We start from the raw sequence: 57,671 nt of genomic DNA on the forward strand, positions 1-57,671 counted from the left end.
CAACAGAATTTCCTCACGGCTTTACCGGTTTATAACGAGGTCCGCCATATCGGGGATGTTCTTCAGAAGGTAACACGATTTTCCACAAATATTCTGGTCGTGGACGATGGATCGACAGATGGAACGGCAGAGGTTCTGCAGACATTTCCGAATGTGAGGGTGATTCGGCATCCTGAGAACCGAGGCTACGGCGCAGCTCTGCGGACGGCATTCAGCTACGCCATTGACCAGGGTTACGAAGTGCTGGTCACAATCGACTGTGACGGGCAGCACGAGCCGCACCGCATTCCGGAGTTTGTAGCGGCGTGCACTCCCGAAGTGGATGTGGTGTCTGGCAGCCGTTATCTGAAGAGATTTCCGGGCGACTCTGAGCCGCCTCCCGATCGGCGGCGGATCAATGAGGTCATCACCGCCGAGCTGAATCGACGGTTGGGGCTCCATTTGACTGACGCCTTTTGCGGATTTAAGGCCTATCGCACGGAGGCCCTCCGGAAGTTAGATTTAACCGAAAACGGATATGCAATGCCGATCGAGTTCTGGGTGCAGGCTGTTAAACACGGGCTGCGTATTATTGAAATACCGGTTCCCCTCATTTATCTGGAAGAAGAACGGGCATTCGGGGGGGCACTGGATCAGGCGGAAACCCGTCTGGCTGTCTATCGCGCGGTGCTGGAGCGTAGCCTGCAACGGGCGGGACTGGCGGATTTCTCCAAGACGTCGCTCATTTAGCGCGTGTTGAGGTTGGTGAGGGGTTTGCCAAGGTGGGCTGAGTTCCAACAATTCCTGGAGTGTGACCACCGCTGCTATTTTTTTGAAAGATGTTGGCAACGATGAGCCTCACAATGGACAAATCGCATCACGCGAAACTGCGTGCTCCCACGGAAGACGGTGGTATTTTGCTCTGGCCGGAGTCTGCCCACTGGGGATCGCTGGCCGAAGCAAACCGCTTTGCGGTGACCAGGAAAGCGGCACGCGTGCTTGGCTTTTCGTGGTACGAATTGGCAGCCCGCGCCCGGCAGGAGATGCTGGCCGCAGCCCGCCGCTGGACAGGAAGATATCGATCAGTCGAGTTTTCTGAGACTGGATCTGCGCATGGCTTGCCCCCTATTTACATGACGGGGCATCAGCCTGAGCTTTTTCACCCCGGAGTGTGGTTGAAAAATGCCGTGCTGCACGGTGCAGCGCAGGCCGGTTCAGCGATCGCCATTCACATGATCGTGGACAGCGACGTGCTGAAGGGCCTTGCCGTGTCTGTGCCGTCGGGAGCGCCAGAACAACCCAGGATGTCCTACATTCCCCTCGATGAAGGTCCGTGTGGCTGGCCCTATGAAGAAAGACCCGTGATTAACAGGGAAGTTTTTGGGACATTTGACTTGGCTGTGTCCCGGGAGATCCGCGGCTTGGTGCCGGATCCCCTTGTGGGTAAGTTCTGGCCGATCGTTCGCGAAAGTCTCGATGTGAGTCCGCGGTTGGCTCATGCTATCGCCGTGGCAAGACATCGTCAGGAAGAACGTTGGGGATGGCAGACGCTGGAAGTTCCCCAAAGCTGGCTGTGCCGGTTGCCGAGCTTCCTGGTCTTGGCTGCCCATATCTGGTCGGAAGCCCCGCGATTTCTTGCTCTTCACAATCGGGCAGTGGACGCGTACCGGCGGGCCCATCGTCTGCGGTCCCGATCCCATCCATTCCCACATTTGATCGAGACCGACGGTTGGATTGAAGTGCCGTTTTGGACATGGTCGTTGGACATGCCTTACCGTCAGCGGCTGTTTGCACGGCACTCTGGGAACTGCGTGGAGATATCCGATTTGGCTCACTGGTGGGGCTGTATTCCGGATGCGCGTTTGAACGATCCCGAATGGCTGGCCGATTGGGCCGCCGATTTGGAAAAGAATGGTCGCCGGATTCGGGGCCGGGCGGTAGTTACGACCCTTTGGGCCCGGTGTTTCTTGAGCGATTTTTTCATTCACGGTTTGGGTGGGGCGAAATACGACCAGGTGACGGATGCCATCATTCGCGACTTCTTAGGGATCGATCCGCCCGTCTACGCCACGGCAACAGCAACCGTGCTCCTCCCCGTGTGGCGGCCGGCGGTGGATGAGGCGGACGAACGGGCGATCCGGGTTCAGCTCCGCGACCTGGAGTTCCATCCGGAAAAACACATTTCGCTCGGAGAGTTGCCCCGGGACGCCCAGCGTTTGGTGGAGAAGCTGATCGAAGAGAAATGGCGGTGGATCAACACAGCGGTTACGCCGGAGAACGCTGCCGATCGCTACCGTCGCATACGTGAGATCAACCGTGCCCTGCAACCTTTTGTGGAGAATGAACGACAACGCCTGTTGCAACTTCTCGACGAAACGCAGCAAAAATTGAAGGTGAAGCAGATCCTGGCGGCTCGCGATTGGGCCTTTTGTCTGTACCCCGAAGATCAATTGATGAGGTTTTACGCATCTGCCATTCAAGACATTGCCGGCTAAAGGGAGTGTTTGATTGCCCTGGGTCTCGATAAATTCGCGGACCTGAAAGCCAGGGCGGGTCTGACATATCCCCACTTTTCCTCTGCCGACGGAGCCGGACGTCCAAGCGGGCTTGTGTAAGAGCGAGATTCAGCACGGAATGACCTGCTTGTCAGTTCCACTTTCGGAGGAGCGTGCTCGTCACGTCCACTTTCCAACGTTGGATCATGTTTTGCGTCCCGGCGGGCACGACAAGCGTGCCCCTCCGAACGATTTCTCTGGAGAACGTGCTTGTCAATTTCGCTTTCGGAGGGACGTGCTTGTCACGTCCGCTTTCCGACGTTGGATCATGTCTTGCGTTGCGGAAGGCAGGACAAGCGTGCCTCTCCGAGCGATTTCTCCTTGGGACGTGTGTGTCAGGTCCACATTCGTAGATTTGAATAGTCCATTTGACCGGGCGGGCTCCCACTGCTCGGTTCAGTAGCTGGCTACACGGTAGGGACAATTCATGAAAACGCGTTGTGCCGTGGTGTGTCATCGGACGTAGGTCTTCGCGAAAAGGGGGGACGAGTCAGGGGGTGGGTTGCTTGACGGTGCCTTCTCGGGGAGAGTAGCATCTTGTTGAGTTTCCTTCGCGAGAAAAACCGCTGTCCCATTTTTCCGGAAAAGAAGAGCGGGGTTTTCTCGGGAAATGTGTCGAATGTTGGCCCGTCTCCATCGGAGGAGGAATCATGTCGCAATTCGGGATGACGCGTCGCGAGTTCTCCCAGCTTGGCATTGGCGCTTTGGCCTGGTCGGCCGTGAGCCGTTCCCGTGTTCTGGGGGCCAATGACCGTATCCGCCTGGGCTTTATCGGAGTGGGAAATCGAGGCAGTCAGCTTTTGGACGCGTTTCTGAAGCACGAGGACATGGAAGTGGTGGTCCTCTGCGATGTCTACGAGCCCTATCTGGATCGAGCCCAGCAAAAACTACCGCGTAAAGCCGATACGACCATCGATTTTCGAAAGGTTCTCGATCGGAACGATGTGGACGGGGTGGTGATTGCAACGCCCGACCACTGGCATGCGATTCAGACAATTTGGGCATGTCGGGCAGGCAAAGACGTGTATGTGGAAAAGCCGCTTTCGATCACGGTGGTGGAAGGACGAAAGATGGTCGAAGCGGCGCGGAAATACCAGCGGATCGTTCAGGTGGGCACACATCGACGCTCTTCCAAACTGTATGCCCAGCTGTACGAGCTCGTGCACTCCGGAAAGATTGGCAAGGTGACGGTTTCTCGGGCGTATCGGCTCAGCAACATGTATCCCAACGGAATCGGTAAAGCGGCACCCTCCGCCCCGCCACCGGGACTTCACTGGGACCTCTGGCTTGGTCCACGGCCGGAACGGCCTTTTCAGGAGACCATCGCTCCCTACAAGTTCCGTTGGTGGGACCTCTATTCGTCACAGATGGCCAATTGGGGCGTGCACTATCTGGATGCGATTCGCTGGCTGACCGACGAGTTAGCTCCGTCGTCGGTGTGTGCGATGGGGGGACGGTTTGCCGTGGATGATGACCGCACGATTCCCGATAGGATGGAAGCGGTCTTTCAATTTGCCTCGGGGCGACTGGCCATTTTTGGACAGTACGAGGCGTCGGGAGTACCTGCACTGGCCCAGGGCGAGTTGGAACTTCGCGGTACACTGGGCGCAGCGTATATCGGTGGCACGAAGTTCGAAATCATCCCTGAGCGCGGAGGGCAATTCCAGGATCCCAGCCCACGGATGGAGCCCATCCGAGTTCAAGTACCGGCCGGGGAAAATGACATGACCGTTGACCATGCGCGGAATTTCCTGGACTGCATGAGGAGCCGCCAGCTTCCCAATGCGGACGTGGAGATCGGGCATCGTTCCACGACATGCAGCCTGATCGCCAATATCTCGCTGGCGGTTGGTGCCCGGCTGGAATGGGACGCTGAAAAGGAGCGTTTCACGAATAACGAAGAAGCCAACCAGATGCTCCATTACGAGTACCGAAAACCGTGGTCACTCGATTAATAGTCGACTTTGGCAGGTAAGTGCCACTAACACAAAGACGAGTCCTTAAAAATACACGCTTGAATCGATTAAAGCACAGTAAAATGAGATCGTAAAAACACGCTGGCGGCTTCTTCTTGCATACGACACCGGTCTGAAGAAGAAAATTCCTTGTAAATCACTTTTGTCAGCGGGAGGATATTTATGTGTCAACGGGCGCGGATTATTGGACTGCTCGCTGTAACAGTTGCGGCGTCCTCGCTTTTCCAACAGGCAGGACCGTTTGCCGAGGAGTTCGCCCCCTGTCCGGTATCGTGGGACGCCGGAGACAGTTTAATCGATCTGTCGTTCCTGCTTGAAAAACCTGCCGGAAAAGACGGATTTATTACGATCAAAGACGGCCATCTGGCCGCGGCATCTGGCAAAAGAATTCGCTTCTGGGGTGTAAACTTTTCGGGGCAGGGTTGTTTGCCGCCAAAGGAACATGCGCCGATCATTGCCCGCCGGCTTGCACGCTGGGGGATCAACTGCGTGCGGTTCCACTTCTTCGACAGACCAGCGCCCAACGGTATCATCGCGGCCAATCGGGATGATACACGCCAACTCGATCCCGAGATGCTGGATCGCCTGGACTATATTGTCTATCAGCTCAAGGAAAATGGAATCTATGTCGATTTGAATCTGAATGTTGCACGTAGTTACAAGGCGGGCGATGGAGTCAAAGATTACGAATATCTGGGATTTGCCAAAGGTCTCACATATTTTGATCCAAGATTGCTGGAATTGCAGCGTGAGTACGCGCAACAACTCTTAACGCATCGAAATCCTTACACCGGGAATGAATATCGAAATGAGCCCGGTGTAGCACTGATCGAATTTGTTAATGAGAATTCCCTCGTCGAAGCCTGGATGGATGGGCGGCTTCAGGGGCTTAATACCCGCAAAAACCCCGGCACGTGGACGGATATTACCAAAAGTTACGCCGAGGATCTCAGCAAGCTCTACAATGAGTGGCTTCAGAAGAATGTTAGTCCAGAAGTTCGCAGACAGATTGCTGCGGAGGCCGGCGTCGGCGAAGGGGAACTCATCCCCCGGCTTCGCCCGGCGGAATTCGCCAAGGCCTCGCAATTGCGGTTTCACACCGAAGCCCAATTCTACATGGCAGTGGAAAAGGAGTATTTCCTTAGTATGAAACGCTTCTTAAAAGAGGAGCTTGGTGTAAAACAACTTCTCATTGGAAATAGCGATCATGGGCATGGACACACCGGCTATCCGATCGTGGTGGGGACGTCCCTGCTTGATGTAGTGGACGGCCATGTGTATTGGCAGCACCCGTCGTATATTCGGGATCCGCAGACGGGACGGACGATAGGTTTCCGAATTCCAAACACGCCCATGGTGGTGGATCCTTTGCACTCCACGGTTGTTCAACTGGCGCGCACCCCAGTAGTCGGAAAACCCTACACGGTTTCGGAGGTCAATCATCCGTTTCCCCATCAATATGCGTGCGAAGGTGTCCCCATTCTCGCTGCTTATGCAGCGTTTCAGGACTGGGATGGGATTTTCTGGTATACGCTCATGCATCAGGAAGTGGTGGGAAAAGAGCCGCGGATTGCGGGGCATTTCGATCTGGCGTTTGATCCCGTGAAAATGACGCAGCTGGCGGCGTGCAGCCTCGCGTTTATTCGGGGAGACGTGCAAACGGCCAGGGAGGTGGTGGCCAGAACCTATACACCGGAACAGGTGCGGGAAAGTATCCGTCTGACTGGCCGTCGGGACCTTATGCCGTTTTTCACGCCGGGCTTTCCTCTCGCTTTGCCGCTCAAGCACGCCGTGCGGGTAGCTTCGTTTGACGGGCCCCCGTTTACGGAGATCCCTTTTCCGGACGAGAATCCAATTGTCGCCGATACCGGCCAAATCAAATGGTTTGTTAAAAACGGAACAGCAGGCCTTGTCGTGGTGGATAGTCCGCGGTGGAAGGCTGTCGTCGGACATCTTAAAGAGGTTCCGGACCGACCCTCACAGGTCGATGTGAAAGTGGAAAATGATTTCGCGGCCATCACCATGTGCTCGCTTGATGATCAGCCAATCGCAAGAGCTGGCCGGATTCTGGTGAGTGCTACTGCACGGGTGGAAAACACCGGGCAGAAATGGAATGCCGACCGCACGACTCTGGAGGATTGGGGAAGGGCGCCAACCGTGATTGAGGTGGTTCGGGGCGACGTGGAAATCAAAGGATGGAGCGCGAAGCGAATTGATTGCCAACCGCTGGATGCGAACGGCAGACCCTTGGGTACGGCTTTCCAGGCGTCGCCTATGGACAATGGCTGGAGAATCACACTGGGCGGTCAACCGGCAACCTGGTATTTACTCACCGTGGAGTATTGACCGATGAAAAGCTTTTCGTGGGCAGATTTGCCATTTGCTGATCGATGATCACAAAGCAGCCGGCCGAGAGGTCGCTATGGAATCAATCCGAGAGATTCTTCGTGCGTTTTTCGTCTACGTCATGTATCCGGCCGTTGTCATCGGCCTGTTCATTTATCTTGTGTCGCTCCTGTTCTTTCTGGTCCGGTGTGCCAAAACGATGTCCGGCGCCATTCGCCGCGCGGTAGGTGGGCTGCTTCCCATCGTCATTCTCGTGTTTCTCGTTTCGAGTAATTTTCTGGATGGGGGACACCTCGCGGAATGGCTCGACCGGCTTTCCGACACCCACCGTTTTGTCCTGGGGGCAGTGGCGGCCTTTGTGATGATGGAGACGGGAAAACAACTGGGAAGGACCGACGCCAACTCCGCGGTAGCGGCTTACGCGTTTTTCGTGTCTTGCCTTCTGGCAGTGCTGTTATGGGTTGTGATGGGAGGCCTCTTGGACAAGCTGAACTGGACGCTCTTTGCCTTCATTCTTGTGGGGGGCCTCCACGTGATGTTCCGGGGGCTACCCGGCTGGTTCGACTCGCCATCCCGCTGAACAGGCCGCGCGAGGAACAATCCGCCGGATCTGACTCGAAGAAAAATTTTTACTGCGACGGTAGCAGCCCCGCCTGGCGTCGCACCTCGAGGGCGATGGCCGTCCAGTCCCAATCGCCGTATCCCTGAGCTAAAGCGGCAAGGTAGCGGTCACGCAGAACGCTCAAAAACGGCATCGGCGTTCTCGATTCGGTGGCCGACTGAAGGGAAAGATTGATGTCTTTGAGACCAAGCTGAAGGCGAAAGAGGGGTTCGCGGAATTGACCGCTCAGGAGGTGACGCCCATACCCTTTGTAAATGAAGCAATCAAAAAGAAACTCGGTGATTGTGTCGAAAAAGGTCTGGGGAGGCAAACCGTTCTTTTCGACAAACGCAAACGCTTCGGAAAGCGATTCCACAACCGTCGCGATAAGAAAGTTGGATGCAAGTTTGGCCACGTGAGCGGCTTCGGGACCATCCCCCAGTTCCAGCACCTGGCGGCTGATCGCCTGAAGTAGAGGCTTCACGCGGTGGCGTGCCGCGGCCGGTCCGGATATGTAGAACGTCTGGCGTTTTGCGGCAACGGTGTCGGGACGGCCCATTACCGGAGAAGCCAGGTAGACGCCTCCCAACTGATTGTGCTTCTCAGCCAGCAGCCGGGCTGTCCGCGGAGAAATCGTGCTCATCGACACGTGGATGTCCTGCGGACCGAGCCTTCGAAAAACCTCTCCGTCGTCAAAAATCGAAAGCAGGGCTTGATCATCCGAGACGCAGGTCATGACCAGTCCGCCCGGGACTACGGCGTCGGCGGGCGAGGTCGCTTCAATCGCTCCCTGTTCGAGAAGGGGCCGGATCTTTTCGCGTGTTCGGTTATACACTCGGACGCGATATCCCAGAGCCAGCCAGTTGGCAACCATCGCCTGGCCCATTTGGCCAATCCCGATAAAACCAAATTCCTGGTCTCCGGTCGGTTGTGCAGACGACATATCGAACTCCTCCTTCCATGCGAGACGGGATCCATGACCGCCCAACGAGGTTGCTTCCCATTAAGCTCGTTAGGGATTCAGCTTACTCGAATCGGCTTTGGTTCGGAACCCGACGTTTCGCTAAGAAGTGTCAGGCAGGTAAGCTCAGGAGGGCAAAAATAGCGAAGAGGAAATTCACCGCCAATCCCCCGACTCACGTACATTGTTGTGGGTGCTTTGTGGTACAATCCCTGGGCGTAGCGAATTCCGTAAGCACTAGGGGCAATGATGGGCCCCAGCCACGGCAGGCACGCCTGGCCACCATGTGTGTGCCCCGCAAGGACGAGGTGAATCTTGTTGCGAATGGCCCAGTAGAACTGATCCGGTGTATGGGCGAGCAAAAGCCGGAAGAAGGGTGTGTCTTCTGGCAGATCAGGGTACGCCGGGGCCGGACCCAACCACGGCAATTCATTTCCGCCCACCAGAAGCTCCGTTCCATCGACGGTTAACTGTTCCACACGACCGCCGACATTTTTGAACCCGATCTCGGTAAGAGCCGTGCGAACGCTCTCAACGCCCGCGCGGAGGTCGTGATTTCCCAGAATGAAAAAAACACCGGATTTTGCTCGCAAGGGCGCGAGGACCCTTTGCGCCTGAGGTAGGCACTCCTCGCGATCGGCGATATCTCCAGTAATTACGACGAGGTCGGGTTCAAGCCGATTGCTGTTTTCCACGACGAGTTCGTAAAACTCATCAGGAATTCTTCCCACAAAATGAAGGTCGGAGAGCTGGACGATTCGCAAACCGTTGAGGGCCGGAGGCAGTTCGGGCAATGATAGGACTAGCTCAACGCGATGGCAGGCGAGGGATTCATTGCCCGGTAAAAGCAACAAATTGCTGGGATGGGGGCGTCTGGGCGGAAGGCTCGTCGGCGTATTCTTTTGAAATGCAGATCCGGAGGGACTATGCCTATCGGAGTCCAAACGGATTCCTGTGCGACGTGTTTCCGGCGGATTCGCGTTTTGCTCCACTGCATGGGCGGAGGACACATCTGCCGGCGATTTTCGGGGCTTGCCCGGCATGGTGTCCTGGTTTCTGCCCGTTTGGGGACCAGTTACGCGGGGTAATGCCTTCCGGTGTCGCACGAGGGCGAGGAATTGGATCGCGCCAGCACGGGCCCGGGCACGAAGTCCGTTCCGAGATTTCAGGACCGGCGCAAGATCGAAAAGAAGCTCGCTTGTTGCGCCTTTCAGGACCTGGGGAGGTCGCCGCAGATTCCGCCAAACTCGCCATCCAATGGCGAAGGGAAGAGCCAGGAAGCAGGCACCGATGTACAGATTGGCTGCCAGGGCACCATAGAGCCCAACCTGGGAGCGTTCGACATCACTTTGAGTCAGAAAAAGGAGGGGCAATTCGCCCTCCAATATCAGGGCAACTAAGGTCGTGGGGACGACAGCTCCGACCGCGACGAGAAGTGCCGTGACCCAGCTACATATTCCGAAAGACAGCCCAAAACCGTGTAACCGATTCCACAGGGCCGCCCAAATGGTTATATGTCCGAGGACTGCCAATACCAGCAAAGATATCAGAAAAGTGGTCATTCTCGCCCGGAAGTTCGTATTAAGTTTTTCCCCGCACGACGCGGAATTGCCATTCGTACGTCTAACCAGCCGCGATTCCCAGCTTATCCATCTCTCCGTGTTCAGTTTTTTGGCCTGGGGGTCCGCGGTTTCTCCCATTCGGCGGTTTGTTCCCGCCACCTCGGAATACCGGCTTCGTTACTCGCTTCACACGGGGGTCAACTCGTGCTGATCCGCCACCGGTAGTAAGTTGGCTCATCCTGCGGGTAGTTGTTTCCCACCCCTATGGGCCGCGGCTGTTTAAAGCGTATTATATACCTTCGGCGAACCGAAACGAGGCTCAGAGATTATTGAGGATCGGCCGATTGTGCGACCGGAGAGGTCCGTCCAGTTGGATGGATTCGGTCGTTTCGTCCGGACTCTCCGTCAAGTTCAACGTTGTATTACCAAACTATTGCCGCTCGTGAAAGAGCAACACATTGCAATCGGCCAATTTCGTTGCCAGGAGTCCATCCCGTGACTGAAAGAAGCCGTTTTTGGATAGCGTGCGGCGCGATTTTGGCGGGTTTAAGCGTTGTCCTGGCCGCGATTGCCGACCACGTCCTCAAAGGGAACTGGGGCGTGGTTGAGGCCCGGCAATTTGAACTGGCCGTAAGATATCAATTCTACCACGCCATCGCGCTTGTTCTCTGTGGACTTCTCGGACTGTGCGGAAAATTCCGCGGTCTCAGCATCGTAGCCGTTGGATTTTTGCTGGGAATAGTTGGTTTTAGTGGTGGGCTTTTCCTCAAAGTTTGCCTCCCGCAGATTAATCTGGGCCCTGTCATTCCGGCGGGTGCAGTCCTGTGGATCATCTCCTGGGTGGGTCTGGCCGTTACTGCCGTGATACCGGTAAAAAACCGCCTGTTCGGGTCAGAAAATTAGCCTGAAGCGGGTTCCGAGGCAATTGCCATAAGAACTGGGTGTTCGCAGTTTTCGGGTCGTCGCAGCGCGGAGAGAACGCAAAACGGGGTGGTTTTGGGTGTTAAATAGGGTAGAATTACCTTGGGCTCAGAAAAGAGTAATGAGAGCTTAGCCGTCAAAAGGGCACCAGATTTGCCTAACGCAACAAGTTGTCGTAGGACCGACTGCCGAATAGGCAGTTGACCGTAGCGAGCTTATTACCTTTCGTGCACAGGTGATGAGACGGAAATACCAGAATTCAGAGCGTTCGTGTTGTCCAGCACACGGTTCACTTTTCCAGGGGGCGAGGTTATCTGAACCTCGGCTTATCGATGGTTGTCCTTTAATCTGGTGGGGAATGAGCGATCGGCCCGGGGAGCGGGCTGGTCGATTCCTGTACCGCCTGCAAAAACACTAATTTGGAGGCAAATTATGGAACTACACATCCAAACCCGTCGCGTCAATCTGGACGAGGCCACGCGGGAACTGGTGGAGCGCCGTTTCATGTTCGCGCTGGACCAGTTCGATGGGTTTGTCATGAATGTCGATGTCATTTTGGAGGACGTCAACGGCCCGCGGGGAGGAGTTGACAAGCATTGCCGGGTGTTGGCGTCCTTGCGAGGCGGTAAATACGTCAAGATTGAAGACCAGGACGCTGACCTCATCAGCGTCGTTAACAGGGCGGCGGATCGGCTCAGCCAAGTCGTCGCGCGGGAACTCGATCGCAAGCGGGACAAGAAAGGGGCCCATTCCTCGGGCAGTTTTGCGGAGGAACAGCAACCGGAGTGACCATCGTCACCAATATGAGCGGATGGTGATTGCAGGGGATCCGCAATCGGTTGCGTCCTCTGCGTGTTACATGGTGCTGGGTTTGGACCGGCGAGATCGGTACAGACCAGCGGGCATCAGCAGGCCAAACAATTGCCTCGCATCGATCGTATCTGCAACTGATTTCAAGCTCTGGAGAGAGTCGCTGGCTTGGGGGAAGGCTTCGAAATTCGCATTGGTCGTGAGGCGGTGCAATTCAGCGCCGCCCATTTTCTTGTCTTTGGGCCTGATTCGGCGGAGGCCGTTCACGGCCACGACTTCTCCGTGGAGGTGGCGGTGACGGGCAACTTGTTGGACCCAGGCTGGGTCATGGATTTTCTCGTTCTTCATCGGTTTGTCCAAGAAATCGTTGAGCCGCTGGATCACAAGGTTCTCCTGCCCGCCAAGAACCCCTGGCTACGCCTGGAAATGCTGGGCGATGAGCTCGTTCGGGCATCCCTGGGGAAATGGTCTTGGCAGTTCCCAGCCGTCCATTGCTTCCTGCTGCCGGTGTGCAACGTAACGGCCGAGCTCCTAGCCCAATATATCGGTGGGATTTTAAAGGGGCGAATCGAAGCAGAGCTTCCCGGGAGCATGGAACGCCTGCGGGTGGAAGTGTTTGAAACACCTCACTATTCCGCGCGGTGGACTTACGTTCGCCAGGAGGGCGAGTCGAGGTGCTGAGCCTCGGACGCTGCTCAATCAGCCCATCAAAGGACACGACAGATAAAACACTTGAGGTAGTTTGTTTCGCGGCACGTGACGCTGACAGGATGGTCGGCACCGGCGCCTCGCTGTTCGAGGACCTGAATATCGCGCCGTGTCTGCTGGGCCACACCGAAAATGACGTTGAAGAAATCTTCCCGGGTCACGTATCCGGAGCAACTGCACGTGATAAGGTATCCGCCCGGGGGAATAAGCTCTACTGCCATCCGATTCAAAAAGTGATAGGCGCGGAGGGCTTCGGGAAGCTTTGCCTTTCCGGAGGCAAATTTAGGTGGATCCAGGATCACCACATCGAAGCGTTCACCGCGTTCCCGGAGTTCCTTGAGAACCTGAAACGCGTCTCCCACCTCGAAACGTGTTCGGGGCACAGCGTTGTGTTCCGCATTGGCCCGGGCAAGAATAATGGCTTTTTCGCTGCTATCATAGCCCCACACTTCTCTGGCCCGTCCCAGTTTCGCTGCACACAGAGCGAATCCCCCGGTGTAGCAGAACATATCAAGGACACGTTTATCCCGTGTCCACTGGGCTGCCACCCGCCGGTTCTCTCGCTGATCCAGGTAGAAGCCAGTTTTCTGGCCCATGAGAAGGTCCACGCCGTACTGGATTCCATGCTCCTCAATCAAGATGGGACCATCGGGAACGGTTCCATGCACGGCGCGCTCGATGGTCAAGCCCTCCTGCTCTCGCACTTCCGGGTCGCAGCAGTGCACAATTCCGCGAGGTTTGATCACCTCTTCCAGGATTTCCAGTAGTTCGGAAGACCGCTGCTCCAACCCGAGGGCATTTGTTTGAACCACCAAATACGGGCCGTATTTGTCCACAATCAGGCCGCTTAACCCGTCTGCCTCGCTGAAAACCAGTCGCGCCGCCCCTTGTGGTGTGATCAGACCCAGTTCGTTACGAAGAGTCACGGCCCTGTGAATGCGATCACGCCAGAACTCGCGGTTCAGCGGGACATCCTGCCATGTGTAGAGGCGGACGCGGATCTGGCTCCGGCTGTTGTACAGTCCTCGCGCGATGAACCGCCCATCCCGTGTGACAAGGTCAACGATTCCCCCATCGGGAGGGTTGCCTTCGACAAGCTCGACAGCGGTTGCTCGGACCCAGGGGTGGCGTTCCACAAACGGCCGCAAGCGATCCTGTCGGACGATGATTTTCCCGGTGACCTCCGTATTCATAGCGTGAATCTCGATTCATAAACCGGATCATTTACCTCATTGGTTGAAATACGATTCGATTATGCCACAACTTGGAAACGAAAGAAGGCCAGGAGATTGGGCATTACGGTCGCCCTTTAGACTTCCGGAGATGGAAAAAGCGTTTCCAGGTAGATCATGTGGTCCTCGCAGATCTAATGCCCCTTCCGGTTCGGGAGTCTCGCGTTTTTGGAACGGGCAAGAATTGATCTTGGAGAATTCCCGGAGTTTGGACAAAAAGAGTCCCGCGTCACGTTGTTCAAAAAGACTCTCAATGACGTTGAGACCAAAAAATGGACAAGGTTCATGTTCGCCCGATCAACTGCTACGAATGACAAGAGCTCCATAGAATGAAACGACAATTGTCCAATCATGTCAATAGCCGTCACGCACGGATTGTGCTGCTTTCCGCCGGCGGGGTTCGCAACCGCGAAAATGGCCAAACGGGTCGAGCGACTGCGAGCCACCTATTGCCGCACCGGTAGAGTTCGCCATTTCCTGGCAGCCTACGACCTGGAAACGGGTATGTTGTTGGGCCGGTTCTACAGCCGAAAAACCTGGATCGAGTTCTTGCGATTTCTCCGGTGGCTCCGGCGGCGTTACCCGCAGAGCGAAACGTTACACATCGTGATGGACAACTACAGTCCCCATCTGAAGGAAGAGGTCTGGGCATGGGTCCGGGCGAACAATGTGAAGTTTTACCTTACCCCGTCCAATGCCTCATGGCTGAATCGGATCGAGTGCCAGTTCACGGGGCTGAAGAAGTTTGCCCTGGACAATAGCGACTATCGGAGTCATAAAGAACAGGAGCAAGCCATCCGGAGGTATTTGGCTTGGCGCAACGGCCGCCGCGCGATAGCCGCCGAGCCCTGGCGCTCGTCCCTCCGGAAAAACACGACATCCACTCGCCGCGTAGCAGCCTAAAACGCGCGAAACTGTTCAACTGGAAAGGGCAGTAGGACTACAGCGACGACTTAGTAAACTCATACGGACAGCCGTGCGGGCTGCTCATACAAGCACGGGTGCATCACTCCAGTGCATTCGACGGTGAACCTTGGAATCTATTGTGAAAGGAATTGACATGTTGGCTTGACTCCCCTTGCTGGGTCGGGTTCTCTCGCGGAGAGTCACGACCCGCTGAGTCTCGAAAAGACTTGCAGAACGTCTTTCAGCCGGGTCAATGCTGGGTTTCAAGAGTCTTTTTGACCAGTTCAATCCGGGCGGCAAGAAGCTGTCGTTTCTCGGCCAGATCGGCGTAGTGCCACCATGTGGCGATGGCAACACTCGTGGCGACTGCCACCAGGGCAACTCCCCCCGTCAACACCACGGCACCGCCCGTCACTCCCAAGCCGCCGGCGGCAATTGATCCGCCCCCAAACCAGGCGAGGGTGGCGTTGGTGGCCGCAGCTCCAGAAAGGCTGGCAATCGCCGTACCTGTGCTCGCCGTACCGAATGTGCTCACCGCCCACCACGCAGCTGCGCCTGTCGCCACACCCACAACCGCTCCGCCGGTATTGATAACAGCCAGGCGATAGGCGGTCCGCTGGTCGATATACCCCAGTGCATATTCGACGCAGGGGAAGGCAATCCCTGCTACGAGCATTCCGGCTCCTGCACTCACCACGACTGATCCGCCAATCCCGGCCAGTCCGCTGGCCTGTGCCAATTGTTGCCCGATCTCTGTCCTTGTCAGAAGGGTGACCGCCTGCGTAGCCGTGTAGTCGGCGGCCATGCCCACACCCGCCCCCATCAGAGCCATGCTGCCAACCCGTTTGATGTCCACCGTTCGTTCGGTGAAAAACTCAGCGAGCATTTCCATGCCACCTGTGGCCACCCCGGTCACAGCCCCGGTTGCCAAGAGGTGGCTACCCAGTCCAACCCGCGCATTCCATCGCTCCTGATTGACGATCCAACGCCAGGTCTCCGCCGGTTGCCTACAGTACTCATCGACGAGCAGCGAAACGGCGTGGCCTGAGTAACCCAGCTTCCTCAACGAGCCCGTGATCGCCTGGCGAAGCGACCTTTGAATACCCAAAGGAAGCTCGTCGAATGGCCCCTCGCAGACGACCCTGCCGCCGATAGTAATCTTGTGGGCTACCTGATCCACGGAATAACGGGCGATGGTTCCCCGATAGCGCAGCCTCCCCTCGCCGACCGCGGAACAGTGATCCCCGATCTTATAGAGGGCTCGGCGGACTTGATCCACTCCCGGATCGCCTCCGTCCACCGAGTAAGCCACCCGCCCTGGATGGTCCTGCCACAAATACACATTTCGGCCTTTCTCCAGGGGCAACTGGATGACCTCCGTGCCGGCTCCGGGCAGCCTATCACTCCACACAAGCCCGCCGGTGGACACCTCTTGCGCCAGCTTGCGATAAAGGGTGCTGGTGGTCCTCATGTGGCTTCTGACCCAATCTTCCGACATCTGCGGCCCTACAGCCGTCCGACCCAACTGCGAGGTCCCGAACTTCGACTCGACCACCAGGGTATCGAGGATTTCCCCATTCGGTCCGAGTTTGACGAACAGCAGGTCGATTCCCGATCGGCCAATCCGCGCCGGTGTTACGGCCTGCCAACCCGTTTCCTCAAACCAACCCCTCAAAACGAGCTTCTCGAAGATTTGCTCCGCCAAGTCACCTTTGAAGTGGGGAAGATATTGGCGGGGCTCACCGGAGAACAGGGCGGGGCCGATAACGGGGTGGGTGGCTCGCCATGCCCCTACCGCAGCCCCAGAGACCATCTGGGTGGTGAGAAGCAGAGTGCTGTGCTTGGTCACACAGGGGGGAGGAGTCGCTTGGCCACCTTGTTCGACCTCCACTCCCGCAAGCAATCCCAGCATGAGAATACCAGCAAAAGGCATCTTTGTTCTCCTGTCAGTCCAACAAGACCTACCTAAAAATCCCGATACGTCTTCTTTTCTTTTTCCAGCATACCCTTGAGAACGTACATCTTGGTTCCCTGCCTTTCCAGGTCGGTTGATCTCACCTTCCCGAGTTCGCCGAAAATTGTTTCAAAGGCCTCGCTATAACACCGCCGGGTTTCGAACGTCAGCAGGGACTCATCAATCTCGCCCAACTGGTCAATGAGGGCTTCTCCAAACTTGACCTCGTTGTCGTTAAGCCATCCTTTGTTCTTTTCAAACATTTCCAGGGCCAACTTGATTTTCTGGAGGGCCCACTGGCAGTACCGATTCTGCCGGACCTTGCTGATCCGTTCAGCCTCTTTACTCAAACCTTCGAGTTGACTCACAGCCTTTTCACGGACCTGAAAGTCACTCAGAAGCGGGATCATCGCCTGAATCTCTCGCATCAAGGCTTCTAGATCCTCCAGTTTGCGAGTACAAGCCGCATCTGCTTCAATTTCCTTCGGTGGTTCCCATTTTTTGATGTCATCGATCCGCGATTCGATCGATCTATCCTTCAAGAACTCGCTCCATGCCTTTTCAGAACTTTCCTTGGCCTGGAGGTTGGAAACCTCGAGCGCCGCCTCGCTCAACTGCCTGGCGAGGTGTCTGACCTCCTCGGCCAGCGCGGGTGGCAGCACCGCCTTCAGGGCCGTCAACTCCCGCAGTGTCAACTCGGCTTGCTGCAAAATCATTGCCGAGACCGTCGGCGAAGACTCACCCTTTGCATCACTTAAGTATTCGTTCACGATGCTTTTGCCACGATGGAAAGCCAGGACGGCTTGCAGGACCTTGAGATGATCCTCCAACCACTTAACCGCCTGTTCGTCCCCCGGTGCAGCATTCGCTCGGGCAACGGGCAAGAGGGGTTCCCATTCCCGCAATTGCTTTTCCGCAGCTTCGGGCGACTCCGGAACTGCCGGGGGTTGCCCGGCCATCAGCTTCTGTTTCAGTTCTTCCCATTTTTGGTTGTCGCCGCCAGAAGTGACCGAGGTGTATTCTTTCTCTCGCAGGCTTTCCGCCCACTTTTGATACTCCGTGGCTTTAGCAACGACTGTTTCCACGAACTTCCAATCGACTTGCAAGGCCTGTCCGTAGAAGAGCGAGGCGAGCTTTTCCAACAGCTCGGCCGCCTCAGATCTTTTGCCCTCCTTTTCTTTGCCCGAAGCGATCTCTTTGACAAGCGCACCATACTCTAACAGCACGTGGGCATTTGTTGGGTCCGCGTTGATGACATTGAGATAGTAATACGTGGCCAACTCATGCCGCCCCTGGCTGCGGAGCAGTCTGGCCATATCCAGGGCAGTTGCCGCCTCCATGGATGTTCTCGGCAAACCTCCAGGAGTTCGATCGGTGGAAACCATCTTGGGCTCCAACTCGCCCGAAGAGGTTGCCAGCTGTCCCCGACGGGCCTCACCAAGTGTCTGTGCAGAGGCTGCTCGCCTCTCCTCAGCGGAGGAGTCTCTGGCCGGTCCTGTGGCCCGCAACTCACATCCGGTACCAAAGAGTCCGCAGATTCCTACCACCAGTGTCCCTAGAATGAACGGCCCGATAGCCAGCCGTGTGGCTCGAAGCGCGATGTATGCGACCATGATTTCCCCTTTTTTCTTTTGGTCCCGGCGCGACCGTCGGCCCGTTGCCATTCGGCATCCCTCGAGCTAACTTACTGCACCATAACACACCACTGATTAAAAACACCACTGATTAAAAGGCCTTACGAACGCAAACAATTATAATACGATCAATGAAAAACGCTAGCGCTCGGTCACAGGGTACTTTTGGGATCTACGGACTTCAGTTTGCGGCGGGCATCTTCCGCGGTCATTTGCCAGTCGACGCCGCGCTGCCGAGCGTTGAGGTCTACCGACCACGCCGCAATTTCCTCCTGAAGAAGACGTAACTCTCCCACACGACGCCCCGCTAGACACTGCCGGGTCAAACAGCCGAGCTCGCACTCCGCCACGTTCAGCCAACTGCCGTGTTTCGGCGTGTAAACAAACTCAATGCGACGAACGTACTGACGAGCCCGCTCCGCTGGGAACACCTCGTAAAACGCCCCTTTCGTGTGCGTGTTCAGGTTGTCGCAGATCAGCGTGATCCGCTCACAGTCCGCGTAACGCCCGTCCAAAAGCGCCGCCACCTCTGTCGCTCAGTCGGTCTTGGTCCTAAAAACTGACGAACCTTTTCCACCGTCTGCCGCCAACACCCGAACGCTTCGGCAATGTGTTGGTCCGTCCAGGCCGGACCGTCCGCGTCCGCCTTCAGCAGAATCTGAGCGCGACGGACCTTCTGGCTCGTTGCCTTCAGCTTGCGAATGACCTCCTGGCATTTCTGACGTTCTTCCTCGGTCAGCCGGACAGTATACTTTTTTCGCATGGCAACCCTTCTTAGCGAAACGGAACGGAAACGACCATGGATCCTACGCGATCCCGCCCACCACAATCCCAATATGTTCCTTTGACGCAGCAGTAGGTCGGGCCCACACGGAAAGATGGGCAGCAGCGGCGGCTCGGTCGCCCTGGCGAGTTTTTTTCGCTGGTTCCCGTGGATGGACATTGCCCCAAACGAAGAATTCTGGGGCGTCTTCTATCCGGCTTTGTGACCGCGGTGCTTACGCCGTATTGGAGAGATAATCCTGAGACGCATCTGTGGCTTCCGCAGCTTGGTGCATCAGCTCGGTCAGGCTGCCCAGGCTTTTGATCTCGCCGGCAATGGATGGCGCCGCAAAGACACGCACCCGTTTGACGTAGTGGTCGAATTGCTCCTGCGCCAGCGCTCGCACGACGGGGGACACTTCGCTCAACGGGCGGTAGGTCGCCTCCTTAGGGAAAAATACATCCACCCGGAATTCGATTTCCTTGTGAACCGGCGGAGCATCAACGAGAACCTGATGTGAAGAGACGGGGATCCCCAGCTTTCTGCTGAGCAACTCCGCCAGGTGATGTGCGCAGGCGACGAGCCAGCGGTAAGGACGCCCCGCTATTCGCCGATAAACATCATCGCCGTCAAAATAGTGAAACTGCGCAATCCGCTTGTACAGGGTGCGGACCGGTCCAAAAAGTCCGTTGAGGATCTCGGCGGTCTTGGACTGTCCGGCAGACTGTCGCAGGCTTTCGATAAACTCCCATTCCCCCGCCGAAAAAAGAGCCTCGAGGTCGAGCCGATCCTTCAACTCAAAAAAACTCCGTTGGAGCATCGCCGTGGCGGATCGAACGGCATGGTGCCAATAGACCTCGCTGAACATGACATATCGGGCAAAGACCATGAGCTCGGCGGCTGTTTTCCCTTTTTCAGTAATGGCCAGGCCGTCACCCCGTTCATTCAAACAAAGGCTCCCCACCAGCCGTTGCTGGTCAAAAAAACGGCCGTATGGCACCCCAGCATGAAGGCTGTCTCGGAAAAGATAATCCATTTTGTCCACATCGAGCGGTCCGGAAAGAATGTTCTGTAAAAGGCTTGACACGCCATCCGCGCGATGCTTCGCAACGAGGTTCAGCACGTCGTCGGGTTGCAGACCCCAGTCGCGTTCCAGGAGCAGCGCTACCGGCTCGTCCCGCAAGAACCTGGCCACAAACGCTTCATGGGGTGGGACGTCCGGCAGGCCGAGATCCTCGATAGCGTGGCAGAATGGCCAGTGTCCCAAATCGTGGAGCAGGGCGGCAACGATCAGTTTTTCGCCTTCGTGAGGCGTCACCTGGGCGCGAAACCGGGGATCGTGCGAAAGGTGCTTCAGGACCAAAAGCGCGAGGCGATACACTCCCAGGCTGTGCTCGAATCGGGTGTGATTGGCAGCTGGATAAACGAGGGAGACCAGTCCCAGTTGTGTAATCCGCGCCAACCGACGGAAAGCCGCTGTATCGATCAGGCGGCGAACGCGGTCGGTAATCGGGACGTCCAGTTCCGGCGGAATGCGAATCAGTTGCCGCCGTGAATCGAGCGCCATCAGTTCGGGGATTTCCTCCCAACGAGCCATCGTTTCGTCCTCGCCGCAAGAGACAGCAACTCGCCCCTTTTTCCATCGTCCACGATGGATGAAAGAAGTCACACGTGGGGATTCGGCTATTGTCACCGGAACATTCGTTCGGAAAAAAGGCCACGCGACAACTCAGGTTTTCATTCTGACATTTTTACGGCCTGCTCGGGAGCGACCTGGTTCGTTCGTGGGGAGGGATTCTATGCCCTGTACAGGTCGTTCCGGAGCGAGACGACGGGATTCAAATCGGACGCCCATGACGCAGTTGAGGGAGTGGCTTTTCTACCACCACCAGATGTGGTAGTAAGAAATAGGGAGCCGAATCTGCCCTCTCTTTTTTGTAATTGCGTTTTCCGCCGCAGGAACTAGGAATGGAGGCGGAGGATATGCTGTTGAGGAGAATCTGTCTGGCGCTCGTCATCGGCCTGATGGTAGGTGGCAAGGCCAGTGAGGCGTTGAGCCAGGAGTCGGATATACACCGGCGTTTTCTGGAAGCTCTCAAACTCCGGGGGTATTTCGACACGGCCGTGGAATATCTTGACATGCTGGCTGGTGATCCCTCATGCCCTCCGGAATTGAAGGAGATGATCGACTACGAGGCGGGCAAGGCGCTGCTGGGGGCAGCGCAGGCCTCACGGGTAGCCCAGACGCGCGAACAGCTTCTGACGGCCGCAGTCGCCCGGCTCAAAAAGTTTGTTCAGGAACATCCCCAGCATCCCGCGGTGCCCGAGGCAACCGCCGAGATGGCCCAGGCCCTCATTGAGCGAGCGAAGGGGCTTCTGGCCACAACTGAAGGAAAAAGCGATCAGGAGGCCGAGCCCGCGCGTATGGAAGCTCGCAAACTCATCGAACAGGCGCGGCAGGAGTTCGAGGTGTTCAAGAAAGCGGCCTATGATCGGGCCAAGGAGTTTGAAAATAAGGTCATCGACCGGGCCAATGCGGCGCTGGTCAAGGAGCGGGATGAAGCGAGGGCCACGTATCTGAAGTCCCTGATTTATTCGGTGGGGGCTCTCTACCAACTCGCGCAAACCTATCCGCCGTCCAGTAAAGAGCGGAGCGACCTTCTCAAACAGGCGGCCGCCGAATACGAAAAAATCTTCAACAAGTACCAAAACTACGCAGCCGGAATCTATGCCCGATTCTACGAAGGTATTTGCTACCAGGAATTGGGCCAGGACATGCAGGCGGCCGACATCTTCAAGGAAACGTTGACCGTGCCCGGTGATTCGCCCGAGGTGCAGCGCCTTCGCACGGAAGCACTCGCACGCCTGATTCAAATTTATCGGAAGAATAACAACCACCAGGCAGCGGTGGAAGCCGCCGTGCAATGGGAAGAGTCGGTGCGTCCCGATGTCCGCGATTCAGAATGGGGGCTCAACCTGTTATATGAAGCGGCACTTTCAGCGCTGGAATTGGCCCAGGCGGCAGATAAGGCGAAAGACGCACGATCAGCACAACAGCACCGCGCCACCGCTCGGCGTTTCCTGGAAATCGTATCCCGGGCCCCCGGTCCGCGTCGGTTGGACGCTCAGTCGAAGCTCGCCGAACTCACCGGGGTTCAGGAGAATTTAAGCGTCCAGGATGTCCAGACGTACGCCGATGCAAAAGCCCGTGGCGAGCTGGCCTGGGGACGGTTCCTCGGATTGATGGCCCAACTTCAAAAAGGAGAAGGGGATGCCAAGCAGCTTCGCGACGAAGCGACAAAAGCGAGAGATCTGGCGATCACGTTTTATCGAAAGGCGCTGGGGCTTTACAAGAATCAGCCCCTCGAGGAAGTGAACCTGATGCGATTCCAGATGGTTTTTCTGCTCTGGGATGCCGGGCGCTATGAGGACGCGGCGGTTCTGGGGGAATTTCTTGCCCGCCGGTATCCCCAGAGTGCTGGTTCACAAAAGGCTGCCGAAATTGCTGTCAAAGCCTTGCGCAATCTCTTCATCGAGGCACGCAAGCATGGACAACCGGCGGATGCTGAGCTGAGCCAAATGCAGTCCCTGGCCGAGTATGTGTTGAGCCAGTGGCCGGACCAACCAGAGTCCGGAGAATGCGTTCTGACACTCCTGGAGAGCTTTCTGGATCTCGATCAGCTTGAGGAGGCCAAAGCGTTCTTGAATCGGCTTCCCGAGAATTCACCCAGTCGTGCCCGGGCAGAATTGCGGATCGGTCAGGTTTTGTGGATGCAGTACGCGAAAGCTGCAACGGGGCGTGAGGAAGGAACCGCTCAGGCGGATACGCAGGCCCTGCTTGCGGACGCCCAAAAATATCTCGAGCAGGGCGTCCAACGAATTCGCGCCAACACGCAGGGAGTGACGGTTGATTACTTCCTCGAATACTCGGTGTGGCTCCTCGCTCAGCTTTATGTTAACACCGGGCGGACAGATGATGCCATTAAACCTCTGGAGGATCCCACGATTGGCCCCCTGGCTTTGATGCGCAGCAACCACAGCGCGGTGAGTTTGCCGAAATTCAAGGAAGAAATTCTCAAGACCGCCCTGCGGGCTTACGTGGGAGCTCAGAATTTGGAAAAGGCATTTCAAATTCGTGATGAGCTGGAAAAACTGGTGGCAGGGAGCAATGATGCCGAGGCGACACGACGTCTGACCCTGGTGTACGTGGGGTTGGGTAGGCAACTGGAGGAACAACTGACCCGGCTTCGCAATGAGGGGAAGACCGAAGAAGTGGATAAAGTGTTGAAGGGCTTCACGGCGTTTCTCGAGGCCATTCAGGAGCGCTCGGAAAGCGTCGATTTTCGGGCCCTGAACTGGGTTGCCGAGACATTTCTCGGACTTGCCAAGGGACTGGATCCAGGAGGTCCCACTGTCCCCGAACAGGCCAAGGAGTACTACACCAAAGCCATGCGGACATACCTTGAGTTGATTGATAAGTGTCAGAAAGATCCGCAGTTTGGTCCCCCAGACGCGACGACTGCTCTTAAGGTGAGGCTGGCCAGTGCGCTGCGTGGTCTTCGTTTGTACGATAAGGCTTTGGCCATCATCATCAATGTGATTGACAAGGAGGGAAAAGAGAATCGACTGGATGCTCAGCTTGAAGCCGCCCAAATTTATCAGGAATGGGCCGAGCAGCCGGGTAAGGAAGAGTATTACGAGTACGCGATTCGCGGGGGGTATGAAAAGAACGGGCGGTATCTCATTTGGGGATGGGGTGGAATCGCTCGCCGGGTCGCGGTCAACTACGCAAAATATCAGGACATTTTTCATCAAGCCCGATATAATCTCGCTTTATGCCGATTCAAGCTGGCGCAGAAGCAGACGGGTCCAAAGCGCCAGGAACTCCTCAAGCAAGCCGTGCTCGACATTCAGCGTACTTACCTTCTTTATCCAGAAATGGGCGGCAAGGAATGGTATGCCCGATATGATAAGCTGGCCCGGACGATTCAGCAGATGCTGGGAGAAAAAAGCCCGCAGGGATTGCGAGCTTTTGAAGGGGAGACCAAGGCAAAAACCACCGCGTCCTGAGAGCGTTGTTTCCAAGGAGGTCCCGTACAGGTAGAAAGGCCAACGGAAAAACGTGCATAAGCATGATTTAAGTATTCGGGAGCGTTCCGCCATGCGTGATGCGTTCAAAAAGACGGCCATCTTCTTCGTAATCGGTGCGATGTCCCTCTTGGGGAGTGTGACCGCCCGGGGGGATGTCGTACGGGTGGGGAGTGAGACAATCCGAGGAAAAGTCACTCGCATGACGCAAACAGAGGTCGTCGTTGATCAGGGGACAACGTCTCGCACCATCAGTGTCAATCAAATTCAATCCATCGAATGGGATGGAGAGCCGGCGCTTCTCAAGTCGGTGCGGGCGGCATTCGAAGTTTCTCGCTACGAGGACGTCACGAGTATCCTCGATAAAATCAAAGTCGATGATTCGACACGACCAGAGGTTCGGCAGGATATTGAATTCTATCGTGCAGCCGCCGCGGCACATCTTGCGCTTGCAGGTTCCGGTTCGATCGACGATGCGGGTAAATTAGTGGCGAACTTCGTCATCAATTACCCCAACAATTATCACTACTGGGAGGCGACCCGCTTGGTCGCTGAGTTGCTCCGAGCGAAGGGGAGTGTCGATAAGGCGGTCGAATACTATCAGTTGATTGCTCAGGCCCCCTGGCCGGAATACAAGGCGCAGGCGGGTGCGGCCATCGGCTGGGCTTATCTGGAAGCCAAAAAAACGGATGAAGCCGAAAAAGCCTTTGATCAGGTCATTTCCTTGCAAATTTCTGGAGATGACACGCCCAAGCTGTTGGCCATCATTGGCAAGGCGAGATGTCTCGTCGCTAAAGGACAGACGGATCAGGCCATTTCTATGATTCAGGAAATTCTCAAACGGCCCGATCTGGTAGAAAACGCCGAGACCATGGGCCGGGCTTATACCGCGCTGGGGCTGGCGTATCGGCAGGCGGGACAGATCAAGCAGGCGATCATGGCGTTCCTTCATGTGGATTTGATTTACTTTCGCCACGCGCCCTCTCACATCGAGGCACTCCAAAATCTGGTGCAACTGTGGCCGCAAGTCCAGCATCCCGAACGCGCGGCTGAGGCTGCACGAGTGCTGAAGGAACAATATGGGCGAGAGGTAACTGTCACCAACTGACCGAGTGTTGCGCCTGGCCCAGAGGAGACGGGTTTCCGTGACTGTGGATTGGGGGGAGCCGTGTTTACTCTCTGAATCGAGGTTGTGTAAACTGGATCAATAACCGTGATGACGCCAAGGTTAGACGGAAAAAGACGCTGCGGCTGGCCCGCCGTCCCTGTCATCACGGTCGTTTCGCCGAAAGAGTATCCGGAACAGAGGTTTCCAGAGGTGTTCTATCGGATGTGCCAGGTCCAATAAGCCAGTGACGGAGGATTTCATGCGACAGGGTTTCTTCTCGACGTGGACCGGGGCAGTTGTGGCGACACTTGCCGGTCTGACGCTGTTTTTAGGGGTGGTGCCATACTTTCCCAGGTTTGTGGAGCGGGTCGCTGCGGCTGAGGAGGCGGCACCGGCAGATGATCAGTTGCCCGAAGCGGCCCCCGCGGCACAGGGGGCAGGCGCCCCGGAGACCGAGGCAAGACCCCAGGAAAAATCCGTGCTGCGTTGGTTTTTTGAGTCCCTTGGCTGGACATACACGCTGGCTTTTTTGACGATCTCCTTCTCCTTCGTGGCCCTTTTGGTCATGAATCTGGTGTCGTGCCGTCGAGAGGCAGTGATGCCGTCCGCCCTGATCGATGGCTTCGAGACACTTTTTAACGAGAAAAAATTTCAGGAAGCCTATGAACTGGCCAAAAACGATGATTCGTTCCTCGGGCAGGTGCTTTCGGCGGGGCTCGCCAAGCTGTCAGCAGGTTATTCCCAGGCCATTGAGGCGATGCAGGAAGTCGGTGAAGAGCAGGCCATGCGAATGGAGCACCGATTGAGCTACATCGGTCTGATTGGCACGATCAGCCCGATGGTGGGACTTCTGGGAACCGTGGACGGTATGGTGCGATCGTTCAGCGTTATCGCCAACAGCACCACGACACCAAAGCCGTCCGAACTGGCTCGGGGTATTTCCACCGCGCTCATCACCACACTGGTGGGCTTGATCATCGCCATTCCCGCCATCATTGCGTACGGTTTCCTGCGGAACCGTATTGCCCGACTGGTGCTCGAAGTAGGAATTGTGAGCGAAGGTCTCATGTCCCGATTCTCGACCGCTGCACCTCGCAAGTGATGAGGGATTTTTGACGCGGCAGAGCGGTTGACAACCGGATCCAGCCGAGGTGGAGGGCGGCTTTAAGCGGAGTGGTTGCTCATGCGATACAAAAGAGGTCGCCAAATTCCAGACGCTGAAGGCGACATGACGCCGATGATCGATATGACGTTTCAGTTGATCGCCTTCTTTATGATTTTGATAAACTTTTCGGAAGGCGATCAGAATCAACTGATTCGGCTTCCCGCCAGCGAATTGGCCAAGCCACCCGACACTGCCCCTGCCTGGCCCATCACGCTTCAGATGACCGCTCGGGGGACCGTCTTCTACGGGGTGGATGAGTTCACAATGGAGAACCTCCGACCTGTGTTGGAGGTGGAGAAGGAACTGATTTCTCGCCGGGGCGGCGACTTCCGCAACACGACGATCATCATTCGAGCAGACCGCTACGCCAAGACTGGCCGTGTCCAGGAGTTGATCCGGCTGTGTCAAACTGTGGGATTTGAAAAATTTACCCTCCGCGCAAAGCAGGAGAGTCCATAGCATGAAGTTCCGTGGATCCGGCAAACATACCGGGGGAAAGATCGAGCTGATGATGACGCCGATGATCGACGTCGTCTTTCAGCTTCTGACGTTCTTCATCATGACATTCAAGATCACGGCCCCTGAAGGCGACTTCTTCATCAAGATGCCGCAAGCCGCGCCCAGTGCCGGGGTGCCGTCGGACCTGCAGTTACCGCCGATCAAGGTCCGTATGACCGCGGGGGCTGGAGGCGAGCTCGCTGGGCTGTTTCTGGCGGAACGACGACTCTCGAGTTTTGCCGAACTCCGTGATCAGGTCCGCGCTCTGGTGGGGGACGCTTCCGGACCCGGAGGAGCGGGCGATGCCGAGGTGGAGCTGGATTGCGATTACGACCTCCGCTACGAGTATGTAATTCGAGCCATAACCGCGGTCTCGGGCTACATTGGCCCGGATGGTCAAATCGTCCGAATGGTTGAGAAAATCAAGTTCGCGCCGCCTCACAAAGAAGGATCGTGAGGTGCGTCTGGTGTTCCGCGGGGAATTACTTATCCTATGACAATGCCCAGAAAGGGTAGTTTCCCTTTTTAACAGGTTTCCGCCAAAAATTAGGAAATCTTTCCCCCTACTCCCAAATGCTTGCACCGCGGCTGCTTTGACTGTGAGTCAACTTCAGTTACCCGCATTCTCTTCAGATTGCCAACTGGCTTTGCCGCTCAAAACGGTGGATCAACCCCGCGGATGGAAGCGTTTGTGAATCGCCTTCAGGCGTGTGTAATCGACGTGCGTGTAGATCTGTGTGGTAGCGATCGAGGCATGTCCAAGCATTTCCTGGACGACGCGGAGGTCGGCACCCCCGGCGAGAAGGTGGGTGGCGAAACTGTGCCGCAGCGTGTGAGGACTAATATCCGGTGGCAGACCTGCCCGAAGGGCGTAGAACTTGAGAAGCTCCCAAATACGCTCACGGCGAAGCCGCTTCCCCCGGTATGATACAAAGGCCCAGGGAGGGGAGGGCACGACATTCTTAACCAGGAGGGGACGCTCACGTGCCATGTAATACTCAAAGGCTTCGATGGCCCGCTGCCCCAGCGGGACCACCCGCTGCTTATTGCCTTTGCCCCGACAGATGCAGTATCTATCGTTCAGGTGAACGTCCTCCAGTTTGAGCTGGGCGACTTCGCTCACCCGGCAGCCTGTCGCGTAGAGGAATTCCAGGATGGCCCGATTGCGCAGGAAACACTTGTCATAGGGCCGGGGACTGGCCAGTAACGCCTCAACCTGTTGAGGAGAAAGCACGCTGGGCACCCGCTCCCAGACTTGAGGACTGTTGAGCAGCTCGGCGTGATTGTGCTGAAGAATCCCTTCCAGTTGCAAGTAGCGGAGGAAAAGACGCAGGGAAACGAGATGCCGAGCGAGGGAGGTCGGGGCCAAACCCCGCTCATGCAGCCAGCCCACATAGTCCGAGAGGTCCTGAATGCCGAGCGAAGCGATACTCCGCCCGCCCAGCCATTCGGTGAACCGGCGAATATCCCGGGCGTAGGCTTTCACGGTATTCTCTGCGAGGTGGCATTCGGCCGACAGATAGTGAGCGAAGGCGTCCTGCCAAGCTATGGTGAGACGCTGAGAGTCGGGACGCTGGGGAGTCAGCTTTCTCCGTGCGGGGCTCATCGGCGGGAGCCAAACATCCGGCGCAAACGGCAGACCAATGATTTAGAAAGACGTCGCCTGATCACGGATTTCGGCAAATTGAGTGGTTGAATCTCGCCGGCGCCAGACGGCTCGATAGGACTGATAGGTCCGGTATTTTCTGCCCAAATCGCGGAATCTGCAGCGGCATCCTCGATGCGGGTTACACGTAGCACCCTTCATCCATGCCGAGATACATCTTCAGCTCTTCGAAACGTCTGGCGTAGTACTCGGTGGAAGAATGCACGTGTTCCGCTTCTGTTATGAATCGGATCTGCTCGTCATTGGGAATTCCGTGACCCTTGAGGATCCGTTCAAACGAGCGGAGATCCGATCCGTAGCAGATGAGGAGCTTGTGCTCGTCGAACTGGACTTCCAGGGGAATATCCGGGTTAAGAACTGCCACGCCGGTACAACCGTCGTTAAGAAGTAGATCTTCGAATTCCCAGAGGACACTCTTCAGTACCGGCATGTCGATGTCTTCGCGGTAGAGGTCGTGATGGCCCGGCCGATCGCGGTTGTGACTCGTTTCGAGGACTACATCCACCTCATCACCCAGTGGGTCGAGTAGCTCCATGAACGTGTCGAAAAGCCGTTCTTTCGACACGGACGCCATGAGGACGGGAATGACCGTTTTCCCGTTGTCGCTGCGGTAGATATCGTGGCGATATCCCTCGCGGGGAACCACCTGGAGGTCGTAGGAAGGGCGAATGGCATCGGTGAGGGTGAAGTTGCCGTATTTGGCGATGCGGAGATGGGCTTCCAGCTCCTCCTCGCTCAGATGTTCGAAGCTGCTCCGGAGTTGTGCCTGAGAGCCTTCACGTAAGACGTTTCTGATGAATTTCTTAAGGAAGCCCATCGCTGCGTTGCACCCTCGTATTTCCGGAAAATCTTGCACAATCTGCTGTTGCTGAAGTCGTAGGTCTCCAAATCAACTCCGGGAATACCGGCACCGCTCCTGGTCATCTGTTGTGGGATTCCTGTTCCCCCGCCTTTAACCTAGTACATTTTTTGACGGGACCTGGTGCTGTTCCCTCCCAATCCCAGCATCTTTTTTGTCGTGAACCCCCTATAATCTGCCCTTCCTCGAACTCCGCGAATAATCGCGGTGAAAAGCCCTGCGGAATCCAGGCCGTTGAGCGGCGGCCACCGCTATCGCCGCATGCCTGGTGGCATTCCGCGACGAGTTCTCTAGAGGAACTCTAGCATTAAAATTGATAGCGTGCGGCCGCGAGATGGCATTCCCGATCGCATTTCGCAGGCGTGTTGTACGCGGCATACCGTACGGAAAAGCTCGGTAACGTGAGAAGTTCGCATCGAAGGGCTAAGGAAAACCGAACGGGCCAATTGTGCGCAGGTCGGCGCAACACGGCTCTTTACCTTTCCTGGGGAAACGTTTGAGATTTGCCGGGGCTTTGGGTGGCGCTCTTGCGAAAGTTTTTTGAGGCAGACATGCGTAATCGTGCTGAGAAACCGCCGCGCGGAATGCCCACTGCAATCAAGAATTGGTGCGGTCGCGTTGTAGGGGAACCCAGGCCGTGGGTTTTCCTCATGATGATTTGCCTGTTGATTGAAGTAATCCCCGTCGGGTGCGTCGGCCAGGCCCAGCCCTCGGCGGCATCAGCCAGGACCGCACAGACTCCGGCAGGTTCGAAACCCTCTCAACAGGCGCGGGAGTTGTGGTATTTGCAATCGCTGTTTGGCGAGACTGTTGGTTACGAGCGAATTTCCGTGCGATCCGTGGACGATCCATCGCCGGCCTTTCGCAAGGTAGAAGGAGAAGTGGTGCTCCGCGTGAAGAGAATGGGAACCCCGGTTTCGGTAGTGACGCGGTACCGAGCCCTGGAAACGTGTGAGGGTCATCCCCGCGAGTTCACAGTCACGGTCGAACAGGGCAAAGCCCTCGCGGAATACCGCGGTCGAGTTGATGGCAAGCAACTGGTGGTGGAAACGATCGTGGCGGGAAGAACGGCTCAACAAACTTTTGATCTTCCGAAGGACTGCCGAGGCTTTCTGGGACTTCAAGACTGCCTTTGGGAAAAACCCATGCAGCCCCACGAAGTCCGGGAGTTTTCCTGCCTTATGCTGGGAGTGAACGGAGTGTGCTGGGCGAAGGCCCACTCCCGCGATTTCGAGGTCATTCAGCTTCCGGAAGGTAAATCCCGAGTTCTCCGGATAGAAATTACGTACACGTTGCCAGGCAAACAAAGAATAGAACAGACTGTTTGGGTCGATTCCTCAGGCACGATTGTCAAACAGCGGATGGACTCCCCTCCGGTGGATGCTGTCCTTGTGACCAGGGAGCGTGCTTTACAGGAAAGGTTTTCTTCTTTGGACCTCATTGAGGACATTCGCATTCCAGCTCGTGCGCCGGAAGATTTGAGAGGAGCACGTCGCGCAGTGTATCACATAAAGGGGCAGATCGAAGGACTCGCCGAACTTTTGGCGAGTGGAACCAATCAGCAGGTCCGACCGTTAGCCGAAGGTGTTGTGGAGTTAACGGTGACACTTCGGCGGCCCCGCGGTATCACGGGAAGTTGTGCTGAGCAGGCGACGCGTGACGAGATGGAGCCCAATTTATGGATTCAATCCGATGCATCCCAAATCCGTACCATTGCCGAATCATTTGCTAAAAATGCCAACGAACCTTCCGAGTTGGCTGTCGCGTTGGAGCGCTATGTCTTCCAAACTGTGAAGAACCGAGATTACAATCAAACGTTTCTTTCCGCACTCGATGTGCTGAACACGAAAGAGGGTGATTGCACGGAGCACGCCGTGTTGCTGGCCGCGCTGGCCCGGGCCTGTAATATTCCATCGCGGGTGGCAGTGGGGCTCGTGCACCACCGGGATGCGTTTTATTACCACATGTGGACGGAATTACTTGTTAATGGTTGCTGGATAGGTTTCGACGCCACGAGGGGGTATGGAGGCATTGATGTCGGCTATATCAAATTCGGACATGATTCACTGGCCGGGGCCGACGCCATGGCTGCCTTTCTGCCCATGACGAAACTTCTTGGTCAAATCAGGATCGAGATTGTCAAACTGGAGCGTGACTGATGGCCTGGTCTTATTGCGCCCCGGGGGCAGATCCATCGTACGTAGTGAGGCAAGGGGAGGCGGCAATGTTCACGTGTTTCACGTGGGCTGAGCCAGTTTAATAGACCTGACCGTGCGGCGCAATTGCGAGCAAATCTGAGAATGGCGACGGTAGGATCGTTGAGTCATGTGGGTGAAAGTAAATGGGGCCAAAGGCAGATGTTCAATTGACCGTTCTTGAGTGAAGGAGTGAGATCTTTGATGGGAGCCAAAATCTACACACGCTCGGGAGATTCCGGCGAGACCGGTCTTTACCGAGGTCCACGCGTGGGAAAGGATTGCTTGCGGATCGAGACCTGTGGGACCATCGATGAACTCAACTCTGCGATCGGACTTATTCGAGCAGAGAGGATCCCCCCACGTGCGGACGCGCTTTTAGCCACAATCCAGAACTGGCTTTTTGAGCTGGGAGCCGAGGTCGCGACTCCTGATCCCCAGCGTCAGGGCACGCAATATATCACGCCGGAATATGTCCGCGAGCTCGAGGAAGCCATCGATCAGCTCGACGCCGAACTACCGCCCCTCGATCGGTTTATTTTGCCGGGGGGAGAGCGTGCGGGAGCGCTGACGCATTTTGCCCGGGCTGTGTGCCGGCGAGCCGAGAGGCGTTTGGTTGCCCTCGTTCGGGAAGGGCTCGAATTGGGAACGCCGCTTTCGCCGGTTGTGCTGGCATTCATCAATCGTCTCGGTGATTTTCTCTTCGTGCTGGCCCGGTGGCTCAATCACCAGGCGGGCGTGGTGGAACATCCCTGGGAACCACCCCCGCGAAAAGCATGAGGGAGCCCAGTCACACACCGCTTTTTCTGACGCCAAGAATCTGTATGCCGATGACGTGTGCATTGCCTGCGCAAAATCAGTGCAATAGGACCTTGTTGGCCGACTGAAACGCCGCATTTGATTGCGCATTTTGGCAATCTCCGGCTCGAAAATATCACGGATTTAGGAGTGTATAGCAACCTCGTCCTCTTGCGTGATAAGAATCTGCGCATCTGTGCTTAACAAATGGGCAGGCGTCGTGCCGGTGATGTGGACCGCCTTATGTTTGGGATGGTGGATCCCGAATTCTTGCTCGCCCCCGCGAGTATTTCGCCCGGAATGTAACATTCGACGGGCCAATGACTTGCGCAGGTCGCTCGAACAGTGACGAGCTTGCACAAGGAAAATTAGTCGGCATTTTCCCGTCGATGGGCACAGCGGTTGCAAATCCCCTCTTGCGAAAAACGATGTGCTGTGTTTCGACCTCAGCAGGAAAGGTGATCGGGGTGATTCGAACAGTCTGTGCGCTTGTTCTGGCAGTGGCCAGTTGGTTTTGTCTGTGCGTTGATCGCCCGTTGATGGCGGAGATAGCTGAGGGGGACAGGCCGTTCCAGTCCCTCTCGGTGGATGAGCGGTTGGAAATCCTGGCCCAATCATCCCTTGCCCGCGACGACGAGGGGAAGATCACCTCCGCGAACCTTCGTGGAGAAGTAGACCTTTTGTGGATGTGCATTGCGGCTTTTCTGGTGTTTGCCATGCAGGCCGGTTTTGCCTGTGTGGAAATCGGCTTCACTCGGGCAAAGAATGCAGCCAATATCCTAATGAAGAATTTGCTCGATTTCTGTGTGGGGAGTTTGCTGTTTTGGGCTGTCGGTTTCGGCCTGATGTTCGGGAAAAGTAATGGATTGTTCGGCACTTCGCACTTCTTTTTCCATGGGGAGAAGAGTTACGACTGGGGGTTTCTCATTTTCCAAACGGTGTTCTGCGCGACAGCCGCCACTATTGTGAGTGGTGCCGTGGCGGAACGGATCCATTTTCACGCTTATCTCATCTATTCCGCAGTCATCAGTGCCCTGACGTATCCAATTTTTGGAAGCTGGGTCTGGGGAGCGGCTTATCAGGGGACGAGTTGGCTGGGGAACATGGGATTTCACGATTTTGCTGGCTCCACAGTGGTGCACTCGATTGGTGGTTGGGCCGCCCTGGCTGGAGCCCTGGTGCTTGGGCCGCGGCTCGGAAAATACAGGGCAGGACGAATTGTTCCGATTCCTGGTCACAACATTCCGCTGGCCGGGCTGGGGGTCTTTATTCTCTGGCTGGGATGGTTCGGATTTAATCCGGGGAGCACGCTGAGCATTGGCGGCGGGCATTTTGCTTACGTGGCCGTCACCACGAATCTCGCCGCTTCGGCAGGAGCTATCGGTGCACTGATTGTCTCGTGGTTGTGGTTTAAAAAGCCAGATCCGTCTTTCGCGTTAAACGGCGCGCTGGCGGGACTGGTGGCGATCACGGCAGGTTGCGACGTCATCCCAGCGTCGTATTCAGTTCTCACGGGAGCGGTGGCGGGAGGCCTCGTCGTGATTTCTGCGGTCCTCCTCGACCGAGCAGGGCTCGATGACCCTGTAGGCGCGGTCTCTGTTCACGGGGTGTGCGGGGCGTGGGGGACACTGGCGGTCGGGCTCTTTGCGACAGAAGGTGGCCTCCTGACGACCGGCGAGGTTCATTCGCTCCTGGTACAATTGCTGGGAATCTTGGTGGCCTTCCTGTGGTCGTTTCTCACGTCTCTGGCGCTCTTTCTCGGAATCAAGTACACGGTCGGCCTGCGGGTGGACCGAGAAACGGAGTTGCGAGGTCTGGATATCACCGAACACGGCTTGTTCGCTTATCCCGAGCAGTTTGTCATCGAGACCGGTCCTACAGAGGTGGTTGGGAATCTGGGAAAATGATGTCATCGACGCTCGAGCGCCAAGTGGCATCCTTGTCGCGTGAGGAGTTTTTGCAAACATGAAAAAGATCGAAGCGATTATCCGACATTTCAAGCTTGAAGACGTCAAAGCGGCCTTGACCAAGGAAGGAATTCAGGGGATGACGGTCACGGAAGTCAGAGGCTTTGGGCGTCAGAAGGGCCATACCGAAATCTACCGCGGGGCGGAATACAGCGTCGATCTTGTCCCCAAAGTTAAGATCGAAGTGGTGGTGCCGGACGCTGATCTGGACAGGGTGATCGATACGATCATTCAGTCTGCTTACACGGGCCAGGTGGGCGACGGTAAGATTTTTGTGAGCGAAGTCGCTCAGGCGGTCAGAATCCGCACCCGGGAGACCGGTGACCAGGCACTTAAATGAGTTGCGTTACTGAAACGTATCTCCACTCCACCTTGCAAAATCCTGCTACAGGGAATGACGCGTTTTCGCCGTGCGAATGCGTTTAGGAAAGATCGGCTCGTTTGCGGCGTTACTCCCGACAAGGGGCCAATAAAAGAGCAAAGGATCTTTGCTGTCGGTGTAGCGGCTCTTTCCCGTGATTCATCCACTTATCGCGCAACTTCGCGAACAACTGTGGAACGACACACTCTCGATAGCAAGCGAATGCTTGAATAGGAAATCAGGTGTGTCGGTGGGACGCCGACTGGCGGCGCTCTGGGAGAGCGTGGTCACCAGGATGTGGGCCCACGAATGGGAGGTGGCCGGCGCCGACGAAAAATCCACGGGCGGCTATGCGCTGTTGGCTCTGGGGGGATTCGGCCGGAGTATCGTTGCACCCTACTCGGATATCGACCTTTTGCTCTTCACACCTGGTCGCGCATCGCCTGTTCTGCGGACTGTTTCTGCCGGTTTCTACCGGGACGTATTCGACCTGGGTTGGCAGGTCGGGTTCTCTGCCCATACTAGCAGAACGGTTACTCGCCACATTCTGAAAGATCCTCAGTTTCTCACGGCCGTGCTCCAGGCCCGATTGCTCTGCGGAGATCTCGACGTTTTCCGGCACTTTCACCAGCTGCTGGAACGAACTGTCCGGCGGTATGGGGACCAGCTTCTTAAGGACGTGGTGCGGGCACGAGATGTCGAACGGGAACGATACGGGCAGACGGTGTACATTCTTCAGCCAAATGTCAAGCGTTCCCCCGGGGGGCTACGCGATCTGCAACTGGTTCACTGGGTGCAGCGGTTCGGGGAACTGGGAGTCGAACTCTCCGAGGTGGCCACATTGGACTCCGAGGACGCGGCAGCTCTGAGTGAGGCGGAAGACTTTCTCTGGGCCGTCCGGCAGTGGCTGCACTGGCGTGCGGGGAGAGCTCATGACGCTCTCACGCGAAGTGATCAGTGGCAACTGGCAACGACGTGGGGCTATTCCGGAGAACACAACCTTCTCCCTGCGGAGGTTTTCATGCGGGACTACTTCCGTAAGACCGAGCACGTATTCGCTGTGGCCCAGCGTTTTTCCGAATGTGCCCGGTCGTCTCAACGAAGACGAAACTTCCTGGTAACCTGGTCCCAGAACGGCTATCTTGTAGAACGTGGTGAGTCCCTCGTGATCACGGCGGCAGGCCAGGAGGCGCTTGCTCGGGGCTGGGAAGTGCTCTTGGAACTCCTGGAAACCAGCCAGCGTGTGAATCGGCCGTTGGACTGGACGGTCTGGGACACCATCCGTCGCCATGTGTGCGCTCTGAGCAGCCCGATTCCACCGGAGATTTTCCGTCGCTTCGCAGGGCTTTTTGAATCTCCACACCAGCTTGCTCATGTTCTGCGAGGTCTTCATAAGGTACGATTGCTCGAGCGATTTATCCCGGCGTTCGAACATACGCGGGGCCTGCTCCAGTTCAATCAGTACCATCATTACACGGTGGATGAACACAGTCTCCGGGCAGTGGAAGCAGCAACCGCCCTGGCGGATACCTCCGGATTACTAGGGGATACTTATCGGCGGATTGCCCAGAAGAAAATCCTTCATCTCGCGCTCCTCCTGCATGATTTGGGCAAAGGGCTAGGCTCCGATCATTGCGAAACGGGTCGCGCTATTGCGCGGGAGGTAGGAGAACGTCTGGCTCTTTCCGATGAGGAGCAGAATGTCCTGGAGTATCTGGTTGGCTCTCACCTGCGGATGAATCATCTCTCATTACGCCGCGACATCAGCGATGAGCAGCTTGTTGTCCAGTTTGCCACGGAAGTGGGATCGCCAGAGATTCTTCAGATGCTGTACGTGCTCACGGCAGCGGACCTTATGGCGGTGTCTCCGGACAATTGGACGGCGTGGAAGGCAGATCTCCTGGCAGAGCTATTTCAGAGGACAGCGCGGTACATCTCCGACTCGGGTGACATTATTCTTCGGGAAAATGATCTGGAAGACCGCCGTCGGGCCGTTGCCTGTGCATTGGGTGAGGATGCCCGTAAGCCGTTTTTCAGCCGACAATTGGCGGAACTGCCGGGAGGACTGCTTCTTGCTGAAGATGTGACGAGCGTGGTTTCCGATCTGCGATGGCTGGCTTCGCTGGGTGATACGCCAGTTGATATTCGAGTTCAGTATCGTCCCGATAGCGACACTCTGTTATGGAATATCGCCACTCGGGAAAACGTGGCACGCGGTGTTTTTCACAGGTTGACGGGGGCGTTATCGAGCCAGGGGCTGGAAATCCTTGCCGCCCAGATTTATACCCTGGCCGACGGGTGGATTCTAGACAAATATGTTGTTCGTGATCCGAATTATCAGGGTGAACCACCTCCGGAGCGCATCGACGAAATTAACGAGGTTATTCGCCAGTCACTCACCCAACCGGAATTTCAGCCGGTCTTCGTTCGGCGGTGGGAGGTGGGTCGGCAGGCCCTGGCCGGTGTTCCTCCCGCACGAGTTCGCGTTGAATTCGACAATCATTCCCATTCTGAATTCACGATCATTGAGATTTTCGCCAACGACCGCCCTGGACTACTCTACGAAGTCTCGAGGTTTCTTTACCAGGAGAAGTGCTTCATCTGGCGAGCGAAAATCGGAACATTTCTCGATCAGGTGGTGGACGTGTTCTACGTGACCGATCAGGAGGGGCAAAAGATCGTTTCCAGTGAAAAGCTGGGACACATGCGGAGCGGGCTACTGGCAGTGATCCAGTGAACCTCGCCGCGATCAGCCCGATGGCGACGCTGCACGTGACGTTCCGGATGTCCCCGAGCCTTCGCAGGGTGTCCACCGAGAAAGGAATCGACATCCCACGAGAATCTTGGGAACCGGCTGGCCTAAGTCCGGAAGATCTTCCTCTTCGAAGACATCCTCTGCCTCCTGGAGGACGATATCTCCGTTGGGGTAGAGGAGAACCGGGGCATAATGGGCGACCTCGGCCAGCACGTAAATCCTTTTTTGCGGGCACTTGAGCTCGACCACTAGCTTGCGAAACGGCGGAGGCTCATCGAGGAAGAACGCAATGCCCCCCTTGTTGAGATCGAAGCAGCGGACGGTGATAAAGTCACCTTCGCTGGGCGACTTGTCCACCCACGGGGCGATGCGTTGTTCGGTATCGAACTCCATCCGCGGGCGAATCCGCCGTTCTTGAAGGGAACGCGCGTCGGAGCGCATCAATATGCGGTTCACCAGTTCGTAGAAACCCGCATCGCTTTGCGCTTCGAACGTCGGCATCACCGGTTTCCCCGCAAATAGCTCTTACCCATTGGCGGGGGATCGCCAAACCACCTACGGCCTGAAACGGGTCTCGGCGATACCCCTCAACATTGTCTAGCTTACGGGGCGGCAAAAGTCAAAAAACTTTGCCAAATTGGGATACAAACCGGCGATAGGCGATGCCCGTCCGTGCGTCAAAAAGTTGTCTCGACCCTCAGCTGCTCTCCCGCGACGTGTGAAAAAGGGATCGCAAATAGCGTGCATTTTCGCGGTAGCAATCGACGATGGACCGTCCTTTGACGGTGGCGGCCTCAAGGATGAGCCAGTCTGTATAGCCGATTTCCTGAAGGACGTCACGAATCTTTGGGAAGTCGATGGGACCTTGTCCGAGGAGATGGTCATACTCCTTGGTGTGGACCTGACAAATCCGTTCTCGACCGAGCCGGCGTAATTCAGCGAAAATGTCGTAACCGGCGTAGTGCATGTTTGCGACATCGTAGTACACCTGCACGGCTGGTGATCCCACAGCATCCAGGATTTTGAGGTGGTCATCGACGTTGAGCATGCTTTCGATGCCCAGAATGACGCCCGCTTTCTCAGCCTTGGGGGCCAATCGCTTCAGCCTCCGAATCACTTCCGCCTGCAGGTCGGGTTGGTTCCGGATGTCTCCTTTACCGAAAAACGCGAGGAGTACGATTTTCTGGCCCATAGCCGCCATTACGTCGATGCAGTCTGACACCCATTCTTCGGTTCGCGGGTCGCTGGCAAAGGGGATACTGTTGAGGATCCCCATGGCCAGGGACGCGATCTTCACGCCAGTTCGCCGGGAGGCCTCCTGGTATTGCTGGCGAACCTCCGGCTTGCGGAGATCGAACTCCTCACCGGGGGACCCGAAGCTGACCTGAACCCCATCCAGACCGATTTCCTTGGCCACTTCGAACGCGCGAGGGGTTTGTCGTGCCCCCAGAGACCAATCGCACGCCCCGATCGGATAGGCTGGGGCTGATTCGGCGAACGCCCGGTGGCCAGTAAACCGCCACGCAACGGCCCCACACAAACCGAGCATCAATCGACGTGAAATCCGCATCGTTCAACCCTTTCAATTGGAGCGAAATAATGATTCTCCTGCGATCGGTCTTGGAACGCGTATCAGTGTAGCGTTAACGGACAGCAGGGACCACCCGGCCTGCCCTCCAGATACGGACCTGACAAGCAGGTCCCTCCGAATATGGACATGACACGCGCGTCCCTCCGGGCTGAAGCTTGCACCTGCCGCCGGTGTTGTGGAGGTCCGTGCCACTTTCCAGCAGCAGAAAAGTGGGGAATGACTCACTCGTCGGGCGACTTGCCGATTCGGCACGGTGGGTTATACTTTAAGGAGTTACCACGCCAGGAGTTGAAAACCGTGTCTGCGAGTCAACCCCTCTCAGCCGTTGATTATCCGCGCTGCGACGTCCTGAGCGTCGCCGCTCGGATTATTGGCATTATTATTGGCTGAGCAGGGGGACCGTGGGCCGGTAGTTTTTCAGAAACATCCCAAAGCCCTGAGGTCCCCAAAAACCTCGGGGCTTTTCGTTTTTGCCCACCGATCAAAACAAATCAACGAGAACCCACAAATTCCCAAGATTTTTTACGTTGCGTTTTGACACGGCCAATCAGCAGAAAGACCAGGAGAGACCTTATGCGGAGGATTGAGATCTACGACACGACGCTCCGGGACGGGGCGCAGGGGGAGGGGGTGAGTTTCTCGGCTTACGACAAGCTCCTGTTGACACGGCGGCTCAATGAGCTGGGATTTGATTACATTGAAGGGGGGTATCCGGCCTCAAACGATAAGGACTTCGAGTACTTCCAGAAAGTGGCACAAATCCCCCTCGATAGATCTACCGTCGTGGCTTTCGGGATGACCCGACGGAAGGGTCTCGACGTGGCCCAGGATTCGGGGATTAAGTCCCTTCTTGAGGCGGGCACGAAAGTGGTCACGATCGTGGGAAAAGCCTCGGCTTTTCAGGCGGAGCAGGTCCTTCGCACAACCCGCGAAGAGAACCTCGCAATGATTACCGATACAATCAGTTATATTCGCTCCCAGGGACGGGAAGTAATCTTTGACGCCGAGCACTTTTTCGACGGCTACAAATACGACAGCGACTACGCGCTGACAGCGGTGCGTTTAGCTGCGGAAGCTGGTGCTAAAATGGTCGTTCTGTGCGACACCAATGGGGGCAGTATGCCCGAGGAAGTAGCGGAAATCACAAGGAAGGTGGTGGAGCTGTTGCCGGTCCCGGTGGGTATCCATTGCCACAACGATTGCGATGTGGCGGTTGCTAACTCGCTCGCGGCCGTGGATGCAGGGGCAAGCCAGGTCCAGGGGACAATCAATGGCTTCGGGGAACGCTGCGGGAATGCCGACCTGATCTCCGTCATTGCAAACTTGCGACTGAAAAAAGGGTACGAGGTGCTGACGCCCGACGCCCTTCGCCATCTGACGGCCCTCTCCCGATTCGTTTACGAAATGGTGAATATGCCCTATCGAAACAATCAGCCATACGTCGGAAGGAGCGCTTTTGCCCACAAAGGGGGGATGCACGTTAGTGGTGTTTCCCGAGTTCCCCAGAGTTATGAGCACATTGACCCGCAATTAGTAGGAAATGAACGCCGAATCCTTGTCAGTGAGTTGTCGGGGCGCTCAAACATCATGGCGGCCACGGCAAAATTGAATATTCAGGCGGACCCAAAACTACTGGAGAGGATTCTGGCCAAGGTGGTGGCGAGAGAACATGCCGGGTACCAGTACGAGGCGGCCCAGGGATCTTTCGACCTCTTGGTCAAACAGTGCCTCGGGACGTTCAAGCCGCACTTTGAGCGACTGGCCTATCGCGTTAATATCGAAACAGAGAGTGACGGCCGCATTGTGACTGAGGCCACTGTGAAAATTCGGGTAGGAAACGAAATCCGCCACGAGGTGGCCGAGGGCGATGGCCCCGTGAATGCCCTTGACGCGGCGATGCGGAAAGCGCTCAATGGGACCTTCCCCAATCTTGCCAAAATGCATCTGGTGGATTACAAGGTGCGGGTCATCAACTCAGAAGCGGGGACCGCGGCTGGTGTGCGGGTAATGATTGAAAGCCGCGATGAGACCGATTCCTGGGGCACGGTCGGGGTAAGCGAAAATATCATCGAGGCAAGTTGGATTGCTCTCGCCGATAGCTACGAGTACAAACTCTGCAAGGACGAGGAACGAGAACAGCAGGCAAGGGAAAAGGTGGAAAATGTCGGAGCAAGCCGCGAACGGTAATCAGACATCCAGTTTCATGAAGGATCTGACAAAGCAGTACGACCCCAAGGTGGCCGAATCACGGTGGTATCCTTTTTGGGAGTCGCGCGGGTATTTTCATGCTGATCCGGATCCCAGTCGCACGCCCTATACCATCGTCATTCCGCCACCGAACGTTACTGGTGCACTTCATCTCGGCCATGCCCTCAACAATACACTTCAAGATATTCTCATTCGCATGAAGCGGATGCAGGGTTTTAATGCCCTGTGGATTCCCGGGACCGACCATGCGGGAATTGCCACCCAGGCGGTTGTGGAGCGTCGGCTTCTGGCCGAAGAAGGCAAGACGCGCCACGACGTGGGGCGGGAAGGACTGGTGGCGAGAATTTGGGCCTGGAAGGACGCCTACGAAAAAAGGATCCTGGATCAGCTCAAGCGGATGGGCTGCAGTTGTGATTGGCGGCGGACACGTTTTACCCTCGATCCCATTTGTGCGCGGGCGGTACGCCATACCTTCTTCCGCCTCTTTCGGGATGGACTCATCTATCGGGGGCGACGCCTGGTGAATTGGGATACGCTTTTGCAGACGGCCGTTGCTGACGACGAAGTGTTCCACGAGCCGGTGCCCGGCCATTTCTGGTATTTCCGGTATCCCGTCATTGATCCTCAACCCGGCGAGCCGCAATATGTGACGGTGGCGACGACCCGACCCGAAACAATGCTCGGCGACACCGCGGTGGCCGTCCATCCCGATCCAGAAGCGGCCCTGGATAAGGCTGAGCGCGAGTTGCGGAAGCGGCTTAGCACGGCCGGTGAAAAGGAGCGCATCGAGCTGGAACGTGAACTGGAGGATCTGCGAAAGCGGCGGCAGACACTCCTGCCCACACTCCTCAAATTGCGAGATATGGCCCGAGCGGGCCGAAAAGTGCTGCTCCCCCTGCAGAACCGTCCGATTCCGCTCATCACCGATATTTGGGCCAAACCGGAAATGGGAACCGGTTGCGTGAAGATCACTCCCGCTCACGATCCCAACGACTACGAAGTGGCGCTGCGGCACAATTTGCCGATGATCAATATCCTCAACCTCGACGGGACGCTCAACGAAAACGCGGGCGCTTACAAGGGGCAGACAATCATGGAGGCCCGACAGAACGTGGTGGCGGACCTGGAGAAGCTCGGACTGGTTGAAAAGGTCGAAGAGCGGATCATCGACCTGGCCCACTCAGATCGGTCCAAGACCCCGATCGAACCCCTGCTCACCGATCAGTGGTTCGTGAAGATGGAACGCCTGGCCCAGATGGCCATGGATGCGGTCATCGAGGGGCGGGTCCGGATAATTCCACCCCGCTACGCGAAAACATATCTCGACTGGCTCAGTGAAAAGCGGGACTGGCCGATAAGCCGGCAACTCTGGTGGGGCCATCAGATCCCTATCTGGTACTGCGATACCGCCACCGAGAAAGAGTTGGAGGCCGCATTCGCGGGACGGGATGACGTGGTATGGCGCTGGGATGAGGAACATCGCCAGTGGCTTATCTGTGCCCTGGAAGATCTCCCTGCAGACGCTGTTCCCGGTCACACATTGCGTCGGGAGGAAGACGTACTGGACACGTGGTTCAGCTCCGCGCTGTGGCCGCACTCCACTCTCGGCTGGCCGGAAGATACGCCCGAGCTTCGCTATTTCTATCCCACGAACACGCTGGTGACCAGCCGAGACATCATCACGCTTTGGGTGGCGCGGATGGTGCTGGCCGGGCTTTACAACGTCGGAGAAGTTCCCTTCAGAGATGTGTACATTCACCCCAAAATCCTGGACGGTTACGGGGAAGGAATGTCCAAGTCCAAGGGGAATGGTGTTGATCCCGTGGACGTGATGGAAAAATTCGGGGCGGATGCGCTCCGCTACGGCCTGGCGTATCTGACCACGGAAACGCAGGACATCCGCATGCCGGTGAGTTTCGAGTGCCCGCACTGCGGCCAGCTCATCGAGCAGACCCGCGAGAATAGAATTCTCCCGCGCATCACGTGCCCGCATTGTAAAAAACCGTTCGCCACGCAATGGGCGGAAAAACCGGAGGACAAGGCCCTGCCGCGCGGCCCGGTCGTGAGTGAAAGGTTTGAACTGGCCCGCAATTTTTGTAACAAACTGTGGAATGCGTCGCGGTTTGTCCTTCTCAACCTGGAAGGCTTTTCCCCGGGGACGGTGCGGCCAGACGAAATGTTGTTGGAAGATCGCTGGTTGCTGAGCCGCCTGGCGACGGTGGTCCAGCAGGTCACGGATCATCTGGAGAATTATCGCTTTTCGGATGCGGCGCGGACCCTCTACGATTTTGCCTGGGACGAATTCTGCAGTTTCTATGTGGAAATGGTTAAGGTTCGGCTGCAAGCTGCGGAAAGCCGACCGCCGGCGCAGCGGCTGCTCGTCCACGGACTCGACACACTGCTGCGGCTTCTGCATCCGATGATTCCGTTCCTCACGGAGCATGTGTGGCAACTGCTGGGGGAAGCAGCACCGATTCGCGGCCTGCCGGAGCCAGCCCAAGCGGCCGAAAGCATTATGATCGCGCCCTGGCCGGTCGCTTCGCCGGGAGATCAAGACCGGGCGATCGAAGAGCAGTTCCGCCGCTTCCAGGAAGTATTGAAGTCCCTGCGTGAATACCGCATGCGTAACGCGATTCCCCCAGCGGAAACAATGCAGGTAGAGATTGTCGCTCGGGAAGAGGTGGCGAGCCAACTGCGTGCAATGTTGCCGTATTTCCAGACCATGGCCCGGGCGGATGTTCAGTTCGTGGATGAAAGCGAGCCGGGGCTTTCCACGGTCGTGTATGTGGGGGATGGGGCGACGGTCCGCGTGAAACTTTCCGAAACAGAGCGGAGCCGGGAAATTGCGAGAAAGCGCCAGGAACTGGCGAAATTGGAGGCCCTTATCTCGCAGAAGCGGAAGAAGTTAGAAAACCAGGCCTTTGTAGAAAAGGCCCCCCGCAACGTCGTGGAAAAAGAACGGCAATCGCTTCGCCAACTGGAAGAACAGTACGCGGCGGTTTCCCACGTGATCGCCCAGTTGGGTGGAACGACGTAGATTCACCGAGGTTTATGCCGGAGCTTCCAGAAGTTGAGACGATGCGACGCGGGGTCGCGCGACTCCGTGGTGCGCGCATTTGCAGCGCGGAAGTTCCCGTTCTCAACGTTGAGCCCATCGAATATCTTCCCGCGCCCGGGGAGCTGTGCCGACGCCTGGCAGGTCGCCGCGTGGAAGGCGTGGATCGGGTCGGCAAAAGGCTTCTGATACGGCTTGATGGAGAAGAGGTCCTCGTCATCGAGCCGCGAATGACGGGACGGGTCATGGTCGATCCCCCCGATAATCTGTCCCATGTCCGTTTGAAGCTCCGATTGTGTTGGGAAGAGAATTGCGAAACGGGGCGACAGCATCTGCTGGTTTTTCGCGATACACGCGGTCTGGGGGTTGTTCGCCTGATCTCCGAGGACGATTGCCGCAGGGAATTGGGACCCGAGAAGATAGGGCCGGATGCCCTGGCGATTACCTGGTCGGAACTGCGGAACCGGTTGCGGAAGCGGCGCTCTCCCATCAAGGTGGCTTTGATGGATCAATCGGTGATGGCGGGCGTGGGAAACATCTATGCGTCGGAGGCCCTCCATCGCGCAAGAGTCCATCCACAACTTCCCTGCTGTCTTCTTTCTAGTTCGCAATGGCGAGCTGTCACCGAGAGTCTTCACCAGGTTTTGCGGGAGGCTATCACCTTGCAGGGGTCCACACTCGGCGATGGCGCCTACGCAACCCCCGAGAATACGCCCGGGGGGTATCAGAACGAACATCGCGTGTATCAGCGTGAAGGAGAGAAGTGTCGGCAGTGCGGAAAAGGGATCATCCGCCGGATAGTGCTTGCCCAGCGTTCCACTTTCTTCTGCCCCGTGTGCCAGCGGCTTCCCCTTCGGCTGAGACGGAGGCTCGCCTGAGAATCATTCATTCCGGCAGGGCGACCCGTGCAACTCGCGCGATCAATAGAGGCGGAAGAGAACGGGGACGAGATGGTGGATATGGGCCCATTCCAGAATTTGCACCCCGGGGTAGATCAGGCCAATGAGGGCGGCGTCCAGCACCGCGCGGGTGAACACGGGATAGTTGATAACGCCCTCGGCAGGACTGTGGAACTTACTCCATTGGGGCCACCACCGGGGCGTGGACTTGGCGTAAGCTTGATATTGTTCGCCAAAGGAGGCACGCAGATGTTGCTCTTCCCGTCGCATGGCCGGCCAGTGGGTGACGAGAAAAATCCCCAGAAAAATGGCCGTCAGGGTCAGCGATTCCAGTGCTAGTCCCGTCCCGATAAACCCCAGCGCAGTGAACAAATACAGCGGGTGCCGACTGAGTGAGTAAGGTCCCGAAACGACCACTTCTCGGTTCTTTTTGCCCGCAATGTACGCAGCCGCCCAGATTCGACCGACGGCCGAAAGGAAAATCGCCGCGCAGCCCAGGGTTTCCATGCTGAGATTGAGAGGGCCGTCCTCCCTGTACATATGGTGGGAAAACAGCACAAGAGGAATGACGAGTGCTATCAGAAGTTTCGCCGCATTCAGTCGCATGATTTCTAGCAGTCGTTCATTCCACACCCTGTACGAGAACGGAAAGGAACCCAGCACTTGCAAATTCTGGCAGTAATCTTTAACAAAATTTTGTCGGTCCGGCAAGACACAAATCGCTGGATTCTCGATGCCTGAACCACCTGCCGGCCACGGGACCGGCGCGCTTTCAAAAAATCGAGCGTCGGATCTGATTGTCTTTTTTCGAAACGTGAGGCAGCACCGCACGGCGCGCCACTGCCGGGACAGTGCCCGGGACCACGTTGTCCGTTCGCGACGGTGTTAAAAACGGCTATCCTCTCCTTTAACTGGTAGCCCGAGGCCGGGCCGAACCAACACTGTCGCGGCCTCATCACGATTCTGCGACTGAAGGCTCTCCGCGATGAACACGCACGAGCTGCTGGAGCATCCATACAAGGACCACCGTGCCCACGGCAAACGTTCCCAGAAAGAGCGCCATCGGCCCCCAATCCGGCTTTTCGGGAATTTTCCAGACCGGTGCGTAGTGGGCCAGTTCGATGTTCTGAACGATCTGCCGGCTCACCGCGTTGAGTGTGATGACCACCAGTTGGGCAACCCCTGCCAAAGCTGCTGTCAGGGGAGAGAGTCCTCTGATGCGGATCAGGAACAGCACAACCAGGACAAGAGCCGGTGATGCCCCCGTGAGAACGGTCAGTGGCAGCCGCCAGCCGCTCCACATGTATTGGAAGACTTCCTTAGGCCACGAACCGAAGACATATCCTGTTCCGGATCCCACGTAAATGACCGCACCTATGATCCCGAGCACAAACGCATACTTTGTCAGCCACTGGCGGTACGAGGCGTCGGCTTTTGCATCAAAGAACATTCCATCGATAAGAGACCACGCGGCGGTGGTGAGGAAAGCCATGCCCAGCACCATCGGCCAGCGGTGCCAGAGTGAGGAATCGGCGAAATTGTGACCCGTTCCTGTCGCAGCCCCGGCCACCTGGTGTGCCAGCCAGATCGACTTCCATCTTTCGGGGGCTGCCATCAGGCTCATCCCGTTGGAAAAGAGGATGGCAATGATCAGAAAAAACACCGCCGCCACCCAGCCCGCTGCATATCTCCATGCCGGCATGGGACGGTCCGGTTTCACTCCAAAGGCAAATGCGTATACCCCGTAGTAAGCAACCAGAAGCAGGCCGATGATGGCCAGCCAGAACCATGCCGTCAGGATCGTGGCTGGGTAAAATGCCCACGGGTAAGCCACTTGAATGAAAAGGAGTGGCACAATCCCAAAATTGACGCCGAATGCGATAATCACTGGCATGAGGGTTGCCAGTCGCTCTGCCCATTGCCGCGGATGACCTTCGCGCTTGTAAAGCACAAGCGTCAAAAACATCCCCGCGAACCACAGGTTCATGGGCACCATGTGCAGAATAAATCCCAGGACTTTAAAAAACTGGATAAACCAAAATGGTGCGGGCAGAGGGCCAAGGGTTGAAGGATCAACCGGTTCCATCATCGGCGTGCCTCCAGTTGCTCAAGCGTGGGATAGATACCGCGAGGCCGTTCGGGAGCAATCGACAAAAGATAGTCCGTCACGAGTTCTGCCTCCTCCGGAGTTCCCGACCAGGGAGGCATGAAATAGTGCGTCTCGTGCAGATGGCGAATCATATCAACGAGCATCTCCCGAGGACGTGAAAACAAGAGCGGACCCACGGCAGAGTACCCCGTCTCGGCTGCATGGCAGTCATTGCAGTGGTGCATAAAGATCACCTGCCCCAACAACCGTCGATCCTGTTCTGAGAGTTGAAGAAGCCTCTCGGGCAGGATGCGTCCGTTTTGGATAACCTGCGGATAACGGTCGGCCACGAATTGCCGAGTCCACCAACCACTTTGCAGGAAGCCTTCTTTTCGAAACTCAGGGACCTCTTTCTCCAGAATCTGGTTACCCAGCACCACCCCATACACAACATAGGGTTTCCGTACGGCCTCGCGGATGAATTCTCCTGTGCTGAAAGCGGCCAAGCCAAAGAGCAGGAGCGCCGCGGCGAAGCCAGGCGTCATCCAGCCAGGATTCCGGTAGGGCCCCAGATACAGCAGGACAAACACCACAATGGTGAGGGCGAAAATCAGCACCGTGAGGACCGTCAGGACGGCAGCCGCTTCCAGGGCCATGCGGGCAGAGGGTGGCAGGAAGGCCAACCACGCCAACCCGCCCACGGTGATCAAAACCGCGCCCAAAAGTGCCGGTCGAGTCGAGCGCTGGATAATGAGGTTTCGAACTTCTCCGCCTGGCAGGGTGAGCGAGCTGTGGAGATATACGTACAGCGCGGTCAGCAGAATGGCTCCGCCCGTTCGGGAGATGACCTGCGGGACAAACTGGGGATTGAAGAAACCGCGCCAGAACGAAGGCGACTCGAGCCAGGTTCCCGGGTGCAGCATAAACGCGGTGATGCCCGTGATGAGCACAAGGCTCATCCAGGCCGATATCGCGTAGATCCAGGCGATTGCTTGGTGAATTCGCGGCGGTAGTCGATCCCAGTAGTAGTAAAAAATGAAGGCCGATGTCAGTTCCAGGACGAAGAACACCCATTCTGTCGCCCAACCGAACACGAACGTATGAATGAGGACTTCAGTGGCCAGGGGTGAGGCAAGGCCGATGGTCCACCAGATCCCGACCCCCGTGATGGCTCCGAAGACTACCGTCAACAGAATGAAAAACGGGGCGTGACGCTTCAAGTAGGCCAGATATTCGCGATTGCCCGTGCGGTAGGCATGCGACACTTCCACTGCGAAAAAGAGTCCACCTCCCACCGCATAATGAGACACGAGAACGTGCAGCACCGCGATGATGGCTATGAGCATGGGGGCCGTGAGAACGGGGACGTACCACCAGGGGTAATGCATCAGTGCGACCCTCTCCACGAAGCGACCTAGAAACGATCGTTCCCAGCGGAAAATACCTTTATACTGGCGGCCGAACCTGGCGATGACGGATCCGGCGGTTCACCGCTCCTTCCGACTTAAGCGCGAAAGGCCCGGTCGTGCGGATTCACGGCATACCAGGCCACGCGTGGCAGAAACGTCGCCGTCACGACGCCGTCCCTGCATTAAAACTGTCATTATTGGGAAAAGCCCGGGGTAAGACAACTATCGCTTGACGATGCTTTCAGCCTGTAGCCTGGGAAGTCTTCTGTGGATCGCACGAGCAGCACGGCTGGAGGCCGAGCTTACTCAGAATCCATACCGCGGGGCACCAGTTGGTAAAAGCTGACTGAAAAAGATTCAGACCGGCGAAAATAGTCAGAATGAGCCAATACGGAGAGTGGATCCATGCCAAAATGGCGCTCGTCGTCACCACCACTCCGGCCATCAGTCGCAAGCCACGTTCAATTGTCATACCCAGAGCCTCCTTATCTCAGAAAGTTTTCGGAACCCAGGAAAAAGTCGCTGTGATCAGTCCCACTTGAACCGATAACGCCCGATGATTGGCTGAGCATACCACCCGGTTGGTAATCCAAACGATGCCCAGTCTTCACCGCGACGGTTTCCCGCTATTTTCTTCCGCAGACAGATCCCCCACCTTCTCGGATGCCTCGGCGGTTTGAGGCGGCCTGTCCGTCGTCGCCGGCTCGATGGTGCACGACGATGGGCCACAGCAACCGCCGCTCATGCAGGTGGGAATGCCGAGCCAGGGGAGCACCCATTTGTTCAGAACGATCCACAACCCCAGAAAGAGCAAAATGACCAGGGCGTCACGATTCATTTTCTTTGATCCTCCAAACCATGGCGACTGGTAACCTTGGCTTGCCGCATAATAAGCGACGGCCTTGGATGATCTAGGAAACGGTTACACCTGTGTCTTGAATTTGGCCTGCCATTTCTGCCGCAGGCACTCGTGCAACCGCTCGTGAAGTTCCGGGGGTAGTTCATAAGGCTCTTCACCCTTATACAGGGTCACAGTCTGCCTAAGTGTGTCCACGACAACCCGGCAGGGATTACACCCCTCCAGGTGCCGCTGGAGCATCTCACACAATTGGGGGTCTATTTCCCCATCGATGTAGGCATTTAAGGCGGCAAGAAGGTCTTGGCATTTCATGGTTACAGCCTTCTTCCAGGGGCCAGGTAATCCATTACAGTCGGATGTTCGAACCAGGTTCCAGGTTACACCAGTTCGCCGATTACCCGCCAGCCAGACTGGTCCCAGGCGAGTGGCATGCGCCCACCGATGGACCTTCGCTCCTTGGCAGAGCAGGTGGAATCCACATTCCGCGAGCAAGCTTTGGCAGCGAGCGTTCGATGTCAGCACCCTCCCCGGAAGCTACGGTCTGACGATCTGGTTTGGATTGCGGCGCGCGATAGAATGGGTCGCAGCGTTGAGTCGAACCCTACGTTCCATCGCGGTTGGAGGAGGCCGGAGCATGCCACAGCAGCGTCAATTGTTTGCGCGGCGGGCCAATGGCCTGCGACTACCAGCATTGGGCCGACGGGGGAAAACCGTCAGCCGTCTCGCGGATTGGGCAGGTTTGCTGTTCTGGATCGCCTTTCTCCTCGCGGGGTTTAGATCGACAACCGTCATCTGCGGCGAAGTGGGATTTCCCCGTTTTCGTGTTCATGTGCTCGATCCTGATGCCCAGTTCTGTGCCTGCGGTGTTGTGGACGTCAATCACGACGGCAAACTGGACATCGTTTCGGGTGGCTGGTGGTATGAGGCACCCGCCTGGAAACGCCATTTCCTCCGCGATGTGCCAGTGATTCGAGGACGGTTCGACGATTATTCTAATCTCATTCTGGATGTTGACGGGGACGGGTGGGATGACCTCATTAGCGCCAATTATCGGAGTGAGCTTCTCCTGTGGATTCGACACCCCGGTCCCAGTCTGGAGCCCTGGGAAGTGAGGGAGATCGCTAAACCTGGGCCGATGGAAACAGGGCGGCTCTATGATATCAATGGTGACGGCCAGCCGGACGTTCTTCCCAACGGGGTCAAATTCGCGGCCTGGTGGGAGTTCAAGCGGGCACCGGATGGAAGCGTGACTTGGCACCGGCACGATCTCCCTGCGGAGGTCGCCGGCCACGGGATTGGCTTCGGCGATGTCGATGGGGACGGCAGAGGGGATATCGTCACGAACCGCGGTTGGTGGCAGCAGAAGGGCTCTCCGGATGAGCCCCAATGGGCAAAGCAACCGGAGTTTGAACTTCACGAGGATGCCAGTGTGCCGATCGCCGTCGTGGATGTGGACGGCGATGGAGATTCAGACATAGTGTGGGGGCGGGGGCATAACGTCGGGCTTTACTGGTTGGAGCAGCGAGCTGTCAATGGAACACGGAGTTGGGTATTCCATGCGATTGACACCAGTTGGTCCCAGGCCCATGCGCTCCTCATTACCGACGCCAATCACAATGGACGGCCAGAGGTGATCGCGGGCAAGCGCTATCTGGGACACGACGGACGTGACCCCGGGGAATGGAATGCACCTGTCATCTATGCCTATGAATATGATCAGAACGCTCATGTGTTCACGCGTTACCCGATCGCTGAGGCTGTGAATGTGGGTTGGGGATTGGATCCCAAAGCGGCTGACCTGGATGGGGATGCGGACGTTGATTTTGTGGCAGCCGACCGGAACGGCCTGTTTTGGTTTGAGAACCTGGGGACACAGGGAAGTGACGATTTGAGGCTTCGTGAAGAAGATTCCCTGTGGGCAAAACAGAATCACCAGAAGCCGCTCCAGTTTGTCGAAGAAGACGGTGCGTCCCGCTCGATCACATCGCTGAAAGAGTGGGGTTACCGCCGATGGCACATTCGGAAAGGCATGGAGGCGGTCATGGGCGGCTTGCCCGGTCCCGAGATGAGGGTGTCTCTGGATGTGCAGGTGGTCGAGTCCCAGGACACAGAATCCTATCGGCGAATCAAGCTCACCTACCAGGCGGATCCCTGTGACCGCGTTCCGGCGTATCTGCTGATTCCGCACGAAATCCGCGGCCGCCATCCGGCTGTCCTGTGTCTCCATCAAACCACGTCTCTCGCTAAAGATGAACCTGCCGGTACACGTCCGGGGGCCGCCTACCCTTATGCTCACGAGTTGGCTTGTCTGGGGTACGTGTGCGTGGTGCCCGACTATCCCTCGTTTGGTGAGCATCCGTACGACTTCCGCCGCCATGCCGAGTACGCGAGCGGGTCGATGAAGGCCATTTGGGATAACGTTCGCGCTCTGGATTTGCTTGAATCCTTGCCGGAGGTCGATCGAGACCGAATCGCCGTGATTGGCCATTCTCTCGGTGGACATAATGCACTCTTCACGGCGGTGTTTGACGAGCGGATTCGGGCGGTGATCTGCAGTTGTGGATTCACAGCTTTTCATCGCTACTATGGTGGGAAAATCGGTCCCTGGGCGCAGGACCGCTACATGCCCCGCGTGAGGGACGTCTTCGGTAACGACCCCGGGCGAATGCCGTTCGATTTCCACGAGGTTCTCGCAGCGCTGGCTCCCCGCGGTGTCTTTGTCAACGCGCCGCTGCGGGATGACAACTTTGATGTGGAAGGTGTGCGCGAGGTGGTGGCCAGCGCAGGGGAAGTTTTCCACCTTTACGGGGCAGAGAACAGTCTTGTGGTGATCCATCCGGATGTCGGGCACGGCTTTACGCCGGAAATTCGACAACAGGCCTACGATTGGCTCAATAGGCAGTTCAACTGGAAAGGCTCGCCGAAATGATTCAGGTGGCATCGAAAGTGCAAACCAGTTCGCGGAAGTGGTTGACGGATGGCGACCGCTTTTAGAAAATGCCACTTGCCTTCAGATACAGCGGCCGGAAGCCGCGATGGTAAACCCGCAAGCGAGAAGTGGTTTCCCCCATGGCATGTTGGTCATCGTGAGAAAGGTTCTAGCCTCTTACCGTGCAGGGGGATCTTCAACGATCGTCAGCCGGGACCTGTTGCCTCTTGAGCAATCGTTGCGAGATTCACCGGGAGGTGAACGCATGGGGTTAAAACGCAGTGTTGAATGGGCGAGCTTGGCATGTGGATCAAAAATCTCGGTCAGGGACACTGTCGTACGCTTTTTTTTGCTTGTTGTTCTGATTTACGGCGTCATGTGGGCAGATGTGGGCCGGTCGGAAGAGCTGGTCCCCGGTTATCTCGGTCCCTGGCAGGTGCGTGCCACGCCCGATGGTGCGAGTGTCTTTGTCTTGTGCAAGGATGCCGCGAAAATCGCCGTTATTGACGTGGCCAGTCAGCAAGTGACCCGATGGATCAACGTACCGGCAGATTCTCATGACTTCGTGATCAGTTCGGATGGAAAAGTGATCTATGTGGCGGCCGGCGTTTCAAATGGCATCGTTGCCGAGATCAAGGGTGATGATGGCACCCAAGTCCGCCAGATCCCTGTGGGACACACTCCCGGCGGGCTGGCTCTCTCCAAAGAAGGCCGTCGGATTTATGTGTGCAATCGGTTTGATAATACCGTTTCCGTGATTGATCTTGCTGCCGGTCGGGAGGAGAAACGCCTGGCCGTTACCCGCGAGCCAGTGGCTGCGGCCCTTACACCGGACGAAAAGCGGCTCTTTGTAGCCAACCTCCTTCCGCTGGATCGGTGCGACAGCTACGATGTGGCGGCCGTGGTCTCTTGCATCAATACATCCAACTTCGAAGTCCACCCCATCCGACTCCCCAACGGCTCGACCGATGTTCACGGCCTTACCATTTCGGCGGATGGAAAATGGGTGTACGTCGTCCATGTGCTGGCGCGTTACCAAATGCCTACCACACAACTGGAGCGCGGCTGGATGAACACCAACGCGCTGACGATCATAGATGCGGAAAATGAGCGGGTTTTCAACACCGTTCTCCTCGACGACGTGGATCTTGGCGCTGCTCTCCCGTGGGCTGTGGTTTGCTCTTCCGACGGTCAAAAACTTATGGTTTCGCATGCGGCAACGGACGAGATTTCCGTCATCAACATTCCCGCCGTGCTGGAGAAACTGGCGAAACTACCGCCGACTCCGGAGGCCGCTCAAGCGGCGGGATTGGTCTATGACGGATCGCAGACATCCCTCAGTGCCGCAGACGTGCCCAATGATCTGTCCTTTCTGGTGGGGCTCAGGGAGCGGATTCCCCTGTATGGGCTGGGACCTTACGACTATTTGAGTGCCGATCCAGAAAAAATCGTTAAGGGGGCGCGAGGTCTCGCCCTGGTTGGTACCAAGGTTTTCGTCGCCACCTACTTCGGGGACCTTGTCACCGTTGTGGATTTGAACGCTTCCAAATATCGGCGGCTTAGCTACGTGCCCTTGGGTCCGAAGCCGGTTCTTACGAAGGAAAGGCTGGGCGAACTTTATTTCCACGATGCCAGCCTGTGTTTTCAGCACTGGCAAAGCTGCGCTACCTGCCATCCGGATGGACGCGTTGACGGCCTGAATTGGGATCTCCTCAATGACGGATTGGGGACCCCGAAGAACAATAAAAGCTTGCTGCTGGCTCACCAAACACCACCGTCCATGTGGGAAGGGGTGCGAGCCACCGCCGAAGAGGCGGTCCGGTCCGGAATCCGACACATTCAGTTTGCCGTTCGTCCAGACGAAGACGCGCAGGCGATTGACGCGTACCTCAAGTCATTGCGGCCGGTGCCGAGTCCCCATCTCGTCAACGGCCAGTTAAGCGAGTCCGCCCGCCGGGGGCGGGAACTGTTCTTCAGCGAACGGCTCAAATGCCATCACTGTCATCCTGAGCCGCTTTATACGGATTTGAAGAAACACAATGTGGGAAGCCGCGGGCCGCTGGACCGCTCGAGCGAGTTCGATACGCCCACCCTGATTGAAGTGTGGCGAACCGCCCCCTATATGCACGACGGGCATTATCTGACTCTCGAGGAACTATTTCGAGAGGGTAAACACGGGGAAACGGCTGGTAGCGATGTCGGCAGCCTGACGGACCAGGAATTGCACGACCTATGCGAGTTTGTGCTGTCCTTGTGAACGCTATCAGGAATAATCGCTTTCGCTGGATGGTGACCTGGATGGTCATGTGTGTGCCATTTTGAGGAGACTAATGCCATGCTGAAATCCCACTGGAAAGTGTTTGTCACGGTTTTGTGTGGTGCGCTGGGTTTGGGCCTCGGGTTGTCTCACTCCAGGCTTTTGGGTGCTGAACCGGCACAATCCGTGTCTGTGGCTGATTTGCAGCCGCAGGATCCACTGCCGCAACTTCCCCCGGGGAAAAAATGGGTGCTTGTTTGGCACGACGAATTTGACGGCGACAAAATTGACACGAGCAAGTGGGAGATTTATGGAGACTGGCCCCGACGGGACGGATTCTGGGTGAAGGAAGATTCTTACCTTGATGGAAAGGGACACCTTGTCATTCGGACAAAAAAGGACGGCGAGCGCTACACCTCGGGCGCGATTGCGACGCGGGGAAAGTACGAAGTCAAATACGGTTATCTTGTGTGCCGGTGCACCCATCCCAAACAACCGGGGCTTTGGGCGGCATTTTGGCTGATGGGCGCGGGGGTGACTCGCGTGGGGGACGAAGGTCGCGATGGCACGGAAATCGACATCGTGGAAATGCCCTATCGTGATGGCCGCCTGACGAGCAACCTCCACTGGGATGGTTATGGTAAGGACCACAAACACGCGGGGACAACGTTCAGCAGACCGGAGGTGCTTGAGGGATTCCATACCTACGGACTGTGGTGGAAGCCCGACGAGTACGTGTTCGACGTGGATGGAAAGGAGACCTGGCGAACAAGCGCTGGTGGAGTGTGTCAGGTTCCGCTCTACATAAAACTGACGGTGGAGATTGGTCCCTGGGCGGGGGACATCAAAAAGGCCCAGCTTCCGGAAGAATGGCTGATTGACTACGTGCGAGTCTATCAGGTGGTGGACGAGTAAGTCCTCACCGGGCACCTTTTGCATATGCCTCCGGAACCGCGCAGTGGATTTGCGCAAAAGTGAATCGTTTTTGCGCAAATGTGTTTTGCAATCTTATCGCCGGCCGCCTATCCTGGATAGGAGCCACGAGCAGCCGACTTAAAACCAAGGTGCAAGTTTCTGCGGTATCCAACATGAAGATGAGGAGACACCGATGAAGAGACTGCTTGTGTGGACCGGTGTTGTGATTGGACTGTCGTTTTCAGTTCTCCCAGGTTGGGGAGAATCCTGGAAACCCGCTCCCAGCCCGTTGATGACGCGCTGGGCCAAAGATGTTTCACCGGATCGGGTTTGGCCGGAGTATCCGCGCCCGCAAATGGTGCGCGAAAAATGGGTCAATCTCAACGGGCTGTGGGATTATGCAGTGACACCCAAAGATGCTTCTCAGCCGGAAAAATGGGATGGGCAAATCCTGGTCCCATTTTGCATTGAATCGGCCCTCAGCGGAGTGGGCAGAAAAGTACAGCCCACCGAGCGACTATGGTACCGGCGAAAATTCACAACTCCCGAACTACCTCAAGGCGGACGATTACTGCTCCATTTCGGGGCGGTGGACTGGCAGGCCACAGTTTGGGTGAACGGCCGGCAGGTCGGAGAGCACACCGGGGGGTATGATCCATTTACTTTCGACATCACGGAGTGCCTTAAGCCCGGCGAGAACGAACTCGTCGTGGCGGTCTGGGACCCCACTGACACCGGCTGGCAACCGCGGGGGAAGCAGGTCCTCAACCCCAAAGGGATATGGTACACGGCCGTGACCGGAATCTGGCAAACCGTATGGCTCGAACCGGTCCCCGCTCAGTACATCGAAAAACTGAAACTGGTTCCGGATATCGATCGAGAACGACTCGTCGTGACGGTCTATGCTCCCCCGGGATTGAGCGTTGGTCTGAAGGCTCGTTTTGCCGGTCAGGACGTAGCGGAAACAAGAGGTCCCGCGGGCCAGCCCATCGAGCTGCGGATTCCCCAGCCCAAACTGTGGTGGCCGGAGGAGCCGAACCTCTACGACTTGGAAGTGTCGTTGCTTTCCGATGGTCGAGTTGTGGATAAGGTGGAAAGCTATTTTGGCATGCGGAAGGTCTCCGTGGAGAAGGACGAGAAGGGCATCAACCGGCTGATGCTCAACGGGAAATTCATCTTTCAGTATGGGCCTCTTGATCAGGGTTGGTGGCCCGATGGGCTTTACACTCCCGCCAGCGATGAGGCGATGAAGTTCGACATTGAAATGACCAAAAAGTTTGGCATGAATATGGCTCGTAAGCACGTCAAGTACGAGCCGGAGCGGTGGTACTACTGGTGCGATAAACTCGGCCTTTTGGTATGGCAGGACATGCCCTCGGGAAACGCCGACCGCAACGAGGAAAGCCGCGCCAACTTTCGTAGAGAGCTTAAGGCAATGATCGACGCACGGTTCAATCACCCCTCCATTATCATGTGGATTCCCTTCAATGAAGGCTGGGGTCAGCACGATACCTGCGACATCGTCAACTGGATCAAGGAATATGATCCTTCGCGGGTGGTGAATGAAGCCAGCGGCTGGCACGACAACGGTTGCGGGGACATCTCCGACATGCACCGCTATCCCGGGCCGGGGGTGCGTCCGATCGAAGAAAAACGGGCGTGCGTCCTCGGCGAGTTCGGTGGGCTGGGCATGCCCATTCCCGGTCATCTCTGGAAAGAGCAGGGAGCGTGGGGCTATGTGGCCTATGCCGATCAGGAGGCCCTCACCGATGCTTACTGCGAGCTGCTGGCCCAGGTTCGGTTCCTGATCCCGCAGGGGCTCTGCGCGGCGGTGTATACCCAGACGTCCGACGTGGAAATCGAGGTCAATGGTCTGATGACCTACGACCGGGAAGTGATCAAAATCCAGGTGGACCGTGCGGCAGAGGCAGCCAGACGGCTTCATTTGCCTCCACCCACCGTCCAGGTTCTGGTACCCACGTCTGAGCGTCAAGGCCAGGTGTGGCGTTACACCATGGAGACGCCCTCCGAGAATTGGATGACGCCCGAGTTTGACGACTCAGCGTGGAAAGAGGGGCCAGGCGGCTTCGGA

Annotated in this window: 44 protein-coding genes (2 of these 44 running past the window's edge); 26 read left to right on the top strand and 18 right to left on the bottom strand. The window is 56.7% G+C overall.

Annotated features, from left to right (window positions below):
* From THTE_RS13215 to THTE_RS13235, 5 genes are all read left to right on the top strand, one after another.
* Positions 1 to 729, top strand: the 3' portion of a protein-coding gene (locus THTE_RS13215) for a glycosyltransferase family 2 protein (RefSeq protein WP_095415871.1). It extends 6 nt beyond the left edge of the window; the window shows 729 of its 735 coding nt (coding positions 7-735); the start codon falls outside the window, past its left edge; it ends in the stop codon at positions 727 to 729.
* A gap of 113 nt (positions 730 to 842) precedes the next feature.
* Positions 843 to 2,474: a hypothetical protein gene (locus tag THTE_RS13220; RefSeq protein WP_095415872.1), complete on the top strand. Its 1,632-nt coding sequence runs from the start codon at positions 843 to 845 to the stop codon at positions 2,472 to 2,474.
* 710 nt (positions 2,475 to 3,184) lie between these two features.
* Positions 3,185 to 4,489: a Gfo/Idh/MocA family protein gene (locus tag THTE_RS13225; RefSeq protein ID WP_095415873.1), complete on the top strand. Its 1,305-nt coding sequence runs from the start codon at positions 3,185 to 3,187 to the stop codon at positions 4,487 to 4,489.
* Between the two features lie 183 nt (positions 4,490 to 4,672).
* Positions 4,673 to 6,856, top strand: coding sequence for a glycoside hydrolase family 5 protein (locus THTE_RS13230; RefSeq protein ID WP_095415874.1), 2,184 nt, complete (start codon positions 4,673 to 4,675; stop codon positions 6,854 to 6,856).
* A gap of 76 nt (positions 6,857 to 6,932) precedes the next feature.
* A complete protein-coding gene (locus tag THTE_RS13235; protein ID WP_095415875.1) occupies positions 6,933 to 7,436 on the top strand; it encodes a hypothetical protein in 504 nt (167 codons plus the stop codon).
* 49 nt (positions 7,437 to 7,485) lie between these two features.
* On the opposite strand, the gene THTE_RS13240 is transcribed toward THTE_RS13235, so the two are convergent.
* Together THTE_RS13240 and THTE_RS13245 are read right to left on the bottom strand one after the other, a co-directional pair.
* A complete protein-coding gene (locus THTE_RS13240; RefSeq protein ID WP_095415876.1) occupies positions 7,486 to 8,400 on the bottom strand; it encodes an NAD(P)-dependent oxidoreductase in 915 nt (304 codons plus the stop codon).
* 77 nt (positions 8,401 to 8,477) lie between these two features.
* On the bottom strand, positions 8,478 to 9,791 hold the full coding sequence (locus THTE_RS13245) for a metallophosphoesterase (RefSeq protein ID WP_157732089.1): 1,314 nt from the start codon (positions 9,789 to 9,791) through the stop codon (positions 8,478 to 8,480).
* A 684-nt stretch (positions 9,792 to 10,475) separates the two neighbouring features.
* On the opposite strand from THTE_RS13245, the gene THTE_RS13250 reads away from it, so the two are divergent.
* The 3 genes from THTE_RS13250 (at position 10,476) to THTE_RS13260 (ending at position 12,392) form a co-directional block, all read left to right on the top strand.
* A complete protein-coding gene (locus THTE_RS13250; protein WP_157732090.1) occupies positions 10,476 to 10,883 on the top strand; it encodes a DUF423 domain-containing protein in 408 nt (135 codons plus the stop codon).
* Positions 10,884 to 11,333: 450 nt separating this feature from the next.
* Positions 11,334 to 11,690: an HPF/RaiA family ribosome-associated protein gene (locus THTE_RS13255; RefSeq protein ID WP_095415879.1), complete on the top strand. Its 357-nt coding sequence runs from the start codon at positions 11,334 to 11,336 to the stop codon at positions 11,688 to 11,690.
* Between the two features lie 189 nt (positions 11,691 to 11,879).
* Entirely contained in the window at positions 11,880 to 12,392 is a 513-nt protein-coding gene (locus tag THTE_RS13260; RefSeq protein ID WP_157732091.1) for a 6-pyruvoyl trahydropterin synthase family protein, read from the top strand.
* 26 nt (positions 12,393 to 12,418) lie between these two features.
* Here the strand turns inward: THTE_RS13260 and THTE_RS13265 are convergent, their stop codons facing one another.
* Complete coding sequence (locus tag THTE_RS13265; RefSeq protein WP_095415881.1) at positions 12,419 to 13,612, bottom strand: class I SAM-dependent rRNA methyltransferase; 1,194 nt, start codon at positions 13,610 to 13,612, stop codon at positions 12,419 to 12,421.
* Between the two features lie 453 nt (positions 13,613 to 14,065).
* On the opposite strand from THTE_RS13265, the gene THTE_RS13270 reads away from it, so the two are divergent.
* Complete coding sequence (locus THTE_RS13270) at positions 14,066 to 14,554, top strand: transposase (protein WP_207651715.1); 489 nt, start codon at positions 14,066 to 14,068, stop codon at positions 14,552 to 14,554.
* Positions 14,555 to 14,807: 253 nt separating this feature from the next.
* Here the strand turns inward: THTE_RS13270 and THTE_RS13275 are convergent, their stop codons facing one another.
* From THTE_RS13275 to THTE_RS13295, 5 genes are all read right to left on the bottom strand, one after another.
* The gene (locus THTE_RS13275) at positions 14,808 to 16,490 is read right to left on the bottom strand and encodes a hypothetical protein (protein WP_095415882.1); all 1,683 of its coding nucleotides are present in this window, start codon (positions 16,488 to 16,490) and stop codon (positions 14,808 to 14,810) included.
* Positions 16,491 to 16,522: 32 nt separating this feature from the next.
* Positions 16,523 to 18,124 carry a hypothetical protein gene (locus tag THTE_RS13280; RefSeq protein ID WP_157732092.1) on the bottom strand — a complete coding sequence of 534 codons (1,602 nt, stop codon included), beginning with the start codon at positions 18,122 to 18,124 and terminating at the stop codon, positions 16,523 to 16,525.
* A 173-nt stretch (positions 18,125 to 18,297) separates the two neighbouring features.
* Positions 18,298 to 18,660, bottom strand: coding sequence for a transposase (locus THTE_RS13285; protein ID WP_157732093.1), 363 nt, complete (start codon positions 18,658 to 18,660; stop codon positions 18,298 to 18,300).
* Positions 18,621 to 18,908, bottom strand: a complete 288-nt coding sequence (locus THTE_RS18300; protein WP_095415885.1) for a protein-tyrosine phosphatase family protein — start codon at positions 18,906 to 18,908, stop codon at positions 18,621 to 18,623. The genes THTE_RS13285 and THTE_RS18300 overlap by 40 nt, the downstream gene beginning before the upstream one ends.
* Positions 18,909 to 19,143: 235 nt before the next feature.
* Positions 19,144 to 20,505 carry an HD domain-containing protein gene (locus THTE_RS13295; RefSeq protein ID WP_095415886.1) on the bottom strand — a complete coding sequence of 454 codons (1,362 nt, stop codon included), beginning with the start codon at positions 20,503 to 20,505 and terminating at the stop codon, positions 19,144 to 19,146.
* Between the two features lie 386 nt (positions 20,506 to 20,891).
* Between THTE_RS13295 and THTE_RS13300 the strand changes: the two genes are divergently transcribed.
* The 5 genes from THTE_RS13300 (at position 20,892) to THTE_RS13320 (ending at position 27,224) form a co-directional block, all read left to right on the top strand.
* The gene (locus tag THTE_RS13300; protein WP_157732094.1) at positions 20,892 to 23,978 is read left to right on the top strand and encodes a hypothetical protein; all 3,087 of its coding nucleotides are present in this window, start codon (positions 20,892 to 20,894) and stop codon (positions 23,976 to 23,978) included.
* Positions 23,979 to 24,069: 91 nt separating this feature from the next.
* Positions 24,070 to 25,104, top strand: a complete 1,035-nt coding sequence (locus THTE_RS13305; RefSeq protein WP_095415888.1) for a tetratricopeptide repeat protein — start codon at positions 24,070 to 24,072, stop codon at positions 25,102 to 25,104.
* A 259-nt stretch (positions 25,105 to 25,363) separates the two neighbouring features.
* Positions 25,364 to 26,206 carry a MotA/TolQ/ExbB proton channel family protein gene (locus THTE_RS13310; protein ID WP_095415889.1) on the top strand — a complete coding sequence of 281 codons (843 nt, stop codon included), beginning with the start codon at positions 25,364 to 25,366 and terminating at the stop codon, positions 26,204 to 26,206.
* Between the two features lie 81 nt (positions 26,207 to 26,287).
* Positions 26,288 to 26,728 carry an ExbD/TolR family protein gene (locus THTE_RS13315; RefSeq protein ID WP_095415890.1) on the top strand — a complete coding sequence of 147 codons (441 nt, stop codon included), beginning with the start codon at positions 26,288 to 26,290 and terminating at the stop codon, positions 26,726 to 26,728.
* 1 nt (position 26,729) lies between these two features.
* Entirely contained in the window at positions 26,730 to 27,224 is a 495-nt protein-coding gene (locus tag THTE_RS13320) for an ExbD/TolR family protein (protein ID WP_095415891.1), read from the top strand.
* A 210-nt stretch (positions 27,225 to 27,434) separates the two neighbouring features.
* Here the strand turns inward: THTE_RS13320 and xerD are convergent, their stop codons facing one another.
* Both xerD and THTE_RS13330 read right to left on the bottom strand, forming a co-directional pair.
* Positions 27,435 to 28,373 (bottom strand): site-specific tyrosine recombinase XerD, encoded by a 939-nt coding sequence (gene xerD / locus THTE_RS13325; protein WP_095415892.1) that lies wholly within the window; start codon positions 28,371 to 28,373, stop codon positions 27,435 to 27,437.
* A 181-nt stretch (positions 28,374 to 28,554) separates the two neighbouring features.
* On the bottom strand, positions 28,555 to 29,250 hold the full coding sequence (locus THTE_RS13330) for a hypothetical protein (protein ID WP_095415893.1): 696 nt from the start codon (positions 29,248 to 29,250) through the stop codon (positions 28,555 to 28,557).
* Positions 29,251 to 29,843: 593 nt separating this feature from the next.
* On the opposite strand from THTE_RS13330, the gene THTE_RS13335 reads away from it, so the two are divergent.
* The 5 genes from THTE_RS13335 to THTE_RS13355 all read left to right on the top strand — a co-directional run bounded on the left by THTE_RS13335 (position 29,844) and on the right by THTE_RS13355 (position 37,350).
* A complete protein-coding gene (locus THTE_RS13335; RefSeq protein ID WP_157732095.1) occupies positions 29,844 to 31,451 on the top strand; it encodes a transglutaminase-like domain-containing protein in 1,608 nt (535 codons plus the stop codon).
* Between the two features lie 240 nt (positions 31,452 to 31,691).
* Complete coding sequence (locus tag THTE_RS13340; RefSeq protein WP_095415895.1) at positions 31,692 to 32,267, top strand: cob(I)yrinic acid a,c-diamide adenosyltransferase; 576 nt, start codon at positions 31,692 to 31,694, stop codon at positions 32,265 to 32,267.
* A 485-nt stretch (positions 32,268 to 32,752) separates the two neighbouring features.
* The gene (locus THTE_RS13345) at positions 32,753 to 34,192 is read left to right on the top strand and encodes an ammonium transporter (RefSeq protein WP_237260146.1); all 1,440 of its coding nucleotides are present in this window, start codon (positions 32,753 to 32,755) and stop codon (positions 34,190 to 34,192) included.
* A gap of 58 nt (positions 34,193 to 34,250) precedes the next feature.
* Complete coding sequence (locus THTE_RS13350) at positions 34,251 to 34,592, top strand: P-II family nitrogen regulator (protein WP_095415896.1); 342 nt, start codon at positions 34,251 to 34,253, stop codon at positions 34,590 to 34,592.
* A gap of 265 nt (positions 34,593 to 34,857) precedes the next feature.
* Positions 34,858 to 37,350 carry a [protein-PII] uridylyltransferase family protein gene (locus THTE_RS13355; RefSeq protein ID WP_095415897.1) on the top strand — a complete coding sequence of 831 codons (2,493 nt, stop codon included), beginning with the start codon at positions 34,858 to 34,860 and terminating at the stop codon, positions 37,348 to 37,350.
* A gap of 12 nt (positions 37,351 to 37,362) precedes the next feature.
* Here the strand turns inward: THTE_RS13355 and THTE_RS13360 are convergent, their stop codons facing one another.
* Together THTE_RS13360 and THTE_RS13365 are read right to left on the bottom strand one after the other, a co-directional pair.
* Positions 37,363 to 37,869: a hypothetical protein gene (locus THTE_RS13360; RefSeq protein ID WP_095415898.1), complete on the bottom strand. Its 507-nt coding sequence runs from the start codon at positions 37,867 to 37,869 to the stop codon at positions 37,363 to 37,365.
* 196 nt (positions 37,870 to 38,065) lie between these two features.
* Positions 38,066 to 38,938, bottom strand: coding sequence for a sugar phosphate isomerase/epimerase family protein (locus tag THTE_RS13365; protein ID WP_207651716.1), 873 nt, complete (start codon positions 38,936 to 38,938; stop codon positions 38,066 to 38,068).
* 594 nt (positions 38,939 to 39,532) lie between these two features.
* Here THTE_RS13365 and cimA point away from each other — a divergent pair.
* The 3 genes from cimA to mutM are packed head-to-tail and all read left to right on the top strand — an operon-like array spanning position 39,533 to position 45,100.
* On the top strand, positions 39,533 to 41,146 hold the full coding sequence (gene cimA / locus THTE_RS13370) for a citramalate synthase (RefSeq protein WP_095415899.1): 1,614 nt from the start codon (positions 39,533 to 39,535) through the stop codon (positions 41,144 to 41,146).
* The gene (locus THTE_RS13375) at positions 41,121 to 44,204 is read left to right on the top strand and encodes a valine--tRNA ligase (RefSeq protein WP_237260147.1); all 3,084 of its coding nucleotides are present in this window, start codon (positions 41,121 to 41,123) and stop codon (positions 44,202 to 44,204) included. Before cimA ends, THTE_RS13375 begins: the two co-directional genes overlap by 26 nt.
* 14 nt (positions 44,205 to 44,218) lie before the next feature.
* Complete coding sequence (gene mutM / locus THTE_RS13380) at positions 44,219 to 45,100, top strand: bifunctional DNA-formamidopyrimidine glycosylase/DNA-(apurinic or apyrimidinic site) lyase (RefSeq protein WP_095415900.1); 882 nt, start codon at positions 44,219 to 44,221, stop codon at positions 45,098 to 45,100.
* A 42-nt stretch (positions 45,101 to 45,142) separates the two neighbouring features.
* On the opposite strand, the gene THTE_RS13385 is transcribed toward mutM, so the two are convergent.
* The 6 genes from THTE_RS13385 to THTE_RS13410 form a co-directional block, all read right to left on the bottom strand.
* Positions 45,143 to 45,727 (bottom strand): methyltransferase family protein, encoded by a 585-nt coding sequence (locus THTE_RS13385; RefSeq protein ID WP_157732096.1) that lies wholly within the window; start codon positions 45,725 to 45,727, stop codon positions 45,143 to 45,145.
* A 349-nt stretch (positions 45,728 to 46,076) separates the two neighbouring features.
* Complete coding sequence (locus THTE_RS13390) at positions 46,077 to 47,210, bottom strand: hypothetical protein (protein WP_095415902.1); 1,134 nt, start codon at positions 47,208 to 47,210, stop codon at positions 46,077 to 46,079.
* Positions 47,207 to 48,598, bottom strand: coding sequence for a cytochrome ubiquinol oxidase subunit I (locus THTE_RS13395; protein WP_095415903.1), 1,392 nt, complete (start codon positions 48,596 to 48,598; stop codon positions 47,207 to 47,209). Before THTE_RS13395 ends, THTE_RS13390 begins: the two co-directional genes overlap by 4 nt.
* 262 nt (positions 48,599 to 48,860) lie before the next feature.
* Positions 48,861 to 49,091 carry a YgaP family membrane protein gene (locus THTE_RS13400; protein WP_095415904.1) on the bottom strand — a complete coding sequence of 77 codons (231 nt, stop codon included), beginning with the start codon at positions 49,089 to 49,091 and terminating at the stop codon, positions 48,861 to 48,863.
* Between the two features lie 135 nt (positions 49,092 to 49,226).
* Positions 49,227 to 49,457, bottom strand: coding sequence for a hypothetical protein (locus THTE_RS13405; RefSeq protein WP_095415905.1), 231 nt, complete (start codon positions 49,455 to 49,457; stop codon positions 49,227 to 49,229).
* An 84-nt stretch (positions 49,458 to 49,541) separates the two neighbouring features.
* Positions 49,542 to 49,790, bottom strand: a complete 249-nt coding sequence (locus tag THTE_RS13410) for an anti-sigma factor family protein (RefSeq protein ID WP_095415906.1) — start codon at positions 49,788 to 49,790, stop codon at positions 49,542 to 49,544.
* Positions 49,791 to 50,112: 322 nt separating this feature from the next.
* On the opposite strand from THTE_RS13410, the gene THTE_RS13415 reads away from it, so the two are divergent.
* The 4 genes from THTE_RS13415 to THTE_RS13430 form a co-directional block, all read left to right on the top strand.
* Positions 50,113 to 52,407 carry an alpha/beta fold hydrolase gene (locus THTE_RS13415; RefSeq protein WP_168175862.1) on the top strand — a complete coding sequence of 765 codons (2,295 nt, stop codon included), beginning with the start codon at positions 50,113 to 50,115 and terminating at the stop codon, positions 52,405 to 52,407.
* A 265-nt stretch (positions 52,408 to 52,672) separates the two neighbouring features.
* Positions 52,673 to 54,664, top strand: a complete 1,992-nt coding sequence (locus THTE_RS13420) for a cytochrome c peroxidase (RefSeq protein ID WP_157732097.1) — start codon at positions 52,673 to 52,675, stop codon at positions 54,662 to 54,664.
* A 78-nt stretch (positions 54,665 to 54,742) separates the two neighbouring features.
* Positions 54,743 to 55,579, top strand: coding sequence for a glycoside hydrolase family 16 protein (locus THTE_RS13425; RefSeq protein WP_095415909.1), 837 nt, complete (start codon positions 54,743 to 54,745; stop codon positions 55,577 to 55,579).
* A 193-nt stretch (positions 55,580 to 55,772) separates the two neighbouring features.
* Positions 55,773 to 57,671: the 5' portion of a glycosyl hydrolase 2 galactose-binding domain-containing protein gene (locus THTE_RS13430; protein ID WP_095415910.1), read on the top strand. It continues 330 nt past the right edge of the window; the window shows 1,899 of its 2,229 coding nt (coding positions 1-1,899); its start codon is at positions 55,773 to 55,775; its stop codon lies off the right edge, out of view.

This window comes from Thermogutta terrifontis, assembly GCF_002277955.1.
Taxonomy (GTDB): domain Bacteria; phylum Planctomycetota; class Planctomycetia; order Pirellulales; family Thermoguttaceae; genus Thermogutta; species Thermogutta terrifontis.

Excerpts from the sequence above, each read along its gene's own strand:
- THTE_RS18300 (WP_095415885.1), bottom strand. The coding sequence starts at position 18,908 with ATGCGAAAAAAGTATACTGTCCGGCTGACCGAGGAAGAACGTCAGAAA.
- THTE_RS13235 (WP_095415875.1), top strand. The coding sequence starts at position 6,933 with ATGGAATCAATCCGAGAGATTCTTCGTGCGTTTTTCGTCTACGTCATG.
- THTE_RS13340 (WP_095415895.1), top strand. The coding sequence starts at position 31,692 with ATGGGAGCCAAAATCTACACACGCTCGGGAGATTCCGGCGAGACCGGT.
- THTE_RS13400 (WP_095415904.1), bottom strand. The coding sequence starts at position 49,091 with ATGACAATTGAACGTGGCTTGCGACTGATGGCCGGAGTGGTGGTGACG.
- THTE_RS13305 (WP_095415888.1), top strand. The coding sequence starts at position 24,070 with ATGCGTGATGCGTTCAAAAAGACGGCCATCTTCTTCGTAATCGGTGCG.
- THTE_RS13360 (WP_095415898.1), bottom strand. The coding sequence starts at position 37,869 with ATGCCGACGTTCGAAGCGCAAAGCGATGCGGGTTTCTACGAACTGGTG.
- cimA (WP_095415899.1), top strand. The coding sequence starts at position 39,533 with ATGCGGAGGATTGAGATCTACGACACGACGCTCCGGGACGGGGCGCAG.
- THTE_RS13410 (WP_095415906.1), bottom strand. The coding sequence starts at position 49,790 with ATGAAATGCCAAGACCTTCTTGCCGCCTTAAATGCCTACATCGATGGG.
- THTE_RS13365 (WP_207651716.1), bottom strand. The coding sequence starts at position 38,938 with ATGCGGATTTCACGTCGATTGATGCTCGGTTTGTGTGGGGCCGTTGCG.
- xerD (WP_095415892.1), bottom strand. The coding sequence starts at position 28,373 with ATGAGCCCCGCACGGAGAAAGCTGACTCCCCAGCGTCCCGACTCTCAG.
- THTE_RS13220 (WP_095415872.1), top strand. The coding sequence starts at position 843 with ATGGACAAATCGCATCACGCGAAACTGCGTGCTCCCACGGAAGACGGT.
- THTE_RS13275 (WP_095415882.1), bottom strand. The coding sequence starts at position 16,490 with ATGCCTTTTGCTGGTATTCTCATGCTGGGATTGCTTGCGGGAGTGGAG.
- mutM (WP_095415900.1), top strand. The coding sequence starts at position 44,219 with ATGCCGGAGCTTCCAGAAGTTGAGACGATGCGACGCGGGGTCGCGCGA.
- THTE_RS13420 (WP_157732097.1), top strand. The coding sequence starts at position 52,673 with ATGGGGTTAAAACGCAGTGTTGAATGGGCGAGCTTGGCATGTGGATCA.
- THTE_RS13390 (WP_095415902.1), bottom strand. The coding sequence starts at position 47,210 with ATGATGGAACCGGTTGATCCTTCAACCCTTGGCCCTCTGCCCGCACCA.
- THTE_RS13265 (WP_095415881.1), bottom strand. The coding sequence starts at position 13,612 with ATGAATACGGAGGTCACCGGGAAAATCATCGTCCGACAGGATCGCTTG.
- THTE_RS13230 (WP_095415874.1), top strand. The coding sequence starts at position 4,673 with ATGTGTCAACGGGCGCGGATTATTGGACTGCTCGCTGTAACAGTTGCG.
- THTE_RS13415 (WP_168175862.1), top strand. The coding sequence starts at position 50,113 with ATGCCACAGCAGCGTCAATTGTTTGCGCGGCGGGCCAATGGCCTGCGA.
- THTE_RS13385 (WP_157732096.1), bottom strand. The coding sequence starts at position 45,727 with ATGCGACTGAATGCGGCGAAACTTCTGATAGCACTCGTCATTCCTCTT.
- THTE_RS13330 (WP_095415893.1), bottom strand. The coding sequence starts at position 29,250 with ATGGGCTTCCTTAAGAAATTCATCAGAAACGTCTTACGTGAAGGCTCT.
- THTE_RS13300 (WP_157732094.1), top strand. The coding sequence starts at position 20,892 with ATGCTGTTGAGGAGAATCTGTCTGGCGCTCGTCATCGGCCTGATGGTA.
- THTE_RS13280 (WP_157732092.1), bottom strand. The coding sequence starts at position 18,124 with ATGGTCGCATACATCGCGCTTCGAGCCACACGGCTGGCTATCGGGCCG.
- THTE_RS13350 (WP_095415896.1), top strand. The coding sequence starts at position 34,251 with ATGAAAAAGATCGAAGCGATTATCCGACATTTCAAGCTTGAAGACGTC.
- THTE_RS13315 (WP_095415890.1), top strand. The coding sequence starts at position 26,288 with ATGCGATACAAAAGAGGTCGCCAAATTCCAGACGCTGAAGGCGACATG.
- THTE_RS13375 (WP_237260147.1), top strand. The coding sequence starts at position 41,121 with ATGTCGGAGCAAGCCGCGAACGGTAATCAGACATCCAGTTTCATGAAG.
- THTE_RS13295 (WP_095415886.1), bottom strand. The coding sequence starts at position 20,505 with ATGGCTCGTTGGGAGGAAATCCCCGAACTGATGGCGCTCGATTCACGG.
- THTE_RS13255 (WP_095415879.1), top strand. The coding sequence starts at position 11,334 with ATGGAACTACACATCCAAACCCGTCGCGTCAATCTGGACGAGGCCACG.
- THTE_RS13395 (WP_095415903.1), bottom strand. The coding sequence starts at position 48,598 with ATGCATTACCCCTGGTGGTACGTCCCCGTTCTCACGGCCCCCATGCTC.
- THTE_RS13320 (WP_095415891.1), top strand. The coding sequence starts at position 26,730 with ATGAAGTTCCGTGGATCCGGCAAACATACCGGGGGAAAGATCGAGCTG.
- THTE_RS13240 (WP_095415876.1), bottom strand. The coding sequence starts at position 8,400 with ATGTCGTCTGCACAACCGACCGGAGACCAGGAATTTGGTTTTATCGGG.
- THTE_RS13405 (WP_095415905.1), bottom strand. The coding sequence starts at position 49,457 with ATGAATCGTGACGCCCTGGTCATTTTGCTCTTTCTGGGGTTGTGGATC.
- THTE_RS13425 (WP_095415909.1), top strand. The coding sequence starts at position 54,743 with ATGCTGAAATCCCACTGGAAAGTGTTTGTCACGGTTTTGTGTGGTGCG.
- THTE_RS13335 (WP_157732095.1), top strand. The coding sequence starts at position 29,844 with ATGCGTAATCGTGCTGAGAAACCGCCGCGCGGAATGCCCACTGCAATC.
- THTE_RS13270 (WP_207651715.1), top strand. The coding sequence starts at position 14,066 with ATGGCCAAACGGGTCGAGCGACTGCGAGCCACCTATTGCCGCACCGGT.
- THTE_RS13225 (WP_095415873.1), top strand. The coding sequence starts at position 3,185 with ATGTCGCAATTCGGGATGACGCGTCGCGAGTTCTCCCAGCTTGGCATT.
- THTE_RS13310 (WP_095415889.1), top strand. The coding sequence starts at position 25,364 with ATGCGACAGGGTTTCTTCTCGACGTGGACCGGGGCAGTTGTGGCGACA.